54 protein-coding genes (2 of these 54 running past the window's edge) are annotated in these 57,671 nt (G+C 49.7%); 16 read left to right on the top strand and 38 right to left on the bottom strand.

Features of this window, described 5'->3' with window-relative positions; all coding sequences use genetic code 11:
* The 5 genes from KJY73_RS02670 to KJY73_RS02650 form a co-directional block, all read right to left on the bottom strand.
* Positions 1-956: the start of an ABC transporter permease gene (locus tag KJY73_RS02670; RefSeq protein ID WP_214340066.1), read on the bottom strand. Its footprint begins 1,411 nt before the window's first position; only the first 956 of its 2,367 coding nucleotides appear in the window; the start codon lies at positions 954-956; the stop codon falls past the left edge of the window.
* A 6-nt stretch (positions 957-962) separates the two neighbouring features.
* On the bottom strand, positions 963-1,700 hold the full coding sequence (locus tag KJY73_RS02665) for an ABC transporter ATP-binding protein (RefSeq protein ID WP_332874154.1): 738 nt from the start codon (positions 1,698-1,700) through the stop codon (positions 963-965).
* Positions 1,701-1,812: 112 nt separating this feature from the next.
* Complete coding sequence (locus KJY73_RS02660) at positions 1,813-2,814, bottom strand: ABC transporter permease (RefSeq protein WP_214340064.1); 1,002 nt, start codon at positions 2,812-2,814, stop codon at positions 1,813-1,815.
* The gene (locus tag KJY73_RS02655; protein ID WP_214340062.1) at positions 2,804-3,718 is read right to left on the bottom strand and encodes an ABC transporter ATP-binding protein; all 915 of its coding nucleotides are present in this window, start codon (positions 3,716-3,718) and stop codon (positions 2,804-2,806) included. The genes KJY73_RS02660 and KJY73_RS02655 overlap by 11 nt, the downstream gene beginning before the upstream one ends.
* A 48-nt stretch (positions 3,719-3,766) precedes the next feature.
* Complete coding sequence (locus KJY73_RS02650) at positions 3,767-4,390, bottom strand: class I SAM-dependent methyltransferase (protein ID WP_214340060.1); 624 nt, start codon at positions 4,388-4,390, stop codon at positions 3,767-3,769.
* Between the two features lie 93 nt (positions 4,391-4,483).
* Here KJY73_RS02650 and KJY73_RS02645 point away from each other — a divergent pair, with 93 nt between their 5' ends.
* Entirely contained in the window at positions 4,484-5,371 is an 888-nt protein-coding gene (locus KJY73_RS02645) for a LysR family transcriptional regulator (protein ID WP_214340058.1), read from the top strand.
* A gap of 32 nt (positions 5,372-5,403) precedes the next feature.
* On the opposite strand, the gene KJY73_RS02640 is transcribed toward KJY73_RS02645, so the two are convergent.
* From KJY73_RS02640 to KJY73_RS02625, 4 genes are all read right to left on the bottom strand, one after another.
* Positions 5,404-6,423: a hypothetical protein gene (locus KJY73_RS02640; RefSeq protein WP_214340056.1), complete on the bottom strand. Its 1,020-nt coding sequence runs from the start codon at positions 6,421-6,423 to the stop codon at positions 5,404-5,406.
* Positions 6,424-6,499: 76 nt separating this feature from the next.
* Positions 6,500-6,964 carry a nuclear transport factor 2 family protein gene (locus KJY73_RS02635; protein ID WP_214340055.1) on the bottom strand — a complete coding sequence of 155 codons (465 nt, stop codon included), beginning with the start codon at positions 6,962-6,964 and terminating at the stop codon, positions 6,500-6,502.
* A 35-nt stretch (positions 6,965-6,999) separates the two neighbouring features.
* On the bottom strand, positions 7,000-7,689 hold the full coding sequence (locus KJY73_RS02630; RefSeq protein ID WP_214340053.1) for a LytR/AlgR family response regulator transcription factor: 690 nt from the start codon (positions 7,687-7,689) through the stop codon (positions 7,000-7,002).
* Positions 7,686-9,203, bottom strand: coding sequence for a sensor histidine kinase (locus KJY73_RS02625; RefSeq protein WP_214340051.1), 1,518 nt, complete (start codon positions 9,201-9,203; stop codon positions 7,686-7,688). The genes KJY73_RS02630 and KJY73_RS02625 overlap by 4 nt, the downstream gene beginning before the upstream one ends.
* A 214-nt stretch (positions 9,204-9,417) precedes the next feature.
* On the opposite strand from KJY73_RS02625, the gene KJY73_RS02620 reads away from it, so the two are divergent.
* The 3 genes from KJY73_RS02620 to KJY73_RS02610 are packed head-to-tail and all read left to right on the top strand — an operon-like array spanning position 9,418 to position 14,539.
* On the top strand, positions 9,418-10,293 hold the full coding sequence (locus KJY73_RS02620; RefSeq protein ID WP_214340049.1) for an ABC transporter ATP-binding protein: 876 nt from the start codon (positions 9,418-9,420) through the stop codon (positions 10,291-10,293).
* Entirely contained in the window at positions 10,293-13,544 is a 3,252-nt protein-coding gene (locus KJY73_RS02615) for a M1 family aminopeptidase (protein WP_214340047.1), read from the top strand. The genes KJY73_RS02620 and KJY73_RS02615 overlap by 1 nt, the downstream gene beginning before the upstream one ends.
* Positions 13,541-14,539 carry a hypothetical protein gene (locus KJY73_RS02610; protein WP_214340045.1) on the top strand — a complete coding sequence of 333 codons (999 nt, stop codon included), beginning with the start codon at positions 13,541-13,543 and terminating at the stop codon, positions 14,537-14,539. Before KJY73_RS02615 ends, KJY73_RS02610 begins: the two co-directional genes overlap by 4 nt.
* 17 nt (positions 14,540-14,556) lie before the next feature.
* On the opposite strand, the gene KJY73_RS02605 is transcribed toward KJY73_RS02610, so the two are convergent.
* The 7 genes from KJY73_RS02605 to KJY73_RS02575 form a co-directional block, all read right to left on the bottom strand.
* Positions 14,557-15,864 carry a sensor histidine kinase gene (locus tag KJY73_RS02605; protein WP_214340044.1) on the bottom strand — a complete coding sequence of 436 codons (1,308 nt, stop codon included), beginning with the start codon at positions 15,862-15,864 and terminating at the stop codon, positions 14,557-14,559.
* A complete protein-coding gene (locus KJY73_RS02600; RefSeq protein WP_214340042.1) occupies positions 15,861-17,228 on the bottom strand; it encodes a sigma-54-dependent transcriptional regulator in 1,368 nt (455 codons plus the stop codon). Before KJY73_RS02600 ends, KJY73_RS02605 begins: the two co-directional genes overlap by 4 nt.
* A 175-nt stretch (positions 17,229-17,403) precedes the next feature.
* Positions 17,404-19,905 carry an ABC transporter permease gene (locus KJY73_RS02595; protein ID WP_214340040.1) on the bottom strand — a complete coding sequence of 834 codons (2,502 nt, stop codon included), beginning with the start codon at positions 19,903-19,905 and terminating at the stop codon, positions 17,404-17,406.
* A gap of 12 nt (positions 19,906-19,917) precedes the next feature.
* Positions 19,918-20,634, bottom strand: coding sequence for an ABC transporter ATP-binding protein (locus tag KJY73_RS02590; protein ID WP_214340031.1), 717 nt, complete (start codon positions 20,632-20,634; stop codon positions 19,918-19,920).
* A 10-nt stretch (positions 20,635-20,644) separates the two neighbouring features.
* A complete protein-coding gene (locus tag KJY73_RS02585; RefSeq protein WP_214340029.1) occupies positions 20,645-21,895 on the bottom strand; it encodes an efflux RND transporter periplasmic adaptor subunit in 1,251 nt (416 codons plus the stop codon).
* A gap of 219 nt (positions 21,896-22,114) precedes the next feature.
* Positions 22,115-22,390 carry a SemiSWEET family transporter gene (locus KJY73_RS02580; RefSeq protein WP_214340027.1) on the bottom strand — a complete coding sequence of 92 codons (276 nt, stop codon included), beginning with the start codon at positions 22,388-22,390 and terminating at the stop codon, positions 22,115-22,117.
* Complete coding sequence (locus tag KJY73_RS02575) at positions 22,390-23,052, bottom strand: HAD family hydrolase (protein WP_214340025.1); 663 nt, start codon at positions 23,050-23,052, stop codon at positions 22,390-22,392. Before KJY73_RS02575 ends, KJY73_RS02580 begins: the two co-directional genes overlap by 1 nt.
* A 144-nt stretch (positions 23,053-23,196) precedes the next feature.
* Here KJY73_RS02575 and KJY73_RS02570 point away from each other — a divergent pair, with 144 nt between their 5' ends.
* The 3 genes from KJY73_RS02570 to KJY73_RS02560 all read left to right on the top strand — a co-directional run bounded on the left by KJY73_RS02570 (position 23,197) and on the right by KJY73_RS02560 (position 25,425).
* Positions 23,197-23,952 (top strand): DeoR/GlpR family DNA-binding transcription regulator, encoded by a 756-nt coding sequence (locus KJY73_RS02570; protein ID WP_214340023.1) that lies wholly within the window; start codon positions 23,197-23,199, stop codon positions 23,950-23,952.
* Between the two features lie 190 nt (positions 23,953-24,142).
* Positions 24,143-25,060, top strand: coding sequence for a sigma-70 family RNA polymerase sigma factor (locus KJY73_RS02565; protein ID WP_214340020.1), 918 nt, complete (start codon positions 24,143-24,145; stop codon positions 25,058-25,060).
* The gene (locus tag KJY73_RS02560) at positions 25,057-25,425 is read left to right on the top strand and encodes a DoxX family protein (RefSeq protein ID WP_214340019.1); all 369 of its coding nucleotides are present in this window, start codon (positions 25,057-25,059) and stop codon (positions 25,423-25,425) included. Before KJY73_RS02565 ends, KJY73_RS02560 begins: the two co-directional genes overlap by 4 nt.
* Positions 25,426-25,442: 17 nt before the next feature.
* Here KJY73_RS02560 and KJY73_RS02555 read toward each other — a convergent pair whose 3' ends face one another.
* Entirely contained in the window at positions 25,443-26,051 is a 609-nt protein-coding gene (locus tag KJY73_RS02555; RefSeq protein ID WP_214340017.1) for a DJ-1/PfpI family protein, read from the bottom strand.
* A 127-nt stretch (positions 26,052-26,178) separates the two neighbouring features.
* Between KJY73_RS02555 and KJY73_RS02550 the strand changes: the two genes are divergently transcribed.
* Both KJY73_RS02550 and KJY73_RS02545 read left to right on the top strand, forming a co-directional pair.
* The gene (locus KJY73_RS02550) at positions 26,179-26,571 is read left to right on the top strand and encodes a hypothetical protein (RefSeq protein ID WP_214340015.1); all 393 of its coding nucleotides are present in this window, start codon (positions 26,179-26,181) and stop codon (positions 26,569-26,571) included.
* Positions 26,572-26,664: 93 nt separating this feature from the next.
* Positions 26,665-27,045, top strand: coding sequence for a YciI family protein (locus tag KJY73_RS02545; RefSeq protein ID WP_214340013.1), 381 nt, complete (start codon positions 26,665-26,667; stop codon positions 27,043-27,045).
* Positions 27,046-27,112: 67 nt separating this feature from the next.
* On the opposite strand, the gene KJY73_RS02540 is transcribed toward KJY73_RS02545, so the two are convergent.
* The 6 genes from KJY73_RS02540 to KJY73_RS02515 form a co-directional block, all read right to left on the bottom strand.
* A complete protein-coding gene (locus KJY73_RS02540) occupies positions 27,113-27,850 on the bottom strand; it encodes an Lcl domain-containing protein (RefSeq protein ID WP_214340011.1) in 738 nt (245 codons plus the stop codon).
* Positions 27,851-28,058: 208 nt separating this feature from the next.
* Entirely contained in the window at positions 28,059-28,565 is a 507-nt protein-coding gene (locus KJY73_RS02535) for a hypothetical protein (protein ID WP_214340009.1), read from the bottom strand.
* Positions 28,549-29,949: an MATE family efflux transporter gene (locus KJY73_RS02530; RefSeq protein WP_214340007.1), complete on the bottom strand. Its 1,401-nt coding sequence runs from the start codon at positions 29,947-29,949 to the stop codon at positions 28,549-28,551. The genes KJY73_RS02535 and KJY73_RS02530 overlap by 17 nt, the downstream gene beginning before the upstream one ends.
* A 151-nt stretch (positions 29,950-30,100) precedes the next feature.
* The gene (locus KJY73_RS02525) at positions 30,101-30,454 is read right to left on the bottom strand and encodes a Fis family transcriptional regulator (protein ID WP_214340005.1); all 354 of its coding nucleotides are present in this window, start codon (positions 30,452-30,454) and stop codon (positions 30,101-30,103) included.
* A gap of 46 nt (positions 30,455-30,500) precedes the next feature.
* Positions 30,501-30,686 carry a hypothetical protein gene (locus KJY73_RS02520; protein ID WP_214340003.1) on the bottom strand — a complete coding sequence of 62 codons (186 nt, stop codon included), beginning with the start codon at positions 30,684-30,686 and terminating at the stop codon, positions 30,501-30,503.
* 77 nt (positions 30,687-30,763) lie between these two features.
* Positions 30,764-31,141 carry a nuclear transport factor 2 family protein gene (locus KJY73_RS02515; protein WP_214340001.1) on the bottom strand — a complete coding sequence of 126 codons (378 nt, stop codon included), beginning with the start codon at positions 31,139-31,141 and terminating at the stop codon, positions 30,764-30,766.
* A 996-nt stretch (positions 31,142-32,137) separates the two neighbouring features.
* On the opposite strand from KJY73_RS02515, the gene KJY73_RS02510 reads away from it, so the two are divergent.
* Together KJY73_RS02510 and KJY73_RS02505 are read left to right on the top strand one after the other, a co-directional pair.
* Complete coding sequence (locus tag KJY73_RS02510; RefSeq protein WP_214339999.1) at positions 32,138-35,305, top strand: TonB-dependent receptor; 3,168 nt, start codon at positions 32,138-32,140, stop codon at positions 35,303-35,305.
* A gap of 87 nt (positions 35,306-35,392) precedes the next feature.
* A complete protein-coding gene (locus KJY73_RS02505; RefSeq protein ID WP_214339997.1) occupies positions 35,393-37,288 on the top strand; it encodes an alpha/beta hydrolase family protein in 1,896 nt (631 codons plus the stop codon).
* Between the two features lie 578 nt (positions 37,289-37,866).
* On the opposite strand, the gene nqrM is transcribed toward KJY73_RS02505, so the two are convergent.
* The 14 genes from nqrM to KJY73_RS02435 form a co-directional block, all read right to left on the bottom strand.
* The gene (gene nqrM / locus KJY73_RS02500; RefSeq protein WP_188689220.1) at positions 37,867-38,100 is read right to left on the bottom strand and encodes a (Na+)-NQR maturation NqrM; all 234 of its coding nucleotides are present in this window, start codon (positions 38,098-38,100) and stop codon (positions 37,867-37,869) included.
* Between the two features lie 9 nt (positions 38,101-38,109).
* Positions 38,110-39,108 (bottom strand): FAD:protein FMN transferase, encoded by a 999-nt coding sequence (locus KJY73_RS02495; protein ID WP_214339995.1) that lies wholly within the window; start codon positions 39,106-39,108, stop codon positions 38,110-38,112.
* An 84-nt stretch (positions 39,109-39,192) separates the two neighbouring features.
* Positions 39,193-40,425: an NADH:ubiquinone reductase (Na(+)-transporting) subunit F gene (gene nqrF / locus KJY73_RS02490; RefSeq protein ID WP_206593335.1), complete on the bottom strand. Its 1,233-nt coding sequence runs from the start codon at positions 40,423-40,425 to the stop codon at positions 39,193-39,195.
* A 22-nt stretch (positions 40,426-40,447) separates the two neighbouring features.
* Positions 40,448-41,056 (bottom strand): NADH:ubiquinone reductase (Na(+)-transporting) subunit E, encoded by a 609-nt coding sequence (gene nqrE / locus KJY73_RS02485; RefSeq protein ID WP_214339993.1) that lies wholly within the window; start codon positions 41,054-41,056, stop codon positions 40,448-40,450.
* Positions 41,057-41,059: 3 nt separating this feature from the next.
* The gene (locus tag KJY73_RS02480; RefSeq protein WP_102797495.1) at positions 41,060-41,692 is read right to left on the bottom strand and encodes an NADH:ubiquinone reductase (Na(+)-transporting) subunit D; all 633 of its coding nucleotides are present in this window, start codon (positions 41,690-41,692) and stop codon (positions 41,060-41,062) included.
* Between the two features lie 13 nt (positions 41,693-41,705).
* Positions 41,706-42,464: a Na(+)-translocating NADH-quinone reductase subunit C gene (locus tag KJY73_RS02475; protein WP_214339992.1), complete on the bottom strand. Its 759-nt coding sequence runs from the start codon at positions 42,462-42,464 to the stop codon at positions 41,706-41,708.
* Positions 42,454-43,680: an NADH:ubiquinone reductase (Na(+)-transporting) subunit B gene (locus KJY73_RS02470; protein ID WP_214339991.1), complete on the bottom strand. Its 1,227-nt coding sequence runs from the start codon at positions 43,678-43,680 to the stop codon at positions 42,454-42,456. Before KJY73_RS02470 ends, KJY73_RS02475 begins: the two co-directional genes overlap by 11 nt.
* A gap of 3 nt (positions 43,681-43,683) precedes the next feature.
* Positions 43,684-45,024, bottom strand: a complete 1,341-nt coding sequence (locus tag KJY73_RS02465) for a Na(+)-translocating NADH-quinone reductase subunit A (protein WP_214339990.1) — start codon at positions 45,022-45,024, stop codon at positions 43,684-43,686.
* Positions 45,025-45,488: 464 nt separating this feature from the next.
* Complete coding sequence (gene fabV, locus KJY73_RS02460; protein ID WP_214339988.1) at positions 45,489-46,667, bottom strand: enoyl-ACP reductase FabV; 1,179 nt, start codon at positions 46,665-46,667, stop codon at positions 45,489-45,491.
* Positions 46,668-46,852: 185 nt separating this feature from the next.
* A complete protein-coding gene (locus tag KJY73_RS02455) occupies positions 46,853-47,950 on the bottom strand; it encodes a TRAP transporter substrate-binding protein (RefSeq protein WP_214339987.1) in 1,098 nt (365 codons plus the stop codon).
* Positions 47,951-47,974: 24 nt separating this feature from the next.
* Complete coding sequence (locus tag KJY73_RS02450; protein WP_214339986.1) at positions 47,975-49,342, bottom strand: TRAP transporter large permease; 1,368 nt, start codon at positions 49,340-49,342, stop codon at positions 47,975-47,977.
* Complete coding sequence (locus tag KJY73_RS02445; RefSeq protein ID WP_332874153.1) at positions 49,342-49,779, bottom strand: TRAP transporter small permease subunit; 438 nt, start codon at positions 49,777-49,779, stop codon at positions 49,342-49,344. Before KJY73_RS02445 ends, KJY73_RS02450 begins: the two co-directional genes overlap by 1 nt.
* 193 nt (positions 49,780-49,972) lie before the next feature.
* Positions 49,973-50,296 carry a transcriptional regulator BolA gene (gene bolA, locus KJY73_RS02440; RefSeq protein WP_206593327.1) on the bottom strand — a complete coding sequence of 108 codons (324 nt, stop codon included), beginning with the start codon at positions 50,294-50,296 and terminating at the stop codon, positions 49,973-49,975.
* Between the two features lie 244 nt (positions 50,297-50,540).
* Positions 50,541-51,140 carry an alpha-ketoglutarate-dependent dioxygenase AlkB family protein gene (locus tag KJY73_RS02435; RefSeq protein ID WP_214339985.1) on the bottom strand — a complete coding sequence of 200 codons (600 nt, stop codon included), beginning with the start codon at positions 51,138-51,140 and terminating at the stop codon, positions 50,541-50,543.
* A 27-nt stretch (positions 51,141-51,167) separates the two neighbouring features.
* On the opposite strand from KJY73_RS02435, the gene KJY73_RS02430 reads away from it, so the two are divergent.
* Together KJY73_RS02430 and KJY73_RS02425 are read left to right on the top strand one after the other, a co-directional pair.
* On the top strand, positions 51,168-52,295 hold the full coding sequence (locus KJY73_RS02430) for a methyltransferase (protein ID WP_214339984.1): 1,128 nt from the start codon (positions 51,168-51,170) through the stop codon (positions 52,293-52,295).
* An 11-nt stretch (positions 52,296-52,306) separates the two neighbouring features.
* Positions 52,307-52,900: a peptidylprolyl isomerase gene (locus KJY73_RS02425; protein WP_214339983.1), complete on the top strand. Its 594-nt coding sequence runs from the start codon at positions 52,307-52,309 to the stop codon at positions 52,898-52,900.
* 9 nt (positions 52,901-52,909) lie between these two features.
* On the opposite strand, the gene djlA is transcribed toward KJY73_RS02425, so the two are convergent.
* Complete coding sequence (gene djlA, locus KJY73_RS02420) at positions 52,910-53,755, bottom strand: co-chaperone DjlA (RefSeq protein ID WP_214339982.1); 846 nt, start codon at positions 53,753-53,755, stop codon at positions 52,910-52,912.
* 265 nt (positions 53,756-54,020) lie between these two features.
* Here djlA and KJY73_RS02415 point away from each other — a divergent pair, with 265 nt between their 5' ends.
* The 3 genes in view from KJY73_RS02415 to pdxA are tightly spaced (at most 11 nt apart) and all read left to right on the top strand, a layout consistent with a single transcriptional unit that may run on beyond the window.
* Positions 54,021-56,234, top strand: coding sequence for an LPS-assembly protein LptD (locus tag KJY73_RS02415; protein WP_214339980.1), 2,214 nt, complete (start codon positions 54,021-54,023; stop codon positions 56,232-56,234).
* Between the two features lie 11 nt (positions 56,235-56,245).
* A complete protein-coding gene (gene surA, locus KJY73_RS02410) occupies positions 56,246-57,526 on the top strand; it encodes a peptidylprolyl isomerase SurA (RefSeq protein ID WP_214339976.1) in 1,281 nt (426 codons plus the stop codon).
* 4 nt (positions 57,527-57,530) lie between these two features.
* Positions 57,531-57,671, top strand: partial view of a 4-hydroxythreonine-4-phosphate dehydrogenase PdxA gene (gene pdxA / locus KJY73_RS02405; RefSeq protein WP_214339974.1) — the start only. 849 nt of this gene lie beyond the right edge of the window; the window shows 141 of its 990 coding nt (coding positions 1-141); its start codon is at positions 57,531-57,533; its stop codon lies beyond the right edge, outside the window.

The raw sequence follows: 57,671 nt of genomic DNA, 5'->3' as shown, positions 1-57,671 counted from the left end.
ACAAACTTCAGGTAGTGCAGGCTGATTTCCCAGCCGGTGTAACCGAAGGCTTTAAGCAGGCCTATCTGCTCGCGCTCAGACTGCACCATACGCGATATGACTATATAAAGTAAAAACGCCGCCACCCCCATAAACACGGGGGGTACAACCTGGTTTGAGTTTGCCAGTTGCTGTATTTCTTCACTGATAAAGCGGTTAGAAAGATGATCATCCAGGGTATAAGCGCCCAGCGCCCCATAGGACATCAGCAACTGGTCAAGTTGATGGAGGATATGCGCGCTGTTGGCCCCCAGCGGCAATGTCAGCAAAACTTCATTAAAGGCGCCATCCATATCCAGTGCTGCGGCCAGTGCATCCTCACTCATCCAGAACACCGCAAAACGTTTGTCATCCGGGACAATTTCCCCTGGCGCCGGGGTATAGAGAAACTCGGGGGCCTGTGCCAGTCCCACCACATGGAAACTACGCCTGGTGCCGTTCAGTGTTGCGGTCAGATGGTCACCAGGTTTAATCCCTCTGGCATTGGCAAAACCTTGCAACAGCAAAATTTCATTTTTGTGGGTGGGATCCAGTCGCCGTCCTTCGGCCAGATAAACATCATTGAGTCTGGGTGCTCGGTAATCAGGTAGCGACACGGCCTGGGCACGGATAGGAATAGTTTCATCCGGCAGGTTAATCAGTGCGCCGCCGTTTATTCGGCCTTCCACAGCGGTGACATCGGGCCAATGAGAAATTTGTTGCAACAGATGCTTGGGGGCACGTTTGACCGGCGCGAACACCTGAGCCAGCCGATAACGTTCGTAATAACTGCGCTTGGTTTCACTGAGGGAGTTGATCAGGCCATCCATCATCACCATCAGCATCACGCCAAATGCCATGACTACCGCAATCGCCAGCGCCTGACCTCTGACGAGCCATAAATCTCGTAGTAATTTTTGATCCAGCGAGGCCAGCATCAACAGTTACCAGTCAATGTCGGCAGCGGACAGCACCTGATCGTTCTCGACCTCTTTGCTGATCCGCCCGTCGGCAAAATGTATCACCCGATGCGCCATTGCCGCTGTACTGGCGGCATGCGTCACAATCAGAATGGTGGTCCCAAGCTCACGGTTCACCTCCTGCAACACATTCAATACGGTACGGCCGGTTTTACTGTCCAGTGCGCCGGTAGGTTCATCACAAAACAACACCCTGGGCCTTTTAGCAATAGCGCGGGCGATAGCGACCCTTTGCTGCTCACCGCCAGACAACTGAGCCGGGAAATGATCCTGACGATTTTCCAGCCCCACCATGGCCAGCGCCTCTGCTGCATCCATCGGACTCTCGGCAATCTCGGTCACTAATTGCACATTCTCTAGTGCCGTGAGACTGGGCATCAGGTTGTAAAACTGAAAGACAAAACCAATGTGCTGACGGCGGTACTGGGTAAGCTGGCTTTCATCCATGGCAGCCAGATCCAGATTGAAATAAGACAGGGAACCGGACGTTGCACTATCCAGGCCCCCCAGAATATTCAATAAGGTAGATTTGCCACTACCGGAAGGGCCAAGCAGTACCACCAGCTCGGCGGCAGGTATAGTCAGGTCAACACCACGCAGTGCCTCAACCCGACTGGGGCCACTACCAAATACTTTGGTCAGCCCCTGCATAGCAAAAGCAGGCAGGGATAAATCCAGGTTTTGCAAAGCGCTGTCGCTCACAACAATCCTCCACTGATAGTCCCTGCATCATACGGCCTTTTACTTAAAATTTATAAAGCTATCCTGTAAAAACTTGTTCTGAAACAACAACTAGACAACAATAAAAATGCGCCTAGCGGCCTTCGCCCTGCCAGCGGAACAACAAGGCGCCTAGTCCCATAAATACCAGGGTCATTAGCAATAATGCCCATAAGTGGTATTGAATCTCTGCCAGCCCAGCACCGTCGTTCATAATGGCCCTGGCCGCTTCAAGCAAATGGGTTAATGGCAATAACTGCGCGACTTGTTGGATGGCCTGTGGCGCCCCTTCCAGGGAAAACCACACCCCGGACAGCAACATCATCGGCCAGCTAATCAGATTCAGCAACCCTCCGGTCAGCTCTTCACTCTGGCTGCGGCTGGCCATCAGTAAACCCAGCGCAATCATAGATGCGGCACCCAATGCAGTGACCAAGAGCAAATCCAGATAGCTACCCAGCATGTAAAAATCAAACAGGCTGTTGCAGGCAATAAACACAAAGCTGGTGATGCTCAGTACAATAAACAGTCGGGACAAGATCTGTGCAGCCAGGAATTCCACCGCCCGCAACGGCGTAGCCTTCAGGCGCTTTAGCACCGAGCTTTTGCGATAACGAACAATCACATAACCGACCCCAAACAGGCTGGAAAACATCATATTCATGCCCAGAATGCCCGGTAGTACCCAATCCAGGTAACGGATTTCCCGGCCATCCAGTTCCTGACGTTGATAATCAGGTAACTTGCCCGTCAAAAGCTCACTGGCAAAATAGCCCTGCGGCGAACTGCGATTAACCCAATAGGTCTGACTGGCCGGTTCCACCAGTAAGTCCAGTTGATGCTGCTGCAGTTTTTGCTGCGCCAGTGCCAGATCGTCATATGCCACATATTCCACATGTTTCAGGTGGAAAAAACCGTTGTCGCCCCCCTCGCCCACCAGACCAATTTTATATGCTGCGCGGCCATCACCACTGAAAATAAAAGCAAAGCCCACCACCAGTAACAAAGGAAAGGCCAGGTTCCAGCCCAGCGACGAGCGGTCGCGGAAAAACTCCAGATTACGGGACTTAAATACCGCCCAAAACCTACTTAACATCGGCCACCTCCAATTGCTCTGGTGCGCCTTGCAAGCCATGACCCGTGAGTTTTAAGAACAAATCATCGAGGTTGGCAGATTTAACATGTAAACCGTCCAGCTCCACTTGCTCCTCAACCAGTAATTTCAGTGTTTGTTCCACTTTATCGGTGTTAATAAACCAGTAGGCCCCATCCTGACGAGGATGACATGCGGCTATAACTGCTTCAGGTAACTGTTGCTGGCGCAGACGAATCAGCACGCCTTTAAAATGTTCGGCAAGCAAGTCGCGTGGCGCACCGCGGGCAATAATCTGGCCCTTGTCCATAATCGCAATGTCATCACACAAGTACTCAGCTTCATCCATATAATGCGTGGTCAGCACAATGGTTTTGCCCAGGGCCTTGATACGGTTAATCAGATCCCAGAAGTTACGTCTGGCATGCGGATCTAAACCTGTGGTGGGTTCATCCAAAAACAGAATCTGCGGATCGTTGACCAGCGCGATAGCCAGCAATAAGCGTTGCTTCTGACCACCGGATAGTTTGCGATGGTCCTGCTCAGCAAAATCTTCCAACTGACAAAGCTCGATCAAATGCTGAACATCCAAGGCATGGCTGTAAAAGCTGGCAAACATACTCAGACACTCACGGCCACTGAGGTAATCCTGCAAGGCGGTGTGCTGAAACTGAATGCCGATGCGCTGATTCATGGCACGATTAAGCGGTTCGCCATCGTAAAGAATCTCGCCACCATCAAAATCTACAATCCCCTCCATCATTTCAATGGTGGTGGTTTTGCCCGCGCCATTCGGCCCGAGCAGGCCGAAACATATGCCCTTTGGCACTGAGAAACTGATACCTTTTACGGCTTCCAGCTTCTTGAAGGACTTACGCAGGTTGTTAACCTGGATAAAAGCTGACATCTGACTCCCTGAATATCGAACTGAATAACGTGATTAACAAAGTAACAGTTATGCTGGCTTTTTCGCCACTATAAAAACGCTGGGAAATTTTTCCGGGCGCCACAGGTAATCAATCTCGAACCCGGCCTCTTTCAAGCTTTGTTCAAAGGCGGCCTGCGTGAATACAAATACCGGCGGCATTAATCTAAGCAAGCGGCCCAGCGGAGCAACCCACTTGATATAGCGCCACGCACTGTCTCCCAAACAGGCCGTGCTGGTAATAAACACCCCGCCCGGCTTCAGCCAACGGTAGGCATCACGGATGACTGCAGCCCGGTCATCTACCAGATGCAACAGGTTAAGTGCCAAAACGGCATCTAGTGGCATCTTCGGGTTGAGCTGGTCGCAATTTCCCTGCACAAAGCTAACATTGCTGATTTGCTGGTCAGCCGCTTTCTGTCTGGCGATATTGAGCATATTGGCCGAAATGTCCGTCGCCAGAATGTGCGCCACATAAGGCGCATGCAAAAGTGCCGTGGAGCCAGTGCCACACCCCAGTTCCAGCAAATGGCTATCGGGCGTAAAGTAGCGGCGGCTAACTTCCAACTTATGCTCATAAGACGGCATATCGGAAATCGCACTTTTGGCATATTTCTGTGCGACCTTGTCCCAGAATCTGACGCTCTCCTGCATAGTTCCCTCGTATTTGTTTACAAAAACCCATCATAAGCTATGCAAATAAAGGGTTAGAATGGCGAAAAATTCACTACCGATATGCAAAAATGCATGGCTCAGCAACCCCAACCTTTTGACTGGAATCACGCCAAAGTATTTCTGGTGACGGCGGAACAAGGTTCCTTTTCTTCCGCAGCCAGGTTACTGGCAATGACCCAGCCCACTCTGGGTCGTCAGATCAGTGCGCTGGAAAAACAGCTTGGTACCACCTTATTTGAGCGCACTGCGCGCGGATTGTTGTTAACCCCAAGTGGGCATGCCCTGCTAGAGCATGTTCAGGCCATGGATGACGCGGCAGCCCGCTTATCTGTCGCAGCCGGAGGCCATGCCCAGAGCGTGACGGGCAAGGTCAGTATTAGCGCTGCCGAAACAACCGCTGCTTATATGTTGTCTCCCGTACTCAGCAAATTACGCCAACATGCGCCGGGCATCATTGTCGAGCTGATTGCCACCAATGAGAGTAGCGACTTGTTGCGCCGTGAGGCAGATATCGCTATTCGTGCCTATCGCCCCACCCAACAGGATTTGATTGCCCGCAAGCTGACCAATATTCGAGCCCATCTTTATGGGGCCAAAAGCTATCTGCAAGGTTTCACTAAACGTACCTGTCCTGACGATCTTAACGATGCTGATTTCCTGGCTTTTGAACACAACAACGTGATGCGTGATGAGCTGCATAAGCTTGGGTTTACCTTAGCAGCGGATAACTTCCCTTTGGTGGTTGCCAACCATTTAGTGCAGTGGCAACTGGTCAAGCAGGGTGCTGGACTGGGTTTTATGACAGAGGATGTAGGTGACAGCGATCCTGATGTGGAGAGGGCTCTCCCGGATATGGCTGCTTTTGAGATCGAATTATGGCTGGTGATTCACCGAGAGTTACATACCAGTGCTCGTTTGCGCCTGGTATTTGATTTCCTGGCGGACGCGCTAGGAAACTAAATATCTATATGGGTTGTGTTAACGGCTTGAATTTAGTTTTTTACCCCTTGCAGAGCCTTCCTAGCCTTTCTCTTTAGTTCCTTGTCGGCAGACTCATTCAAGATACGGGACAACATGCCTATTGCCGGGGACGCTTGTTCAGGACTGGCAATGGCCAAAAGCAAATTGGCACTGGCTAAGTTACTCTCCGTTGGCAAAGTATGCACACTCAACAAGATGGTCAAAGCTTCGACAGCATTTTTAAGCCCAATCTGTTTCTCTCTTGCAAATTCGCCAACCAGATAACAGGCATTCTGCCATTTGATCTGCAGATGCCACTCATCACTGGGGCGGTTTTTACAAGCTTGCAGAAAATGGTACTGCGCCTCGTTGTATTCGCCCAGAGTCCAATGAAATTGACCGACTCTCTCCAATATATCAAAGTCCTGACCAAACTCTGCAACCGCTTGTGCAGCCAAGACTCTGCCCTGCGTATATTCATCATTATTCTGCGCCAGATTAATACGAGCGATGTACCCCCATTTTTTATCCAGCTCCACTATCCGCTCGGTCAGTGGCTGTGTTGCCGCCTTGTCACCACCGTAGTTGTCTGCCTGCCCCAGTGCAGAGGCCGCCAAAGTCATGTAGCGCGGATTATCCGGAGCCAGTTGCCCAGCCTTTATTTTGGCTGCTACCGCCTTTTTGTAGTAACCCGATTTGGCAAAAATGTTGACCTGATGACCTATGGAGCGCCACACCTCTGAGGAAAACGCAAAGGTATCCGCCCGTAACGGATACAACTGCTCAAATGCGCGGAGCTTGTCTATCGCTTGGTCAGATTCGCGTTGTTCCAACCAATAGAGGATTTCCAGTTGCAACAAGGCATAGTTTGGCTCGGCTGTCTCAGTTTGAATAAGTTGACCGGCTACGCTGCTATCCCCTTGCGCTAACGCCTCAGTGGCCATGGAAATTTTGTCTGTAAGACTTAGTGACGTCTCGGCAACTGCCAGATTGCAATATGAGGCAACCAATAACAGCCATAACGACGAAACACATCGCGTCCTTATGCGCATCAATCTACTCCGATGCTTCATTTTCAATGAATGTTGCTTGGTCTGAAGTCACCAGGCATCACGTCGCCTTTAAATATCAATGCTCTGCAATAAAGGCCTGACAATCTCCGTCATGGGTTACATCAATCAGGTGCTGAATTCGCCATCCTCCCGCCGTATTTACCACCACAAAATGATTGACTCCACAGTGGCTTAGCTGGTTGTCCACATAAAAGGCAAAGGGCGTCCAAACGCTGGCAAGATTTCCCGACTGCTTAACCGTCACCGACAATAACTGCTCATCCAAATACGCCTTATGGGCGGCGATACTGTCAGCGAACTTATCAATATCAGACAACACCACCTGGCCATCCGTTTTTACCCGCTGTAACTGCGCGCCCTGACTAAACTGCGCTCTGATATTGTCAGCTTCGTGTGCCCGCATGGCATCAAATAAGGCATTGACCGGCGCAACCGGCCCTTGTTCCGCTAATGGCTGTTTATCCATGGCAACCGCCACAAATGTACTCAATAAACAAACACAACCAATAAAATGACGCATTTTCCAATCTCCACAGCAAATATCTCAAACTATCTTCAGGTCAGCATTGCCAGACAGTTTTGCCTGAAGGCCTTGCCAATTTTTACTCGTTTACCACTTTGCAAAGTCAGGCCCTCATTGTCTTTGGCCACGACCATAGCTTTATTCACCAAAACAGATTTATGCACCTGTACAAACCTATCCTCAGGTAAAGATTCCACAAAATGCTTAAGGGTGGCAGCAGTCAACCAGCAGTTATCATCCAGCCATACTTTTACGTAGTTGCCATAGGCTTCAAAGCACTGCACTTTTTCCAGTTCAATCTTGCGATCTTCCCTGTCTACCCTAATCACTATATGGCTGGCCACAGTGGTTTGAGTACTCTGTCCTTCCTCATTCGCCCGGCGGCGCACTTTATCTAGTGCCAAGGCAAAACGTTCGGCACTGACAGGTTTGAGCAGATAGTCAGTCACATCCAACTCAAAGCCTGCCAAAGCATGTTCCTGATATGCTGTACAGAGCACCACCTGCGGGCTATTGGCGAGCACTTTCAGCATCTCCAACCCTGATAGCACCGGCATATTGATATCCAGAAAAATCAGGTCGACTTGCTGGTTGGCCAAAAACGCCAATGCCTCGGCGGCATTAAAGCATTGGCCAACAATCTCAACATCGGCATGCTCGCGACTATGATGCAACAATACTTCATGGGCCAAGGGCTCATCGTCAATTAGCAGGGTTTTCATAACCTAATCTCCAGCCTGGCGACCCATCGGTGGCCCTGCGCTACGCTATGCAAACTATATTCCCCTGGGTATCCCAGTTGTAGGCGCCGCTTTAGGTTAACAAGGCCAATGCCACCTTTCTGATTGAGCTGGTAATCCTTCGGCAAACTATTACTACAAACGAAAACCAGCCGATCGCCGTCCATTTTCAGAGCGAGTTCAATATCGCAACTATCCTGGCTGACCTCGACACCATGTTTAAAGGCATTTTCTACCAGCATAATCAGCAGCAAAGGGGCAACGTGCCAGTCCCCATCAGCTAGCTGGATATCAGTTTTGACATGGCAGCGCTTGCCAACCCTTAACTCCTGTAACTCAAGATAGTTCTGCAAATAAGCCACCTCATCCCCCAGCGCCACCTTGGTATTCTGCCCCTGGTATACGACATAACGCAGTAAGTCTGCCAATTTTAAAAGCATTGGAGCGGCCTGAGCCGATTGCGTCAGACACAGGGCATATAAGCTGTTAAGCGTATTGAACAGAAAGTGTGGATTAACCTGCTGTTGCAACATTTTCAGCTCCGCCTGGCTTTGTTCCTGGCTAAGCTCGGCCAGTTGCCTTGCATTTTGTTGCCGTTCAAAAGCCAGAATCAGCGGAGTACTAAAGGCCCAAATGAGAACGGCGACCAGCAAATTCATGCTGTCAAAGGGAAGATGATTTTCCGAAGGCAGTAAGCTCTGTTCAGCTATATTAAGCGGCATTTGCAACACCATTGTGCCGAACAGGGGGTAAGACAATAGCAGCCAGGCCGCGCTACACAGTAAGAAAAGATACACTCCCTGGGTCGCTAATACCCTGCGGATCAAGATATAGCGATTCACCCAATAGTAGGCAAAGACCACGGCGGCCAGTACCGAAAACTGCCAGGCATAATATAAGGTCAGCGGCCATTGCCTGAGCATCTGGACTGGATCTAGCCTGGGCTCCAGAGGCTGGTTATACATAGGGTCAGGGGTATAAACGAACATGCCGCTCATCAATATCACCCAGCTCAAAAGGCATAGCACTAAAGCGGCATCCAACGACAAGATATAACGCCACCAGGACGCACCACTTTGCACACCTTGAGCAAGTTGGTAGGCCCGCTGCCCCCAATACAGCAGTGACAACCCCGCAGCCAGAATCCAAAACTGTACACTAAACAACAAAGTCGAAAATGCGGGTTGGCTGCTCTGCAGCATCAGACTTATAGCCGGATACAGTAAATAACCCATGACCCAGACTAATATGCCTCGCGGCCCGGGGCGTAGCAGCACCCAGCACTGGGCGACCATCAGCGGTACGCTTTCCAGAATCAGTTGCAGTAAGGTCTGCAGATACAATCCTGCCCCACCGCGCAGCTGAATATAGTCGTCGTAATTTTCCGCTGCATAACCATGGATACGGATAAGTGCTTCGATTAAAACGGCCACCACCACTGGCAAAACTGGGGGCCAAAAAGCTGAGCGAAACAGAGAAAGAAAAGCGTTCGACATAATAGGAACTATTCGGCGGTAACAATGTACCTATAGTTGGCAAAGCAGCGTAGCCTGTCAGTTAAATCATGACAAACCGGCCAATTTTACTGATAAACGGCAATTTACCCCGATAAATCAAGGATGTCATGAAAACCCGCTGGTTTGTCATCAATACCTTTATAGCTAGCCCCACGCTCCTTAACCTGCCTGTAAAAACCTGGGAGCCAAACCAATGCTAACGCTTGCGCACATCAACAAAACTTACTCTGACGGTACTAAAGCCCTGAACGATGTTTCCCTGCAGTTGGGCGTGGGTATGATGGGCCTACTTGGCCCCAATGGGGCCGGAAAATCCAGCCTGATGCGCACTATTGCCACCTTACAGACGCCGGATAGCGGCAGCGTTGAATTTAATGGCCAGAATGTGCTGCGTATGCCCGAATTACTGCGTAGCAAATTAGGCTATCTGCCTCAGCATTTTGGTGTGTATCCGCATATTTCCTGCTTAGCCCTGCTGGAACATCTGGCAGTATTGAAAGGACTCTCAAACAAACAAACCCGCCGCCAGCAAATTGAGCAGGTTCTGGCGCTGACCAATCTAACCGAACACGCGCACAGACAACCCAGTCATTTTTCCGGTGGCATGCTGCAACGTTTTGGCGTTGCCCAGGCCCTGTTAGGTGACCCACAAGTGCTGATTTTTGATGAACCCACCTCAGGTCTGGATCCTGCTGAGCGCCTGCGTCTGCACCAACTATTGCATGACATTGCCCAGTCCCGGCTGGTACTACTCTCCACCCATATAGTGGAAGACATTGAACACTTATGCGGCAAAACCGCCATTTTACTTAACGGCACTATCGTCGCCTGCGGTGAGACCCACAACCTGTTTCACCCCTTGCAGGGCAAAATCTGGCAAGGTCCCCTGCATGAGCCCGGCCATCTTCCGGGCAACAGTCATTTGCTCAGCCAAAGCCTGCATTTAGGTAATCCGGTGGCCAGAGTGCTGTGTCACCATTCTCCAGCAGAGCAGTTTGAGCCAGTGACAGCAAGTCTGCAGGACTGCTATTTCATGCATCTGCATGGTCTGACCTTGGAGGCAGCATAATGCTAGTGAACGAACTCAGCCTTTGCCTGCGCCAGCCGCTGCTGCGTATCTTAATACTCTTGGCTCTGTTACTGGGAATCTTTGTTGGGCGAGGCTATAGCCAGCAAGCAGACTTATTTAGCCACGCCCATCAGCTCAATCTTATCGGCGTACTGAGTATGATGGCGCTGCCCTGGGCCAGCGGGCTACTTGCCGTATTCTCCCTTTATCGGGCCATAAACCACAATATGACAGAACTTGCAGCCGCCACGTCCCTGTCGCAGGTTAAACAACAGGCGGTTCAGGTCAGTGGCCTGATACTGCAGCTACTGATATTGGGTGCATTGGCCGCCCTGGGGGTACAGATTGGCCTCAATACCCGGGCCGAAACCATTCCAGATATCGGCCGTCAGCTCGATATCGCAATTAGCTTGCAAACCTGGCAGTTAGTCGTGGGAATGCCTGCCATCTTATTGTTTGTGGCGGTATTCTGGTTGCTGCGCAACTTAAGTACCTCGACGTTACTGGTCTATCTTGCGGCGCTAGTTTGGTTCGTACTGTATAGCATACTAGCCGTTGCCAGCGCCTCGCCCTTAATGGCCGCGTCAACGCTGCCCATCCCTTGGCTGCACAGCGCCATGTCCTACTTTGATTGGTTTGGCATGACCGCGCTGCTGGAAAGACAACCGAATGAATTTATCATTATCACCAATCGGCTGCTCATCCTGATGCTTGCCAGCGCAATAGCAGGACTGGCCATTCGCCTGGCCATCCGGCCACTGAGCAACAAGAAACCGGCTTTGGTGCCGACAAAACATGTTTCTGGCTCAGCGAAATCAAGCCCTGCACCAAAGTCTTTGCTGCATTTCTTTGTTGTCGCGCCGAAGCCAGCCACACAACTGTTAACCCTCACCCGGCTGGGTATCCAGCAGGTCCTCAGCAAGCCTGTAATTTGGTTGGCGGGCCTGATCTGGTGCTTGATTGTCGTCGGTGAGGTTTACCCCTCTTTGGATTATGCCGAGCAAAGAGCGGTTTTACAGGGGCTGAGCTTGGATGCCATTAACCGGGTAATGTGGGACATGCTCCCCCTATTTGGTAGTGCGCTGATGCTCTATTTCAGCGACGCCTTGCATCAGCATGACAGACAATGCCGCATTGACGGCATTGTCGATGCGCTGCCTATTGTGCAAAGCATCAGGCTCGCCGCCAGGGTGCTTAGCTTGTGCGCCCTGTTACTGGTGTTTTTACTACTGACCGTGCTGGCCGCCGCACTCAGTCAGTGGCTAAAGCAGAGCCCCGTGCAGTGGACTGACTATCTGCAGATGATCTGCTACGCCGGTTTACAACTCGCCGCCGCAGGGTTGGTTTTCCTCGCCATTCAAGCTGGCACAAGCAAACGCTGGCTGGCGTTGCTGCTGTCTTTACTGCTGGTACTGCTGCACTTTACCCCCCTGGCGGCATTAATGGGGCTGCATCATCCGCTATTCAGACCATTTGCCACCCCTTTACAACCTGCCGATGCCTACCTGGGTTACCAGGCAACCATTCAAGGATTTTGGGCATTTACCTGCTTTTGGTTACTGGTCGGTGGCGTGCTTTTGCTGCTGGCAAGTCAGGTGGCTGGACACAACCAGCAGCGTTTTCAGTTCAACAAAGCCGTTTTACTCAGTGCGGTCCTGTTACTTGCCTTGCTGGCCAAACAGTTTTTAACTATCCAAAGCGGCCTTAAGCTAAACGGCCACTACCTGACACCCAAACAGCGCACGGCCTTGCTGGCTGACTATGAACGCCAGTATCAGCACTTTGCCAGTCTGCCCATGCCACAGATAAGCAAGGTCACCACTCAAGTGGACTTTTATCCACACAAGCGTGAGGTGCAGATTAACGGACAATATAGGCTGCAAAATCACCACCAGCAGGCCATTAATCAAATCCTGGTCGGGGAAGACTGGCGAAGCCCCCTTAGCCATATCAGCTTGATGCAAGGGGAGAACTCGACGCATCCAGCCGAAGTCGAACTAACTGTGGACTATGATGCCAGACAAGGACAGCGTATCTATAAACTCAGCAAGGCCCTGCAACCTGGGCAAAGTTTAACCTTGCACTTTACCCTGACGTTGGCGCAAAACGGCTACAGCAGCATTTCACCCAATAAAATCCTGACTAAGGACTTCAATTACTTACGTGCTATTCCTTACTTCCCCTCCATCGGCTACCAAAGCATTCGGCAGATCAGTAACCAAGATCTGCGCCGTCAGCAGGGCTTGCCGACACCACAAAAGCAAAGTATCGAAGCCAGACTTAGCGGCAGAGACAAGCAACTCGACCAATATCAATGGAGCCAGATGGAAACCCGCCTCTCCACACCACCGGGCTATCAAAGTTTTACCCAGGGCGAGCTGGTCAAAAGCTGGCAGCAGGATGGCAGGCAATACCGGTTGTTTAAAACCCTGAGGCCAGTGCGCAATCTGCAGGGATTTATCGCGGCGCCGTTAATGCTTTCCAGCCGTCAAATTGGCAACACCTTACTGCAGGTTGCCCATTTACCCCAGCATCAAGCCAATGTTCCACTGACGTTGGATGCCATGACCGACACAGTTGCCTTTTTATCTGAGCATATTGCCCCTTATAACGGTGGCACACTGACCTTAGTGGAAAAGCCAGATATAGGCCCCACCGGCTATGCCCTGCCCCAGTTAATGCTGATTGGCAGCCGGGTAGGATTTCGCGCCCTGCAGACCAACTCGCAGGATTTCAGCCAGGCTTACCGCCGAACGGTGCATGAAACCGCCCATCAATGGTTTGGTCACTGGTTAGGCAATGGTATCGAACAAGACAGCGCCTTTATGATGGAGTCGTTGGCCAAATACGTGGAGCTGGTGATGCTGGAACAGCATCAAAGTCCGGCGGCCATGCAAGCCTTGGTTGCCTACGAGCGGGAACGTTTTCTGGCCGCCGACAGCCGCCGACGGGAAGCGCCGGTCAGCCTTATCAGCGCCGAGCAGAACTATGACCAATATTCCCGCGCTACCTTGGTCTTTGCCAGGCTGCGCCAGGAAGTGGGCGATGCGCCAATCCTCAAAGCACTAAAAACCTTAGGCCGCGAGCACGGCTACCCGGCCGGCCCTGCCAGTTCGCTGGACTTTGTTCAGGCCTTACTGCGTGAAGCACCAGGGCAGCGCGAGCTGATTGAGAGGCTATTTACCCAGCCGGTGGCTGTCACCCAATGGCTGGATGAACTTAACCCTAGGGTTGGAGACACAGTGCAATGAGTAAAAATCAGATATCCATCCTGTTCACCCTAAGCTGTCTTGGCAGCCAGGTGACCATGGCAGAAGTGGTCGACACAGACCTACTCAGCGGGGTTAAAACGGCCTATTTCCAGCGCGATTACCAGACACTGGCACACCTGCTGAAAACACCGGGTCTGTCCCCTCTGCAGCAGGATATATGGCAGGCGGCGCTGGCCGTTGCCCGCCAGGACGACATTCAGCAGGAGCAGCTACATACACTGACCAAACGCTACTCAGACAGTGCCGAAGCCCACTACCAGGCGGGCAGGCTGTGGTATGAAGTAAAGGAAAACAGCAGTTTTATCAATAAGCTGGGCTATATCGACTTACATGTGCAGCATATGCTGCGCGCCAACGAACTGGCGCCTAATACGCCAAAATACATGCTGGAAGCGGCCAAAGCCTTGGCCTGGGAGAATTTATGGGGATGGGATGAAGAGGCCGCCCAGCAATTGGTTGTCCAACTGGCCACCCTTGATCAGCAATATCATCTGGTTGCCGCCATGGATTTTGCCCAAAACACCCAGGACAGCCGAACCGGCAAGCAACTCATCACACAAGTCAAAACTGAATTTGCTGATAACCTGCGATTGATGGAGCGTGCGGCCCAGTTGCAGCTTACCTATGATCAAAAAGCGCCTGCACAGCAGAGTTTTTACCAAAGCTGTATGCTAACGCCTTACGATGTGACTTTGCTGCCCAAATGGCGGGATGCCTGTCAATGGAGCGCCCATCTAAGCTTGCAGGGCTATGGCGAGAAAGCCCAGGGCATGGCAGCCATCAGCCGCTTACTCAATGAAGATAAGGTTTATGACGAAGACTATGTGCAAAGTCTTCTGCTACAGGGCGAACTGGCAGAGGCCATGGCCCAGCCGGCTCTCGCCAGGCAGAGTTATCAGCGTGCGCTTGCGATCACCAAAGATAAAGCCTGCCAAAAGCAGATTCGTCGTGCGTTAAAAGCGCTATCGAGATAACCCTAATCACCCGGCCGTTACAGCGGTAATAGCAAGCGGCTCTGCGCACCGGGTTGCGAGTCTCGGTTGGTAAGCTGCAAGTCGCCGCCATGATTACGGGCAATCTGTCTGCACAACACCAAACCAATACCGCTGCCGCCGGGCTTAGTGCTGTAAAACGGAATAAACAGGTTATCGGGGTTCTGAATACCAAGACCATTATCCATCACATCCAACACCAGTTTTCCAGATTGTCTGCGCCATTCAATGACAACCTGCACGGGGTGCTTGTCACTACCCGACTCCAATGCATTTTTAACCAGATTCACCAACACCTGCTGAATTTGTGCAGGATCGGCGTATAAGCTGATAGCCTCGCCCCGACAATCAATAGGCTGCTCAAACAGACCACACACATTGGCGACCAGGTCTTCCAATACCAACAGCTGCTTTTCCGGGGGTGGCAAGCGGGTTAATTGCTGATAGCTTTTCATAAATTGGTTCAGGCCCTGGGCACGCTCATTAATCACCTGCAGGCCTTCGGCCAGCTGCTGTAGCTCTGGCGGCTGCGCAGTGTTTTGCAATTGCTTACTCAACCCCTGACTGATGGCACTGATGGGCGTCAGGGAGTTATTGATTTCGTGACTCAGTACACGGAATAATTTCTGCCAGGCTTGCCGCTCTTCCTCATAAAGCAGGTGCTGAACATCGGTAATAAACAGCAGATAATGCGGCTTGCCATTTTCCAGATACTTCTCGGTAACCACATAAACTTGCTTAGTGTCCTGGCCACACTTGAGCTTCATCAGATGCGAACCAGGCTTGTTGATGGCCTCATTTACCCCAAGTTGCACCAGCGGCCAGCCCTGCCACTTATCAAAGCTGACCTGGAGTAAACGTTCGGCAGCGGGGTTCATCAGGACAATATGATGTTCACTGTCTACCGCAATAATTCCCACATCAATGTGAAAGCTGACTTTTTGCAGCAGCAGATGCTGCTCTTTACTAATCAGGCGCTGCTCATGCAGGGTCTGTGCAAATTGGTTAAGCAACTGGTAATGCTCGGCTAATACACCTTCCGCCGCCCCCATCTGCATATTACCTTCGCCCTTGGACATGGCTTCCAACATACTGTTGGAGTCGCGCAAGGTTGCCACTACCTTTTGCCTGAGTTTATCCGTCAGCAACAAAACAAAAGTACTCAACAATAAAAAGATCAGTAGCTTGGTTGCCCAGTACCAGGGATGAAACAGCAGCACCAGCGCCAGCACCAACAACGGTACACCGCCCAGCCAGCCGGCCATATGCAATACACGTTGTTCAAGATTAATAGCCGCCTTACTCATAACCCGTATTTTTCCAGCCTGCGGTAATAGGCACTGCGGCTTAACCCAAGCGACTCGGCGGTTTCCAGCGGTTTGTTATCATGTCTTTGCATGCGCTCAATGAGAATATACTTCTCGATGTCATCCAGACTGGCCTGACTAAAGTCCAGTCCGTTATCTGCTTCAAACGACACCGGCAGGTTCAAATCTGCTGCTGCAATCTCATGGTTTTGGCATAGGAATAACGCCCGTTCCACCACATGAGACAGCTCACGAATGTTGCCCGGCCAGGTATAACGATTCAGCGCCGTGATGGCATCCGGATGAAAGCTCGCCATAGGTAAACGGTACTTTTCCGCATGCTGGCGTAAAAATGCTTGCGCCATCGGCAGAATATCCTGCTGCCTGGCCCGCAAAGACGGAATATGGATTTCCACCGTATTTAATCGGTACAACAGATCCTGTCTGAACTCACCACTTTGAATAAGCTCTGCCAACGACGCATTGGTTGCCGAGATAATACGCACGTCGGCCGACAGCGTTTTACTGCTGCCCAGTTTTTCATATTGGCGCTGTTCCAGCACTCTCAGCAGTTTAGCCTGTTGCGACAAGGGAATATTGGCAATTTCATCCAAAAACAGGCTACCCGCCTGTGCCAGTTCAAAGCGTCCGATACGATTAGTCTTGGCATCGGTGAAGGCACCCTTCACATGCCCAAACATCTCACTTTCAAACAAATTCTCACTAATGGCCCCCATGTTCACGGCAACAAACGCCTGCTCACTGCGTGCTGAGCATTGATGCAGATATTCGGCCAGCATGCTCTTGCCAGTACCGTTCTCGCCGGTCAGCAGCACGTTCATGTCACTTTTTGCCAGCTTCTCTATCTGTGCCAGCACCTGGCGCATTTCCATGGACTCAGCCACTATGCCTTGGGGTCGGCTGGATGCCTGCTGCTGTAATAAGGCATTCTGCGCCTCTAGCTTGCGGCTTCTATCCTGGTTGCTTTTAAGCTGCACTTGGGTGCGCAAAATACTCAACAAGCGTTCGTTGTCCCAGGGCTTTTCAATAAAATCTGCAGCGCCCAGCTTCATGGCTTCGACAGCCAGTTCGACACTGCCAAAGCCGGTCATCACAATCACCGGCAAGTCTTCATCCAGCGCTTTAATCTTTTCCAGTAAGTCCAAGCCTTCGCGGCCCGAAGTGGTATCGCGTTGGTAGTTGAGGTCGATTAACGCAACAGAAAAATCTTCCTGGGTGAGGCTGGCAACAGCATCTTCGGGCGCACGACTGCATGTCAGCCGATACCCTTCCGGAACCAGAAAAATCCGTAGCGCGGCGAGTACTTGCGGATCATCATCGGCAATAAGAATAGATGGACTCATATGTATTTTTTATTGTGGCGCACAGCCTTCCCTAAACAGACCGTAAAAGCATACTACCATGCGCCATAGAAAAGGCATGCTTGAAGCCGCTTATCTATTCGCTGTGAACGAAGCAAACAGCTAAAGGTGCTGGCCTGGAACCAACAATTTGTGGCCCAGACCAAGCATAGCGTTATTATTCCTGATGTAAGGCGTCAGCAGGCTCCCGCCTTAGCGCTTTAGTGACAGGCAACAAGGTCGCTACTATCACGGTAAGCGCAATGATCAGCGGCACCAGCACAGTTCCCAGCAGCAAACTTAGCTCGTTAATCAGCATGGAATGGCTGATGGCATTTATTAATAACCATGCCAGCCCTAAACCTGAGGCCAGGCCGAATAATAATTGCCAGCCGGCTTGTTTTAAAAATAAACCAACAATCTGGCCATCCTGGGCGCCCAGCGCACGACGCACGCCTATCTCCTGAGTCTTCTGAATAATACTGTTAGCCGCCACCGCATAGATGCCACTGGCGGCCAGAATAGCGGCCACAACCCCGCAGAGAATGAACACTTTGCTTAAATACGATACCAGCAAATTGGGCTCTTCGATCAGGCTTTGGTAAGACTGCACATGGTAGGCTGCCACTTCAGGATTGATGGCATTAATGCTGTGCTGCAAGGTTCTCTGCGCCTCGGCGAACGAGCCTTGATAGTGCATAGCCAAATAAACACGGGTGGGCGCCCAACGGTCAATCAGGTGATAGGTATTGTACTGAGCGCTGGTCGTCTTCATGGTTGAGCCGTGGTAGGTGTTGGATACCACCCCCACAATAGTGCGCCAATCCCCGGTACTGCCGTTCATGGAAATTCGTCTTACCCTGCTGCCCACGGCATTGCCATCAGGAAAGAAATCACGGGCAATATTGTCGTTTACCAGAATATTCTCTGCCTCAACGGTGGCATCATCTGCAATGTAATCACGCCCTTGGAGCACTCGCATTCCCAGGGCAGTCCAGGAGTCCCTGCTGACCCCCTCGTTATTGCTGTAAGGGTTTTCTTCGTAAACGGCGGCAGCACGACCTTCAATTTCAAAATGACTGGTTCCCTCGCCACGACCAGGCAACTGCGTCATATAAATCACTGTTTCGACATTGTCCTGCTTTTCGAGGTGATCTTTCAGTTGGTAATAGAAATCGCTGCGCTTTTTCAAGTCCGGCGCTCTTAGAGCTCGATCCTGGTTCATCGGAAATAATTCAGGAGGCAGCTCCAATTGGGCGGTCAGACGTTTATCAACCTTCACCCCATAGTCGGCATGACCGGCGAAGTAGCTGGTAGAAAGTAGAATAAAGGCCATTACCAACACCACACAGGACAATAGAATTTCGCTAACCACCAGTAGCTTGGTAGCCTGGCTGGCCTTTTTACCCTGTGCACCACGGGTACCGTCGCGTAGCACCGCGTTAAAATCACCATGTAAGGCGCGCCAGGCCGGAATAAATCCGGTGACAGCTACCATCACAATGACACTGATAAGCAGCACTAACACTGCACTACTATCGACCTGCAATTGCCACCAGAACGGCTTTTGCTGATTAACCGCAAACATGCTATCCAAGGCACTATTGGCATAATCCAGGGCACTGAACGCCAACAACAAAGCAATCACACCGCCAAATACACAAATGCAGATGGACTCCCACAGCATTTGCATTACCAGACGTTTTGACGGTGCGCCAAGGGCAATACGAATAGCCACTTCCTTGAAACGCTCATTGACCCGGCTAAGCAGCAAGTTACCAATATTGATACATGCCAGCAGCAGGATCAGCAGCACCACAATCAGCATAGAAACAAACACCGGGTAGTAGTGAGTCACATCGGCATTAGCCTGCTTGTAAGGCACTACATGCATATATTTGCTACTGGTCCCCGGAATCAGCCACCACATGGAGTCCGGCAATTCGGCTTTGATCTCCACCGCCATCTTATCCAGGTGCTGGTTTGCCTCATCGGCACTAATACCGGGTTGCAGGCGCGCGTACCCGAAAACCTCAATGCTCTCCCGCACCGTCGGTCGTACGTATTGCTGGTCTAAGGGTAACCAAGCCTGGGCGTTATCCGGAAAGGCAAAACCTTGTGGCATAACGCCAATGACTTTATGACTGATGGCATCCGACTTGATGCTTTGCCCCACCAGTTTAGGATCACCATTAAACAAGGTCTGCCACACCTCATAGCTAAGCACAATCACAGGCTCAGCCCCCTCATTGTGATCGTCAGGGTGAAACCCCCGACCCAAAATAGGTTGCACGCGGGAAAACTCGAATACATTCCACTCGGTATAGGCAGCATTAAATTTTCGCGTGGCACTTTGGTTGTTGGCCCCGCCAATTAAAGCCGTGCCTTGCAGATAAACACCAATCTGGGCAAATAAGCTGGTTTCTTTACGCAGCAGATCAAAATCCCAAGGTGTCGCGCCGGTTCGAAAAGCGTGCTCTGCTTCAAACTGCCCCTCCAGGGCATAAACAGGTTCGGCGTCCCCCAATTTCAGCGGGGAAAAAATCAAGCTGTTCAGAAGTGACCAGCTAAACACTGTCATGGCCAGCCCCAATGCCACTATCAATACTGATGTGGCGGTAAAGACCGGCTTTTTAAGTAACAGGCGCAAGGCAAACTTAACATCTATCCAGGAAAACATAAGCACCGCCCCCTACACTGCCAGTGCCGAAGGCACAACCACGGGGTGATCGGATACCACCTTACCGTCGAAGATCTCAATATTGCGCTTGGCCCGGCTGGCAGAACGTGGATCGTGCGTCACCATACAAATGGTTGCACCCTGCTCATGTAATTCATCGAGTAGATTCATCACTATCTGGGCGTTCTTGGAATCCAGGTTACCTGTTGGCTCATCCGCCATCAGCACCGATGGGCTGCCAGCAATTGCCCTTGCTATAGCAACACGCTGCTGCTGACCACCGGATAATTGAGAAGGAAAGTGGCTAAGGCGATGGGACATCTCAACCCTGGCCAGGGCCTGCTTAACCATCTCCGACCGCTGCTTGACACTCAGGTCCTTACGATACGTGAGCGGCAACTCCACATTCTCTTCAACGGTTAACTCGCTGATCAGGTTGAACGATTGGAAAATAAAACCAATTTCCTTGTTTCTGATTTGTGCACGCTGGGCACGGTCCAGATGGGTAGTAGGCGTACCAGCCAGGGTGTAACTGCCTTCGCTGGCGGTATCCAGCAGACCTAACAAGGACAGTAAGGTGGACTTTCCACAACCAGACGGACCAGATATCGACACGTACTCGCCACGGTTAATTTGCAGGTTAATGTCTTGCAGTGCGTGGGTTTCGATGTCATTGGCATAGAAGACTTTCTTAATACCTTGCAGGTCAATTAAAGGCTTAGTTGTCATTGTTATTTCCTTAATGAAGTTGAATCTGACTGTGCTCCTGCCAGGCGCTGGCATCAGAGACTATGATCTGCTCGTCGACAGACAGACCCTTGAGAATCTGGATGTACTGGCTGGACATCCGGCCAAACTGCACGGGAACCTTAACCGCTGTGTTGCCCTCAACCTTATATACATGCCCCTGACTGTTATCCTGAGCGAACATAGGACGGCGTACATACAAGGTGTCGGCGATGTTCGCCACCGAGATCTCACCTTCTACCGTGAGATCGGGTCTGGCTTCCCTGGGCATAGGGCCGTTAAGCACCACATCCACTTGCACAGTGCTGTTCGTTACTGCCGGGTCTATACGCATAACAGAGCCGCTAATTTTGCTACTGCGGGTGTCAATGACGACCGGCTGCCCAATAGCCACATCACGAATTTGTTTTTCAGGAATGCGCAGCTCTGCAATGTACTGCCCTTTACGCGCCAGCTTCGCCAGGTTGGTACCAATGCTGACCTGCTGGCCAAGCTCCATGGGCATTTCCTGCACTATGCTGTCGAGGCTGGCACGTACCTGCAGATCCTCTACCTGCTGCTCGGCGCGAGCTACAATACGTCTGTTGCGTTCCAGCCTCGCCTGCAGAGCTTTTCGCTGAGCGTCCAGGTTCTGCTTGGTTTTTTCCAAGCGCATCAGTTCTACCTGCCAACGTTTATGCAACTGCTGAACATGTATTTTGGCTTCCTGGTGTTCAATATCCGATACAGAAGACGCGCCTTGATCTAACAAGGTTTGCTGAGCATTGAGGGTTAACAGGGCTTTTTCATAATCCAGTTGCTGAGAAATAGCCGCGGCTTCTTGGTCTAGTAAAGACGATTCAAACTGCACTAAGTCGGCCTGAGTTTGCGCTTCGAGCTCCTGCAACTGCCAGCGACTTTCCTCCAACTGCTGTTCCAGTTGTGGATTAGTCAACACCATTAGCAAGTCACCTTGCTTTACCTCAGCGCCGGCTTTCACCAGAATGCGCTCTACGCGTCCTGCAACCGGGTTGGCAATCCAACGGATATCACTAGAGACCAAATAACCGGTCCCACGAATATTCAGCTCAAAAGCGCCCCGATGCACCTGATCCAGCAGCACACTGCCGCGTTCGACCGGATGACCTCCGGCTCCAGAAAAACCCAGTACATAAACCAGTACGGGTATCACGGCAAACAATGCACCCACCAGCCATTTCTTCTGCTGAGTGGAGTTTGAGGGTTTATTCCTTACGATATCCATTGGCACATCTAACTATTAACATTGCACAGGTATAGCGAATGCCGTGCCAAGTATAAAATTATCTATAAAACAAATAGTTAAATAAAGACTAGAAAAAGAAGCATTGTCACGTCCCGGTTTTGGGACGGTTACTCAAACGGGAAATCCCAAAAATGGGATGAGTGGAGAAGCTACCGGGCTAAGTACGAGAGAGGGCCAAAGCACCAGCCCGGTATGCAATTAAAACTGCGCGATTAACAGCGCGCTTTGCAGCAACAACGCAATACTGTTGGTTACAATAATGGCAGGTCGTTTAAAAAACAGGCCATAGGCCAACCAAAACGCGAACACCAGCCAGTAACCGATGACAAAGGCCAGTGACATATTACCTGGATCACTACGCTGCCACTCACTGACAACCTGAGTGAGTTGGGCCAGACAGCCCATCAAACCAATGATAATACCGGCTATATCCCAGTACTTTTCCTGCATCTGTAACCTGGATACGTTCTCCATCAACGCACTCCGACTTGTTCAATGACCGCCAATATGGACTGATAGTCACTAATTCTGCCGACAATACGCTGATGTTGCGGGTACAAATACTGTCCTGCCTCCCCGACCACCACCACATCACAGCCGGCAGCTAATGCCGCGGCGACGCCGTTGGCTGAATCTTCAAAGGCCAGGCAACGGTCAGGTTCGGCATTAAGATGTTTGGCAGCCAGCTCAAAATGCTCAGGATCGGGCTTACCGCGCTTCACATATTCGGCGGTGATTAACACTTGTGGGATGGGAAAACCCACAGTACCAAGACGCATTCGGGCAACTGGTCCGGCACTGGAGGTCGCAATACCCCAATGGGTACCGCGCTGTTCTAACAATCTGAGCATAGCGTGGGCACCCTCTATGGGCACAATGCCGTTTGTTTCTTCTGCTTCCTCGGCATTTAGCCAGGCCTCCTCCAAATCAGCATCCAGGTGCGGAGCCAACTCGGGCAGGAAGTCACGGATTCTGGAGCCATGGCACATCGCCAGCACCTGCTCCACATCCAACTGATGGATAGCACACCAACGGCTGCAAACCTGACGAATCGCTTCGGCGGAGTCCAATAAGGTGCCGTCCATATCAAAGATCACCGCTTGATAAGCGTCGAGGTCAAAAGCACAAGAAACCATTTACACTCCTTACCGGGAAATGCGTAAAACCGCCTGAAATCAGGCATAAAAAAGCACATTCATGCAACAACAGGCAAAATATACCCTTGCTGATGCCGGGTTATCAAGTAAAATCGGCAAGAACACGCAAAAACAGGAAAATTCATGCTACTGGCCGAACGTCAATCTCTGATCCTTAAAGAACTGAATGACAAGGGCCGTGTCTATGCCGCCGATTTAGCCCTGCAACTAGGCGTATCTGAAGACACAGTTCGACGGGATCTCAATCGCCTCGGCGAGTTGCAACTGCTACGCCGGGTGCATGGCGGCGCCCTGCCATTGCAACTGGATGTGCCGGATTACGCCGACCGGCTGGAGTTAAAACACCCGGACAAGCAAAAGCGCGCCACTGCAGCCCTTAACTATTTGCAGGCTGGACAAACCATATTGCTCGACTCAGGTGAAACCTGTTTGTATCTGGCCAAAGCCCTACCCAGGGATATGCGTCTGACGGTTGTCACCGCCTGCCCGCTTATCGCCTGCGAGTTGATGCATCATGACAAAGCCGATGTCATTGTGGTTGGTGGTAGCTTCTTTAAACCTGCACTGCGCAGCGTTGGCGCGGTAACCTGCAATATGCTGCGAAAAATGCGTTTTGATATCTACTTTACCGGTGCCTGTGCACTGCACCCGGAACGGGGATTTACCGCGAAATATATGGAAGAAGCAGAGGTCATGCGTATTTCCGTGGAACAGTCTGATAGAACCGTGGTGATGGGAGGGCCAGATAGGCTGGGGCTGATTTCCAACCATCAGGTGGCTAATATTCGGGATTTGGATGTACTGATCACCGATCTGGACGCCGATGCAACTATGGTCCAGGCTCTGCAAGAGCGCAATTTACAGGTTGTGCAGGTGTGATTTGATTGCACCTGTTCAGCCAGACTTGCTGTGACCTAATCCCTACCTACTGGCATTCAATTTATCTTCTTTATTTTCAATAAATTAAAAATAAAACCGCTATTTTTGTCACATTGATATAGTGTTTTTCGTCATCTTGATTGAGTCCTTTGGGGCTGTGAATCAACACTTAAACAATACGGGACATACCATGAACAAACAGGACGGGTTGGCAGAGCGTTTCAACAGCCATCGCCAACACCTACAATCGGTGGCATATCGGATGCTGGGCTCAAGCAATGAAGCCGAAGACGCCGTGCAGGAAGCCTGGCTCAGACTCAATCGCAGTGACGCCGGACAGATAAACAATTTGCACGGATGGTTGATTACCGTCGTCTCGCGTATTTGCCTGGACCAGTTACGGGCACGCAAACCTGACACAGAGGATATGGCGCCAGACTTGCCAGCAGACCACCAACAAGGACCGGAAACCGAGCTACTGATCGCAGACTCACTAGGGCCGGCCCTGTTGCTGATTCTAGACACCCTCTCACCGCCGGAGCGTATCGCTTTTGTCCTGCATGATTTGTTTGATCTTAGCTTTGCCGACATTGCGCCTATTATCGAGCGCTCTGGGGCCGCCACCAGGCAACTGGCCAGCCGTGCCCGCCGTCAGGTCCAGGGAGCCAGCTCAAGCAGACAGGATGATACACACCAACAGCATCTGGTTGCGGCTTTTCTGCAAGCGTCCAGACAAGGAGACTTTCAGGCGCTGCTGAGCTTACTTCACCCGGATGCCATACTGCGCGCGGATGCCACGGCCCTTAAAGTTACCAAAGCCAATCAGGCTAAAGGCGCACCGCAATTTGAAGCTGAAATGTCGGGGGCAACTAAGGTGGCCAATGCCCTTCAAGGCAAAGCCCAGGGTGCCATGCTTTGTCTGCTGGACGGTCGCCCGGGCGCAAGCTGGGGGGCAAATGGCACAACTATGGTGGCGTTTTGCTTTGGCATAACAGACGGGCAGATCACCAGCATTGATGTTGTGATGGACAGAGTCAGACTGGATAACATGGATATCCGCCTGATTGAACAAGAGTCGGCAGAGGCGGCGCAAGGAGTACAAGCATGAATATTCTGTTGTGGACCTTGCAGATATTGTTAGCCATACACACCGCCATAGGTGCGCTGTGGAAATTCAGTAACCCCGCTCAGGGAATGCCGTCTTTAGCCGCCATTCCCAATACAGCCTGGCTCGGCTTGGGTGTAATTGAACTGTTATGCTGTCTGGGCTTGATTGTGCCGCTGTTATATAAACCCGGCGCTATGCTTGCCCCGCTGGCTGCGCTAGTGATTGCAGCGAGCATGTTGCTGTTCAGCATGCTGCATTGGTTGTCGGGTGAAACGAATGCCGGTCCGCTTTACTACTGGTTACCCTTGGCGGCCTTGTGTTTATTTATCAGCTACGGACGACTAGTTCTGGCCCCGCTTAAATAAGCCGATACTGGCCGGGTTCAGTCAGACGAGCCCGGGCTGGGTGACTGACAGTCAATCTCAGTAGGATCGGCGAGCCAATGATATTCACAATAATCGGCAATTTTTTGCGCTTTTTCCTGCCCGTAGAGATGGGCAATAAAGGCCAATGACATATCCATACCAGCGGATACACCGGCAGAAGTGAAAACTTTGTCATCCTGCACCCATCGCTGATCAGATTGCCAGAGTGTTTTCGGCCCTTGTGCCGTTACCCAGTCGAAGGCCAATCTGTTGCTGGTAGCCTGCTTGCTGTCCAATAATCCAGCTTTAGCCAATAGGGCGCTGCCGGTGCACACCGATATCAGATACTCAGTTCCTAAGGCAGCGCGCTTCAGCCAGCGAATAAAGTCCGGGTTGTCAATCAGTGTCCGCGTCCCCTTACCTCCGGGCACCATCAACACGTCACAACGCACAAAGGTTTCCAGGCTCTCCTCAGCCCAGGCACAAGGCCCCTGCGCGGATGCCACCGGACCGGGCTTATCCGCCACCATAACAATCTTCCAATCTGGTAATTGACCAAACATCTCAAGTGGGCCGAAGACATCCAACAATTCAAAACCATCAAACAGCACTACCGCAATTTTCATGTCAGTTCCCTCTCATTTATTTTGTACAGCATATGCTTGTTCATCTTATCCAGCGAGTCGTTGTTGCCAGCTTTGCCAGCGGGTTGATTCAGGCTATGCTGAAATCGCGTTTAATGAGGGGGAATGTATGGCTGAACAACAACAATGCTGGCAATGTGGACAGGGTTTAGAGGGACTGCTTCTTCCTGTATCACGTCGCGAAACCTGCGATGCGTGCGGCGCCGATGTACATGTTTGCAAACAATGTAAACACTATGATGGGCGCTACTGTAACGAGCAGCGGGCCGAGCCCCCCAATGACAAAGAAAAAGCCAACTTCTGCGACTATTTCAGCTTTGCGTCCAATGCCTATCAAGGTGGCTATCAGGATAAAAGCGCTATTGCCAAAGCCAAATTAGCGGCACTGTTCGGTGACAGCCCAGAACCACCAACAGAAGAGTCTCAGGTAAAGCCTTGTGCAGAGAAAACCCCAGCCGAGCTAGCAGAGGAAAAACTCAGGAAACTCTTGGGTGGTGAGTAAGCCAGGATAAAAATCAGTAAGGTTTTTATAAAAATGTCGATCTTGCTATCTGCCGATTCGACCAACAGCTGAAACAAACCAAAGGAGACAAACGTGAAATTTATTTGTTTAGGCTATCTGGATGAATCAATGTGGCAGGACTTCAGTGATGAAGAGGCTATGCAGTTAATGGAAAAGTGTTTTGCCTATGACGATGTGCTGCGCCGCGGCGGCCACTTTATTGGTGGCGAAGCTCTGGCCAGTGCCGGGCAGGCGGTAACCCTGCGTAAAAACAATGGCAAACTGAAGATTACCGATGGTCCCTTTTCTGAAACCAAAGAAGTGCTGGGAGGCATCTTGCTGCTGGAGGCGCGGAATATGCAACAGGCCATAGAGCTTATGTCTGCACACCCTGGTGTGGGGGTCGGGCCGTTTGAGATTCGCCCGGCAGACGAGCAGATTGAGCGCTTGATCGCCGCACGTCAATCATCTTAAGCCGCATAAAGGCGCATAGCGCCGCCTTGGCGGCGCTTTGATGGGCTATTGCAAAAGATCAAGTCAACTAAGATTTGCGTCTTAACCAACCAAGCATCCCCAATCCCAGCAATGCCAAAGAGGCCGGTTCAGGAATGTCATTGGGTGGCGTCACATTAGCCACATCGCCGTCACGCACCGCCCAGGCGTAACCTGTTCCTGACTTACCAGAGAAATACTGCCGTCCAACACTGGTATCCAGCCACCAGACACTGCCTGGATTACTGGCAAACTCAGTGGAAGACCAATACACCATGCTAAACAGGTTGCTAATTGACAAGGTTCCCCCTGTCAACGCGTCAACGAACGTATTATTTATCACACTTTGCCATGGCGTTCTGTGCCATAGAGGATCATTCAGCCCTTGCCCAGTAAGGCCGCCATGCAGGCCCAGGTTCTCGTAGAACATATAACCAAGTTCATTGTTTGAACCTGAACACCCATATCCATGTTTAAGCGTTTGGCCGTTGTCTACCAATGAATAGCTACACCCTTCATCAGAGGTATCCATGGTTGCCAGGCGCCAGTCATCAAAACCACCGTAAACCAGTTGGTCAGCCCATTCAGTTGCCTGATACCAGTTCATTCTGCCGTTGTCAGAATAGCCGCTGGTTTTGGCATAGTTGGCATCCTGGAGCCAGGTCACATCCAGCACATCGTCATATAGCATGCCGTTACCACGGTCAATTAATCCCGCCTGGGCCGACATACTGGCAAACCAGCCAAGGGCCAGCAGGCTTGCGCGTATCCCATTTTTAATAAACATATTACTCATCCGTTATGTAAAGAAAACAAAGTGAATCTGCATAGCGAATGGTACGTTGAATAAAAGTGGGGAAATGCTAAAAGGCCCTTAATCAGGGCAAGCTAAACACTAAATTTTTACTAATTAGCCATGCATTCAACAGCTTGCATAACAGTAACGGGGGCACAAACCCAAGCTTGTGCCCCCTAACGACAAATAGCAGTGCTACCTACGCCAGCTTCCGCTCTAGCCTGACCAAAGCCAGTTTGTCCCAGGCTTCACTACCATACCCCTGCAGCAGATTTTGTGACATTCTCTGCCACTCAGGGCTGTCAGCTGCCGGTAAGCCAATAATTTCAGCATAGAGCGGCGCGGCAACCACAAACTGGTTTTTGTAGGGATACAGACAAAACGTCGGATGACTGGCCAACGCCTCGGCGGCTTCTTGATAATGCGCAAACCATAGGTTAACCAAGCTACCGCAGGCATTTTCATACCAGAAGCTGCCAAAGTCATCGCCCGCCTCGGACAACTGTGTGCCACTCAACACTTGTTGCGCGTGGTGCCAGTCCTTAAAGCCTAAGCGGCGAGCCAATAGTCCCTGACAGTGCTTGAGCTGCCAGGGTTCGTTTTGCACATGCTTTGACCGACTTAACCAATCAGGTGTTTGCCCTTCTCTTAACTGTTTAAGCAGCTTTTTCGCCCGTACTTTCAGTTCATTAACGGCCAGTTGCATGATCCACCTCCACTGTTGTAGCAGGCCACAAACTGCGGCGATTAAGTACAACCAGACAAGTCACCAAGGCCACTGACATCAGTTCTGCCCCCGGGAAGGCGTACCACATTAAATCCAATCCCATCCAACTGGCCAACACCACCAGCATAGGAATCATAAACAGATAGGTTTTGGCCATGGACACAAGCAATGCCAAAAGAGGCTTACCCAAGGCTTGCATGGTCGCAATGGCCACAGCACTTATTCCTGCAATAGGTAAGGCCATATATAGTAAGTGGGCAATGTCGCTCGCCATGTTGATTTCCATTACGTCATGGCTGAATATTCCTGCAATAGTTGGCATGGCCAGGGCCAGTGTTAAGGCCATCATACTTAAGTACCCGGTGGTGCATATCAGGGTCAATTTAACGCTACGGCCAGCCAATCTCATGTTCCTAGCACCTGCATGATAGGCCGTCATCGTTTGGCAGCTGTTAGTCATGGCAATCAACGGCAAAGTAATAGAAATACTGATTCGGCCCAGAATACCGTAAGCGGCTAACAGATCCTCCCCCTGCACACTGGCCAATCTGGCAATTTGAATAGTACAGGTCAGCATCACTAGGGCGCCGCCCAAATACATCAGTGTCACGGGCAAACCCTGCAGCAAAATATGCTTAGCCCAATAGCTCTGCCAATTGGGTTTTAATGCCGCACGTAAGGAAGGCTTACTCCCAAGCGCAGACAGCGCATAAAGCCAGGCCAAGCCTTGTGAAAGCAAAGTAGCATAGGCGGCGCCTGCAACGCCCCAGTTCAGACCGATGATAAACACCGCGTCCAAAACAATATTGATAACAGCCCCGAGCAAAATGGTCACAAACAGCACATTGCTGTTTCCAACACCGCGATGAATATCCGCCAGCAGGGACAAGCTAAATAGCGCAATAGTGCCCAGCCCGCTTATAGTCAGATACGTCCAGGCGTGCTGATACAGATTGCCTTCTAGCTCCATCACCCCCAGTAGCCAAGGGCCCCCTAGCAGGGTGAGCAAGGCCACCAGTAAGGCAAATCCGAGTGCCAGACTGCTCGCCGTACCAATGATCTGCTGACTATCCTGCGAGCGCCCAGCCCCAAGGCTTCGGCTTAACAACACAGATGCGCCATTGCTGAATAACGCAGCCAGAGACACCAGAGCAATCTGCAAAGGAAACACAGCCGATACGGCAGCAAAGGCTTCAGAGCCGATAAAACGCGCGATAAACATGGCGTCCACTAAAGTGTGTATGCCATTTAGCAACATCCCCACGGCCATCGGCACACTGAGTTTAATAAACACAGATAACACGGCAGGGGACGAAAGTAGTGAAGAGGTGGATGTCGTGCCGACATCGCGATTGCTAGTCACAATTCAATTCTCCTAAGTTTTTATGGCATTCCGCAAAGCCAACTTAGTTCAAATTGAACCGTTCTATCGGGATTATCAGAGTGAATTCATCTTCTGCGGACAGGCGTCTCTGTCACCTGAGGCGCTAATGATAGGCCTCAGAATCATGATGTCAACCACGAAATCGTTGCAGCCTGGCTTCCCAGTTGCCGCCGTCCTGCGCAGCGCAGTCTTGTTCGTTGTCCATACGTACGTTGCGGCGGATATCCTTAGGGCGGATACCTGCTTTTAGCAGCCGGGTCTGAATTTCCTTTCGCATTCTGGCGTCCAGACTATCGCTTAACACTTGCTGCATCTGCGCCTGGGTCAAGAACACGCAGCTCACCACCAGACTGTCAGGAAAACGGTTGTGGCTGACCGTATGAGTCAGCCAGTCAAAACCGATATCCCAGCGCTTAAATTCCTCACAGGCTAAGGTCAGGGCATTGATTAAATTCTGTTCCAGTTTAGCGGTGGTTTTGTTCATTGTCGGTTTCCGGTTTGACATGGGTTCTTTTCGGAACACTAAGGATTTACAACAGCTTGCCTAATGCAGAACTGAGCACCACAGAGAGTGCCATCAGTGAAATAAATTCCAAAACGGAACAACTTCTATCAAAAGTCCCCTTAGTAACAAATACATAGGTTTTTCGGCTTATATAGGCCAATGCAAAAATCATTGCCATCAAAATGGAAAACTGGATGGTATCGGTCGCCATAAATGTTGTCTGCTTGGAAGGTTGTTGCCGTACTCGGCATGTTATCGATGTTTAGGTTATGCAAAATGCCCTATTGGCTAGCCTTGCATAAAGGTAACGCGGCGGATCAGCCTTTCTTCCACTTCATAGGCAACAATTACCTTCACTCTTTCATCAATCTGCTCGGCATTGACACTGGCCGACTCGGCCAGTTCGTGGTCGACCAAAATATTGCCCTGCACCATACGCTGGAGCGAGGTTGCTTTGAGGAACTTCAACCTGGCGAACTTGCTGCCATAGCGCTGAATCAATTCATTCTTACCGCAATAATCCAACCCGCCTGGAAAGCGGTAGATTTCCACATCCTCATGATAAGTCGCTGCAAAGGCTTCGATATTGCGCTGGTTATAGGCATCCAATTGGCGGTCAATCACCTCAGCGGTATGCTGTTCTTGCCTGGAAAGCTGCGTGGTCATTTAAGTTCCTAACTGAAGATAAAAAAGCGCTGGCGCACCCTATAATAGAGCTCTGTCAGCGAAGATAATCGTTATGCGAAGAGGCTGTCTGTATTCTTTCACGTTGCGGTGACAAACAAAATCAAGAAGGCGCAAGCCGTCCGTTACCCATTAGGATTCAATACACGTTAAAGCTATCGCCTTGTTACTTTCCTGAAAAAGAATCACCGCGAAGATAATCTCAATCCCCAAAAAACCTATAGCAAAGGGAAAGGCAAACATGCCAACGAGACATTAGGTCATCATACTGGTTACCGGCGAGGCATATCTGCTTGTGACTCAATAAAATTCATCCATATATTGAACTCCTTGCTGATTGAAAGAATTAAGTTACATAAAATTGGAGGTCAACTGGCAATTTTAAAATGGTCTGCAGTTGTTTGATATTTTTCTATCTGCACCACACTTACCAATCACACTGGAGCGGGAACTCAAGTCAAACTATGCGATAAACTAACTGTTTGCCCTAACAAACACATGCACAAAAATGCCAGTAAAGAGCAAAGACGCTGATATTAAGGCGGGATAAAGCAAACAATTCGCTGCACGAGCCATTCACAATCGGCTGTAAAACCATGTTTATAACTTGCCAGAGATAACAAGATAAAAAAGTTATAAACGAAGATTCGCCTTTATTTGTGATTTGTAAAACATTTCTTACACTAATGGCAATGATGTCCCTCATCCTCCATGCGACTCAGCCTAGCGTTGTCATGATGCTAAAGTGGCAAAATCCTGTCCGAGCATATAACTGAGTGTTCAACAAGCAAGTCAGAAACACCTCAGCCAACACAAATTGATACATATTGTTGCATTTACATTTCAGAAATAATAAAAATTGCCTGTGCTGTATGACCCAAAGGTCAAGAAAAACTAGTCAGAACACACATCTCAGCACAAATAGTATAAACGGGTAAGAGACATCTATCCGGCATATGACTCATAAAGGGAAACACCATGATAAGAAAAAATAGGATTGCTAAAGCTGTCCAATACTCACTGCTGTTGGGCTCAGTAAGCATCAGCCAAGCTACCTTTGCTCAGGAAACACAGCCAAGTGACGACTCTTTGCTAGAAGAAGAAGTGATCGAGAAGGTCGCCGTCACAGGCTCACGTATTCGTAAAGCCGAGTTCTCTAGCGCCTCACCAGTTCAAGTTATTAGCGGTGAAATCTCTCGTGAGATGGGTTTGTTCAACGCAGAAGATATGCTGCAAACAACAAACCAAGCTTCAGGTTTGCAAATTGACAATAGTTTTGGTGGCTTCGTACTGGATAATGGTCCTGGTGCCTCGACCATCGGATTTCGTGGTTTAGGTGCAGAACGCACTTTAGTAATAATGAATGGCCGCCGCATTGCACCAGCTGGTGTAGGTGGTGCACCAGTATCTCCTGATCTAAATCTTATTCCCGGCGTCATGATTGAGCGAGTAGAAAACTTGTTCGACGGCGCATCAACCGTTTATGGGTCAGACGCCATTGCTGGTGTTGCGAACATTATTCTGCGTAAAGATGTGGAAGGGTTTGAGCTGGAAGGTTCATACTCTAATCCTCAAGCTGGCGGAGCAGAAGAAGAAGTGCTCTCTGCCATGTGGGGAAAAACAACCGATAACGGCTTTATCACCGTAGGTTTGGAATACAACAACCAGCGCCGTCAGTCACTTGGCCAGAATGAATTTACCGGTGACTGTACAGAAATGTACTATGAAGATGAGCAAGGTAACAAACTGACTCAATACCGTAGTGTATCACCATCAAGTAATCCGGTTGATTCCTGCTACTTATTCCCATTGACCAACAGGATTCAGGCTGAGAACTTCTGGGGAAGTCTCTACCATACTCCAGGCTCCACTAACGTCGGCATCCCGAATTTTTCAGAGTCAGGAGTACCATTTGTATATGCAGGTCTTTTCCCAGATTGGGTAGCGGTTGATGGCAACGGTGACGGCATTCCTGACTCTGCCATTGTTGATGGTAACGGAGACGGATTACAGGATTTCTCATTCCAAGACCCTTACTATGGGTATGAAAGAACAGATCGTGCCAATTCCGCCGATTTTATTAACCCGCTGAAACGCTATTCAGCGATGGCAAATGGTGAATACAGCTTTGGCGATGATAACGATACGACAGTGTTCTTTGAAGCACTGTACGCGCGTCGTAAAAGTGAGTTTTTCGCGCCAGGAGCTCAGATTTTCCCATGGGTCCCAAAAACTAACCCATTCAATCCTTGTGGCACTTTTGCCCCTAACTGTGAGGCATCCATCGGTATTGACCGAGGTGGTGTACGTACCAGACCTCTTCTGAATGGTATACAGGGCGACCGTGATGTTTATAAGATTGATGTTGAGCAGTACCGCTTATTAACAGGTGTAAAAGGCAACATTGGTGCGTTTGACAACATAGGGCTAGGGAACTGGGCATATGAAGTCTACGCCGGTTATAGCGCCTCGAATGGTGAGGACAGCCGAAATGGTATCAATGCTGAACGCCTATACCATTCACTGGATACTACCGTTCTTAACGAGGACGGCTCTTATAGCTGTGGTAACGGCTCAGATGGCTGCGTACCTGTAAACTTGTTTGCCGACAATATGTTTGCTTTGGGTGGTGGCCGATTCACTGAAGCCGAAGAAGATTACCTGTTCACCGAACGTTACATGGAAACCAAAGTTAAACAGAGCATCATCAGTGGATACGTTACCGGTGACTTGTTCAGCTTGCCTTGGAATGATGAAGTCGTGCCAATGGTGTTCGGTGCTGAATTCCGCAAAGATGAAATTGAATCAAACCCCAATGACGTAGCGTCTAAAGGCCTGCTTTTGCACTACTTCACCGACCAGGGTGCAGATGGTTCACGTAACATGCGGGAAGTTTTTACCGAATTTGAATTCCCTCTCTTGCGCGGTAAAGAGTGGGCTGAAGAATTAACCTTGACCGCTTCTGGTCGTTGGACAGATGAAAGCTATTACGACCCCGCTAGTACCTACAGCCTGAAAATGGTATATCGCCCGGTCGAATGGTTTACTGTTCGTGGTACAAAAGGAACATCCTATCGTGCTCCGAACCTGAGAGAACGCTTCCTGAATGGAACCACGGGATTCAACAGCGTATTCGATCCTTGTGTCGTGCCTGAATCCGCTCGTGTTGAATCACTAGATCCTAACCTGCCATCAACTTACGACGCAGCTGAAGAAACCCGTTTAGCTCGAGTAATGACAGCGTGTTCAAATAACAATGTTGATCCTACAGCATTGGGACTGGGTCTGACCGGAACCAGCTTCACAGGTAACATTAATACCGAGATTGTAACCGGTGGTTCTGAGGAGCTAAAAGAAGAAAACTCAACCGCTAAAACCTATGGTTTTGTATTTGAACAGCCCTTCATCGAAGACGTTGAGTTAACTTTCTCTATGTCTTGGTACGATATTGAAATCACCGACGCGATTGTTGAACCTAACAGACAATACATTATCAACCAATGCTACGATAATGAGCAGGTTCCAGATGGCAGCAGCGGTTTCTGTAGCAGAATCACGCGTAATTCAGCCGGTCGTATTGAATTGATCGACGCTAGCTTCATCAATGCGGGTTTGTATACATCTAAAGGCCTTGACTACAACCTTTACTACAATCAAGAGTTTGTTTTTGACGGTAAAGCACTTGATGTTGTACTGGACATCCAAGCCACACAGATGAAGGAGCAGGTCTCTGATATTCTTGGCACTATTGATGACAACGTTGGTGAACCTGCGATGCCGGAATGGCGTGCTAGTGCCAGATTGTCACTTGGCTACGATGATTTCCGCCTGAGCTGGATCACTCGCTTTATTGGTGCAGGTGAGCTGGATAAGCCTGAAGAGTTTGATGGCGGCTATGCGCCTTGTGACGGCCTAGACGTTCAATGCCGCCCGGTTTGGTATACCGAAGACTACTATCGTCATGACGTATCTCTGAACTGGTCTAAAGACAACTACAGTGTGACTTTTGGTATTCGCAACCTGTTGAATGAAGCTCCACCTAAGGCTGATGACGGCGGTGTGTTCTCTAACAGAAACGTGCCTCTGGGTATAGGTTACGATCTGTTCGGCAGAACAGCCTACCTTAACTTCGGCGTAGACTTCTAATTACTACTCATTAGTCTAAAAGCAGGCACCTTTGTAGCAATACAACAGGTGCCTTTTGTTTCAAATAGATACGGATGAAATAGAACAATGAAGAAGTTTGTTTCTGCATTATGGGTATCTTGTGCTATCTCGACAGCAACCTACGCACAAGTGCAAGGAAGTGAATTAATAGATGCCTTTGCGGCCTTGCCAGCCATTGAACAAGCAGGAGTTTCAGCTGACGGCACCAAACTCGCAGTATTACGAGCAACCAGTAAAAACGGTGACTACATCATCGAAGTGCGTAACGTAAACGCACTCGAATCATCTCCTGTCAGATTGGGAGCGGATAAGATGGAAATCACAGGTTTCAACTGGCTAAACAACAAGAAGCTCGGCGTCCGATTTCGGCAAAATATTCAAGACGGCAACCGCAACTATTGGGTGGTTAAATATGCCGTTGTTAATGCCGATGGCAGCGGCAATTGGTTAGTTCCATTCAGAGAAGATAACCGCTCAGAATTCAATCTTCTCAGCATATTACCTGATGACGAAGATGAAATTCTTCTTGAGTATGATATCAATGCGAACCGCATCCCAGATGTTGTAAGACTAAATATCAACACTGGCCGCTCAAGAACTGTCATGCGTGGCAATGAAAAACAAAGTGGCAACTTTGTCCCTGATGCTCAAGGAGAAATCAGGGCAGCGTCAGGTTACAACTCAGCAGAAAATACCATAGAGCTCTATGCCAGAGCTGATGTTGATGCCGACTGGGTTTTGGTAAAAAGCATCTCACCAACGAAAAGAGAAACCTTTAGTTTTCTAAGTTTCTCAAAAGAAAATCCACAGGAGATATATGTCCGAGCCACACGTGGGGAAGATAAAGCTGGCATCTACCTCTACAACATCAAAACCGGGCAATATTCAGAACGTTTGTTTGGGTTGGAATCTGTCGATGTGGACGGCCTTGCCTTAAGCAACAAGCCCGAAAGCCGTGGAGCCTTATTAGGTTTTACCTATACCCAAAAACAACCCGAACAATACTATGTGTCTGAACATGAGGAAGCGCTCTTTGAAGGCATTAAGGCATTATTTGAGAACAAGTTTGTCCGCCTTTCCAGTCGCTCTAACGATGACAACGCCATTGTTATATTCACCCAAAGTGACAAAGATCCTGGCAGTTACTTCTTACTTAGAGATAAGAAAGATCTGACCTTAATCGGCAATGTTTCAACCCTTACCAGTGATAAATTGTCCGATGTTAAGTACATCAGTTTTAAAGCCAGAGACGGTAGAAAAATTCCAGCCTACGTAACGATTCCGAAAGGAGTGAAGCCCTTCCCCACAGTAGTGCTGCCCCACGGCGGCCCCTGGGCCAGAGATGTCGTTATTTATGACGAATGGTCTCAGCTGCTGGCCAGTCATGGATATCTTGTGATTCAACCTCAATTTCGCGGTTCTGAAGGTTTTGGTTTAGAACATTGGATAGCTGGTGATGAACAATGGGGATTGAAGATGCAGGATGATATGGATGATGCTGCACAGTTCTTAGTATCCAAGGGATTAGCCAAAGCCGATCAATTAAGTATGTTTGGTTGGAGCTTTGGTGGATACTCCGCTTTCGTAGCCTCAATGCGAGAAAATAATATCTACAGATGCAGTATTGCCGGTGCAGGGGTGAGTGATCTGGGTAGGATAAATGCCACTCTGAATGAAAGCCGCTTTTCAAGAGAATTACAGCGCCCAACCATAAAAGGGGTTAATCCACTTGATCAGGTAGAAAAAGTTAATGTACCCATACTGGTTATTCATGGCAGCATCGACCAACGAGTACCTGTAGAACACAGTCGATTGTTTGTTGAAAAGCTGAAGAAGCTTGGTAAGGATTATAAATATATCGAACTTGAAGGTGCCGACCATTTCTCAAACACCCTCTTTTACGATCACAAGACACAGTTTTACAATGCGCTAGTAGATTGGCTAAATACAAAGTGTAAATAGTAAAAAATCCACCAGCGTAGCGGTTGATATTTTCAGGCACCCTTCCAGGGTGCCTTTCTGTTAAAGATATCGATAAAAAATGTTGATTCCCTTTGCCACTTTGGCTTGCTTATCCTTGCACTTACCTGCGAATAGTTTATTCCTCAGCGACTAGCTAATCTGCGAAGTGCCTTTTTGCTCGAAGCAGTACATTCACAGATTTCATTTGGTTGATAAAGTGGTCTGCAGAGTAAGTTATGTACAGTTCTACGTTTTAATTTCCCCATCAACTCAGAGCCCCTCAAACTAAGTAAAGTTCTCACTGCCATATAGACATGACCGACCAGAACATTTACGTCACACTGCGTGATGTTGCCCCCTAGATACTTCAATAAGACGCTGACCTTGCTGAAGCTTATAATTGTGCTTGGGCATCCACACATTGTGATAAGAACAACGGCGGAGTAAGCGGCTCACAAACAAGGGGCAGTTTCTAGCATGGTCGCTCTATCTGCTTGGAGGAACGCCACGCCATAGGAGGAGGCTTAAAACTGACTACAAAAAAAGGCCTGGTTAAACAGGCCTTTTAAATCTCGAAATCACAATATTTGATTGCGCTGCCATTCCTTGAGCTTTTCCTGGCGGGCTTGCTCACGGGCTTCTCTGGCTTTACGCCTGTCACAGGGCTCAGGGCAATCACAGGCTTTTTCAATGCCCAGTGCACCCAGGCCGCCGCAACTGCCGGAAATGGTTTTTCTCTGCAGTAAATAGCCGACAGACATCGCCACAACCACCACAAGAAAGAATCCAAAGGCTAGAAAAAAGGTACTCACGTTAAGTTCCTACTGCAAAAAGGGCTCAAATTCCGCGCTATTATACGCCTTAAATCCGTCCTTTTCTCGGGTGATCAACAAAACGGCTAAATTATGTTCCTCGGCAAAGGCTTTACCCTTTTCCGCTCCCATTATATTGATAGCAGTAGCCAAACCATCAGCCGTCATACTGGACGGGTGCACAACAGTAACTGACACCAAATTATGTTGGATGGGATAACCCGTGGTCGGGTCAATAAGGTGCGAATAGCGAACGCCGTTCTCTTCAAAGTAATTGCGATAATCACCGGAAGTGGCCACGGCGTTATTACCTACACTGATAATCTGCTGCACTGCACGCTCCGAAGACAGAGGTTTCTCTATCGCGACACGCCAAGGTGAACTATTGGCTTTTACGCCCGACAGGCGCATTTCTCCACCTATCTCCACCAGATAATCATGAAGTCCTTTCGCATCCAAGATGTCGGCCACCACATCAACGCCATAGCCCTTGGCAATAGTAGATAGGTCCACATACAAATCCAGCTGAGTCTTGGATGCAGAACTGTCTTGCAGCAGCAACTTGTGCAAGCCTGTCTGCGCCTTGGCTTCATCAATTATCTGTTGCGTCGGCACATGCTCTGGTCTTGCCTTAGGGCCAAAGCCCCACAAATTCACCAGTGGGCCAACAGTAACATCCAACTTGCCACCACTGATCTCACCTAAGCGTTTGGCCTCACGCATCACTTTAAGAGTTTGCGGTGAGAGCGAAAAAGGCTCCAGGCTTTGCCATTGGTTGAAACGCGACAACTCTGAGTCAGGGTCATAGGTAGACATTTGCTTATTGACCAGGGCCAGGGCGGCGTCAATCTCAGTTTGCAGCGCCTGCTCGTCCAGCTTGGCGTGGTTAACAAACTTGATATGGTAAGTGGTGCCCATGGTCTTACCGGCCAACGCCACTTCGGTAGGTGCTGGCGAACAAGCCGCCAGCAACAGCCACAACAAGCCGATACTAAAGAGTCGTTTCATTGAGGTTCCTGAAAATAAATAAATCGGATAGATCATGCATCTGTACAGACAAACAAAAAAGGGGCGCGATGCCCCTTCTTTACTTTAGCCGCCGAAGTCATCCAGCAGGATATTCTCGTCTTCAACGCCCAAATCTTTGAGCATGTTGATAACGGCTGCGTTCATCATGGGTGGTCCACACATGTAGAATTCACAGTCTTCCGGCGCCGGGTGATCCTTCAGATAGTTTTGCAACAATACTTGGTGGATAAAACCGGTGTAACCTGTCCAGTTGTCCTCTGGTTGAGGATCAGACAGGGCCACATGCCATTTGAAGTTTTCGTTCTCGGCCTGCAGCGTGTCGAAATCTTCTACATAGAACATTTCGCGCAGTGAACGGGCACCGTACCAGAAAGAAATCTTACGCTTGCTATTCAAACGACGCAGTTGGTCGAAAATGTGCGAGCGCATGGGGGCCATACCTGCACCACCACCGATAAATACCATCTCGGCTTCGGTCTCTTTAGCGAAGAACTCACCAAACGGACCAGAGATAGTCACCTTGTCACCTTCTTTCAGACTCCAGATGTACGAGGACATCTTACCGCAAGGCAGGCTCAGGTTATTTGGCGGCGGAGTCGCAATCCGTACGTTCAGCATGATAATGCCTTTCTCTTCCGGATAGTTAGCCATGGAGTAAGCACGGATTGTTTCATCATCAACCTTAGATTCCAGGTTGAAGAAGCCGAAGCGCTCCCAATCGCCACGATATTTCTCAGGAACATCGAAATCTTTGTACTTAACGTGATGAGGTGGCGCTTCAATCTGAATATAACCACCGGCACGGAAAGGTACGCTCTCACCAGCAGGAATCGCCAACTTCAGCTCTTTGATGAAGGTTGCTTTGTTATCGTTAGAGATAACAGTACAGTCCCACTTCTTGATACCGAAGATTTCTTCTTCCAGCTCGATCTTCATATCCTGTTTGATAGCTACCTGACAGGACAGACGGCAACCTTCGCGCGCTTCACGCTTGCTGATGTGATCCAATTCGGTCGGCAGAATTTCACCACCACCGTCATGAATATGCACACGGCACTGGCCACATGAGCCACCACCACCACAAGCAGAGGATACGAAAATACCAGCATTCGCCAAGGCACCCAGCAGCTTGTCGCCGGGCTGCGCCTTAATGGCTTTGTTTGGGTCGTCGTTGATCAGAATGGTCACTTCACCGGCCGGTACCAGCTTAGACTTGGCGAACATGATAATGAACACCAAAGCCAGCACGATAGCGATGAACATGCCGACACCCAGATAAATCTCTATTTGATTCATTAGAACCTCCAAGTGCAGCGCGTTACAGAGAAATACCGGTGAAGGACTGGAAGCCCAGTGCCATCAAACCAGCAATCATAAATACCGAGCCCAGACCACGCAGGCCATCAGGCATATCGGCATACTTGAGTTTTTCACGTACCGCAGCCAGCAGGGTTATAGCCAAAGCCCAACCAATGCCGCTACCTACACCGTACACAATACTTTCGGTGAAGTTGTACTCGCGCTGTACCGCAAATGCCACACCACCGAAGATGGCGCAGTTAACGGTAATCAGCGGCAGGAAAATACCCAACGCGTTGTACAAAGCAGGGAAAAACTTGTCCAGTGCCATTTCCAGAATCTGTACCAATGCGGCGATAACACCGATAAAGGTCAGGAAGTTCAGGAAGCTCAGGTCAGCATCAGGGAAACCGGCCCACGCCAGAGCACCTGGTGCCAGGATGCTGGTGTAGATAACCTGGTTAACAGGTACAGAAATACCTAGAACCACCACTACCGCGACTCCCAGACCCATGGCTGTTTTGACTTTCTTGGAAACGGCCAGGAAAGTACACATACCAAGGAACAAAGAAAGGGCCATGTTCTCGATAAAGATCGAACGAACAAACAAACTCAGATAATGTTCCATGCGTTACTCCTTGGGCTCAACTTGCTGCGGACGGATGGTACGGATAAACCAAATCATACCGGCAATCAGAATAAATGAGCTGAATGGCAGAATCAGCAGACCGTTGCCCTGATACCAACCACCGTTTTGCACCAGAGGCAGGATCTCAAAGCCCAGAATGGTACCGAAACCGAACAGTTCTTTAATGGTACCTATGACGATCAGAATAAAGGAATAACCCAGACCATTACCGATACCATCCAAGAAGCTCATCATGGGTGGGTTTTTCATGGCATAAGCTTCTGCCCGCCCCATAACGATACAGTTGGTGATAATCAAGCCAACAAATACCGAGAGCTGTTTAGAGATCTCATAGGAATATGCCTTGAGGATCTGGTCTACCACTATTACCAAAGACGCGATGATGGTCATCTGAATGATGATCCGCACGCTAGAAGGAATCTGGTTACGAATTAACGAGATAAACAAGTTAGAGAACGCAACAACCGCGGTTAGTGCCAATGACATAACCAGTGCCGTTTCTAACTTGGTAGTAATTGCCAGTGCCGAGCAAATCCCCAGTACCTGCAATGCGATAGGGTTGTTGTCCAGAATCGGACCAAACAACACCTTTTTGGTTTCTTTAGACATTGCCATTTAGATTGCCTCCTCAAGACTTCCAGGGTTGCTTGGCCAGGAACGGGCCAAAACCTTGCTCACCCAACCAGAAGTCCAACGAGTGTTGCACACCATTACTGGTCAGAGTGGCACCGGACAGCGCATCAACAGCGTGCACATCATCAGGAGAAGGGTTCTTCTTTACTTTGATGGCTACTTCACCGTCTTCGAACAGTTGTTTACCGTCCCACTTCGCTTTCCAACTAGGGTTCAGCACTTCGCCGCCCAGTCCGGGGGTTTCTTTTTGCTGGTAGTAAACCAGTCCACGAGCAGTTTGGCCGTCGGCATCAACTGCCAGGAAGGCATACATCAGATCCCACAAACCACTGCCATGCACGGGCAGAATAATGCGGCTAACCTGACCTGCATCGTTTTTGACCAAGTATACAGAAGCAACATTAGGTTTACGTTGGAAACCTACATTACTACCTTCCAACTTAGTGCTAGTGGCAGGGTCTTTGGCAGCTTTGTACATATCGTAGTCAGCGGTAGGCTTCTCTACGTAGTCGCCAGAGCTCAGGTCAACAAAACGCTCTTCAACGCGCGCTTTATAAGTTCCTGCAATATCACCTTTGGCATCAGCCAGCAAACCGGCTGCATCCAAAATGTTAGTTTGCTTGTCCAACGCGGCATTGTGCTGTTGTAAAGACCGCAGGCCCACTGCAGCACCAGATACTACGATGGAACATACCAGACAGACAGCGACAACAACGCCAACTGTTCTTCCTAAAGTTTCTTTCTTAGCTGACACGTGCCATCCTCCGTTTGATATTGCCTTGAACAACGAAGTAGTCGAACAGGGGTGCCCACAGGTTAGCGAATAGGATCGCCAGCATCATACCTTCAGGGAAGGCGGGATTGAGCACGCGAATCATCACACACATAAAGCCGATCAACAGGCCATATGCCCACTTGCCCTTATTGGTAAAGGAAGCAGATACTGGGTCGGTAGCCATAAACAGCATACCGAAGGCAAAACCACCAGTAACCAAGTGCCAGTACCAAGGCATGGCAAACATGGCGTTCGTGTCGCTACCGATCATGTTAAGCAGGGTGCTAAACAGTGCCATACCGGCCATCACACCCAGCACGATACGCCAGGAGGCGATGCGCAGATACATAATGAACAAACCGCCAATCAGCAGTGCCAGCGTTGACGTCTCACCGACAGAACCTTGAATGCTACCGAAGAAAGCATTCCACCACTCAGCGTTCAAGCTCCAATCAGTGATTTGACCAGACGCCGCTTGGCCCAGGTGCGTAGCACCAGAGAAACCGTCAGCTGCGGTCCAGATAGCATCACCGGAGATTTGCGCAGGATAGGCGAAGTACAGGAAGGCACGACCAGACAAGGCCGGGTTCAGGAAGTTACGGCCAGTGCCGCCAAACACTTCCTTGGCGATAACCACACCGAAACTGATACCCAGGGCAACTTGCCATAGTGGGATAGTCGCAGGCAAGGTCAGGGCAAACAGCACGGAGGTTACGAAGAAACCTTCATTAACTTCATGCTTACGGATAGAGGCAAACAGCACTTCCCAGAAGCCACCGACCGCAAAGGTCACAGCATAAATAGGCAGGAAGAAGCAGGCACCGTAGCCAAACATGGCCAACCAGCCGGTACTTTGTGTACCTAATTCGCCGCCAAGGGCAGCAAACAAACCAGCCTGCCAGTAGCCTTCTACTGTTGCCGCCCAAGTTATCGCATCACTGCCAAGAATAGCGTGATGCGCTTGGTAACCAACGTTGTACATACCGTAGAACATGGCCGGGAAGGTTGCCATCCACACCATAATCATGATGCGTTTCAGGTCAATACTGTCACGTACGTGAGTAACTGACTTATTAACCATACCAGGGGTATAGAAAATGGTCGCAGCTGCTTCATACAGGGCATACCATTTTTCGTATTTACCACCCGGCTCAAAATTGGGTTCGATTTTCTCGAGATATTCTTTCAAGCTCATGGATTAGCCCTCTTTCTCTATCTTGGTCAGGCAATCACGCAGTACAGGACCGTAGTTGTACTTGCCTGGGCAAACATAGGTACACAAACCAAGATCTTCTTCATCCAACTCAAGACAACCCAGTGTTTGGGCACTGTCTGTATCGCCTGCCAGCAAATCACGCAGCAACAAAGTAGGAAGAATATCCAAAGGCATCACACGCTCGTAGTTGCCAATTGGCACCATGGCACGGTCAGAGCCATTGGTGGTAGTGGTCATATTGAACAGACGCTTAGGACTGAGGTGCCCCAAGTAGGCGCGCGTTACAGAATGCTTGTCGCTACCTGGACGTAGCCAACCAAACAGCTCTTTTTCACGACCTTCCGCCAGCAAACTAAGTTGCAGATGGAAACGTCCCAAATACGCATGTACGCCATGAGCGTGAGTACCACACAGTACCGAACCCGATACCACGCGAACTTCACCTTCTTGAGCTTCACCGGCTGTCAGTTGCTCAGTGCTGGCACCCACAAGGGTACGTACCAAGCGAGGTGATTTAGCCGCTGGGCCAGCTAAAGCAACAACACGGCGGTTGTCAATTTCACCGGTAGTGAAAAGATGGCCAATCGCGATGACGTCCTGATAATTCAGGTGCCATACGACTTTTCCGGCACCGGCTGAATCCAGGAAATGGATATGGGTACCCACTAAACCAGCAGGGTGAGGACCCGCAAACTCGTTCACTTCAACCTGGGCCGAGCCAACGGCAATATCAGCACCTGGTGCCTTGCTTACGTAAAGCTTACCTTCAGTCAGGCGACGCAATACGCTCAAGCCGTTTGCAAAGTCATCTTTGCGCTCGGCAATGATGATGGCAGGATCCGCCGCCAAAGGATTGGTATCCATGGCATTGACGAAAATGGCACGGGGCGTAGTACCCAATGCTGGCGCCTTGCTGTAAGGACGTGTACGCAGTGCAGTCCACAATCCGGAATCCACCAGATTCTTTTCTACATCGTCACGGCTTAGTGAAGACAACTGACCAGCATCGTATTTAGCAAAGCTTTCCTGATCATCACCGGCCAACTCAATGACCACTGATTGCAGAACACGCTTAGCGCCGCGGTTAACTTCCACGACGGTACCTGCAGCTGGAGCTGTAAATTTAACACCGGGATTTTTCTTGTCTTCGAAAAGCACCTGGCCTTTCTTGACAGTATCGCCTTGGGCGACGGCCATGGTAGGCCGCATTCCGACGTATTCCTCACCCAAAACAGCGACCCGGGTAATCCGGGGACCGTCATGGATCTGTTGTTGTGGCGCTCCCGTGATAGGGAGGTCCAACCCTTTGGTGATTTTTATCATACGCAATTGCACTACTTATTTACTGAATACTCATCAGGATTCATCCTGAAGTCTCACCAAGGCCAATCCTGATGAGTATTCGAAACTAACCCCACCTGTTGTCTGTCATCCAGTAACAAGCGCCTGCAATTCTCTTTACGATTTTCCCAACCACTACTGCAATATCAATGCAAAAAAGCCTGTCTGCATTGACGAGCAACATCCTGTACTCAACATCTGCGAACCTTTACAGGTTCACAACACGCCTTACCAATGGGAGGGATCTTTGAAAAAGATAGACCTATCTCTCAAACCCGGCATTTTAGCATTAAACCCCGTCTCTTCGCCATGCAAATGTTTGTTTATGCCACTCATTCTCTGATACTTTGGTAGTAGCTCAGAGGAACATGTGGAACTTTTTAAGGCCCCTTCCCCAAAACAGTTCAGGCATAAAAAAACCGCCTCAAGGGCGGTCTTTTATCAACTTACCATTCAGCCAGAGGACTGACATCGGCGTCGTAATCGACACCTTCAAAGCCAAATCCGAACAAATGCAGGAACTCATTGTGATAGCCCACATAGTCGGTCATCTCATCAATGGTCTCTGTTTGCACGCTGTCCCAAACCTGTTGAACCCGTTGCTGCACAGAATCTTCCAGTTCTTTGTAGTTCTGGAACAAATGACCGCCTTCGTCAAAACGGCGCTGCTCAGCATACAAGTTATCGGTAAACAGGCCATGAATCTGTTCGATGGTTCCCTCATAGGTACCATCGCCTTTCATCACCTTGAAAAGGGCCGAAATATATAGCGGCATAATAGGAATGGCAGAGCTGGCCTGAGTCACCACTGCATTCAACGAAGAGACAAAAGCCTCACCATTAAGGTCAGCCGTCATTTCACGGATCACTTGGGTAGCACGATCCAGGTCTTCCTTAGCCTTACCTATAGTGGCATGACCATAGATAGGCCAGGTAAGTTCTTTACCAATATAAGTGTAGGACGTAGTAATAAAGTTTTCGGCCAGCACACCGGCATCTTTCAATGCTTTGATCCACAGTTCCCAGTCTTCACCACCCATGACTTTTACCGTGTTGGCGATTTCATCTTCGTTTGCCGCCTCTACGGTTACTTCGTCGATGATACGCTTGGAGGTGTTAAGGTTTTTGGTCGTAATGCTGCCGCCTATGGGCTTGAGCGTGGACGAATACACCTCACCGGTGTTGGGATCGGTACGACGCGGAGAGGCTAAGCTGTATACCACCAGATCGATTTTGCCCAAATCCGCCTTGATGATATCAATAACATCCTGCTTCATTTGGTTTGAAAAGGCATCACCATTTAAGGTTTTGGCATAGACTCCGGCGTCCTTAGCCTTGTTATGAAAGGCAGCGGTATTGTACCAGCCAGCCGTCGCGGTTTTAGTTTCTGACGCTTCTTTTTCGAAACATACGCCTAGCGTATTGGCGCCGTAGCCAAAACCAGCAACGATGCGCGAGGCTAACCCGTATCCGGTAGAGCAGCCTAACACCAGAACATTTTTGGGGCCTTGCCCCTGTACGCCGTGCTGCTTGACGTAATCGATCTGTTTTTGAACATTAACCGCACAGCCCACTGGATGCGCATTGGTACAGATAAAGCCACGTATTTTCGGCTGAATAACCATAGGGACCTTTCCTTTATAAGAAGTGCCGACATTGTAAAGACACCCGCGCCAGAAACAACTCTGAACACTTTATTTCCACTTTCATGCCTCACTCATCTGTGCAAGGGCAGCAAATTATAAATAAGTGATAGCGCCAAAAAACAAAGGGACGCCATCGCGTCCCCTTAACAATGAGACCTGTATTATCATTTTGCCTGACGGTTCTTGTAATACTCCATCTCTGACAATTCATGATAGGCGCTAACTTGCTGCTGAAACTTAGCATAAGAAGCGTAAACTTTAGCAAATTGTGCGTCTTGGGCGGCTTGCTCTTGTAAAACATCCAATGATGCAGCACGAAGGGCCAGCATAACATCCTCGGGAAGCGGTAACACTTTGATACCATGTTTGTCCCTAAGTGCAGCCATGGCTTCATTATTGCGAGCCGTATACTCATCCAACATGTCCTGATTAACGGCGCGAGTTGCCACTTCCACTATGCTCTGTAAATCGGCAGGTAAGCTGTTAAAGGCTTGCTCATTTACGGTAAATTCCAGCATGGCACCGGGTTCATGCCAGCCAGAATAATAGTAATAGTCCGCGGCCTTATGTAGCCCGAAGGCTAAATCGTTGTATGGTCCAACCCATTCAGTGGCATCTATCGCACCGGTTTGCAAAGCAGTAAAAATCTCCCCTCCCGTCAGCGCAACAGGTATGGCACCGACTTTCTTCAATACTTCCGCCCCCAAACCGGGCATACGTATTTTTAGACCTTTAAAATCGTCAATGCTGTGAATTTCCTTTTTAAACCAACCTGCCATCTGCACCCCGGTATTACCGCCAGCGAAAGGAATCACACCGAAGGGTTTATAGACCTCTCTCCACAACGCCAAACCGCCACCATAGTGCAACCAGCTATTCGTTTCCGTTACATTCATGCCGAACGGAATAGCAGTAAAAATCTGCGCGGCGGGGGCCTTACCCTTCCAGTAATAACTGCCGGCATGGCCCATCTGTGCGGTACCGCTGGATACGGCATCAAACACCTCAAATCCTGGAACCAGTTCTCCTGCGCCGTACACTTTCACTTTCAGTCTACCGCCAGACATCTCTTCTACCATTTTGGCAAAGGTCTCAGGTCCACGACCAAGTCCTGGAAAATTCTTCGGCCAGGACGTCACCAATTTCCACTCAAAGTGTTGCTGCTTGGCCTCGCTTTGGTCGGTGTTCGTCGGTTCTTTACCACACCCCAGCAGTGTTAGTGCTGCTGCGCCAGCCAAAAAGGCCGAATAAAACCACTTCATGTTCATATCTCCATGTTAGATAGGCTAGCTATATAAGGTGTCGGGAAGCCAGGTCACCAATTCAGGCCAGATTGCCAGCATGACTAGCAACAGTAGTTGAATAACAATAAAGGGGATTACCCCTTTGTACATATCCGCGGTTCTTACCGACGACGGCGCTACACCGCGCAGATAGAAAAGCGCAAAACCAAAAGGCGGTGTTAAGAAAGATGTCTGCAAGTTCACCGCAATCATAATGCCCAGCCAAACCGGATCAACGCCCATGGCTAGGAGCACCGGACCAACGATAGGCACCACCACAAAAGTGATCTCAATAAAATCCAGAATAAAACCAAGTAAAAAGATCACCAGCATGACCAGCAACATCGCCCCTAGAGTGCCGCCGGGCAACCCAGTGAAGAAATCTTCAATCAAGGTTTCTCCACCCAGTCCCCGGAATACTAGTGAGAAAACCGAAGCGCCAATCAAAATAAGAAACACCATGGAGGTTACTTTAGTGGTACCAAGCATCACGTCTTTGAGCGTATTAAGGCTAAGCTGACGCGAAAACAACGCCAGCACAATTGCCCCCATCGCCCCTACCCCTGCCGCTTCGGTAGGGGTAGCCAAACCAGCCAAGATGGAGCCTAAAACCAACAGCATTAACACCAGCGGCGGCAGCAGCGCCTTTAACAAAGGCTTTAGTTGCATAGATACGCCTTTCTCACTAGTACTCTCGAACCAGTGAGGGCGCAGTTTGGCACTCAGCAATACATAGGCGAGGTATAAACCAACCAACATCAGTCCAGGGACCAAGGCACCGACAAAAAGGTCTCCTACCGACACAGAGTCCGGAGAGAAGATACCCATATTGAGCTGCGCTTGCTGATACGCACTGGAGAGCACATCGCCCAGCAATACTAGCGCAATAGAGGGTGGAATAATTTGCCCCAGCGTGCCGGTTGCACAAATGCTACCTGTGGCAAATGCAGGGTGATAACCGCGTTTTAGCATGCTGGGCAATGACAACAGCCCCATAGTCACCACAGTCGCCCCCACGATACCGGTGCTGGCAGCCATTAACATACCCACTAAAATCACAGATAGTGCCAGCCCCCCCCGAAAACGGCCAAATACCTGAGACATGGCAGCGAGTAAGTGTTCCGCCACTTTGGACTTTTCCAACATCATGCCCATAAATACAAAAAGCGGCACGGCTAGCAAGGTTTGATTGGTCATTATGCCGTAAAGACGACTGGGCAAGGCATGCAGGTAGGCCATATCAAAGGCACCAAACAAGGCGCAGACAGACGCGAATAACAGTGCAGTACCTGCCAATGCATAGGCAACCGGGTAACCCAGCATTAACACCAGGCAAACCAGTACAAACAAAATCAGGGCAAGATATTCCATCAACCAGGCTCCTGACTTGTCTGCAAGTTCGAACCACGCAAGACCCGCCAATTAATCCAACTTTGCGCCAGGGCTTGCAGGCTCATCGTAAGGCAAAATAGCGGGATTAAGCTTTTAAGCAAAAACACCAATGGCAGCCCGCCAGCTTCAGGAGAGTCCTCTAACAACCGCCAGGAGGTGGCTACGTAGTCCCAACTCATAAAAAAGATAAAAATATTAACCGGTAACAGCAGCAACAACGCGCCAGCCAAGTCAATCATGGCACGAGTTTTGGCAGACCAGTTACGATAGAAGATGTCTACCCGTACATGTTCATCGGCTTTTAAAGTATGTGCACAGCCAAGCATAAATACTGCCGCATGCAAATACATCGCCGACTCCTGCATGGCAATCCAGCCTAGATTGAAGCCATAGCGCAACAATACGATGGTGAACACAAGCACCACCATCAGCAGCGTGAGCCAGCTAATGCCTTTGCACAAATACAGGTTTATTCGGTCTATAACCAGAGAAGATGACGTTACAGGTTGCACGAGTCGACAGTTTATTTTTTTAATTTGCAGCAAGCTTTTAACAAAATCTTTACCAGATTGGAACGGTGAGCCGTACAACGGGCATAAAAAAAGTGTCCTAAGACACTTTTCGTTTCAAACCACCGAGGCAGGCGGGTGAATCAGGGGCACCACCATACAATCCTTGCCATTCACTGTCTGTGTAGGTGTGCAATGCTAATGCATGAATATGATTTGCCAATTCATCTTTGAGCACGGCATTGACGGCCCTGTGTCGGTTAATCAGGCGCTCGCCGCTAAACGAAGGCGAAACCAGTACCACTTTGAAATGCGTTTCTGAACCCATAGGCACATTATGTTGGTGGCTTTCATTGATCACTTCCAGATACGCCGGCTGAAAGTGGGACAACAATTTTTCTTCGATTACGCTTTGAATATTCATCTCTCAACCCTTTTTACTGCTATTTTCCGGCATGCATTGAAGCATTTTTACGCCGCCGCCGAATAACGCTCCGGCTATCATCCCTCTGGTTTAAATTTAGCTTTCGCCAGCAAGGTTACAACCCTCATTTACCTCATAAAGCCGGGTTTCAATGATAACCACCTGAGCCGTCGAGATATATTTTTTAAGCGAGGATATATACCCATTTATAACCGTAGATTCGTCTAAATCAGGCAAGCTGTCCCTAAGCCTTGATATAACGAAAGGTCAGATTGATTCGTCCTTCACTGACCCGGCGCGTCTTGGCAATGGCATGTTGCCAATAATGCTGGGTAGTGCCTTGCATTATCAGCAGACTGCCATGAGCCAAAGCAATTCGGTACTTTTCGTTGCTGTGAATATGGCGAAAATCCAGATTGCGGCAAGCCCCCAAACTGACCGACGCAATTACAGGGTTGTCACCCAATTCAGGCTCGCTGTCTGCATGCCAACCCATACTGTCGTTGCCATCGCGGTACCAATTCGCCAGCACCGAATTAAACCTATGCCCGCAAGCTTGCTCACAGTGTTGTTTTAGTTCCCAAAGCTCCTCAGTCCAGGGCAAAGGGGTCATGGTTAAGCCAGAGTATCGATACCTACTGTCTGCATCGCCATACCAGGCTTGTAATCTGGGGATTTTCACCACTTTACCGTAGAGTTTGATAGAATCCTGCCGCCAATTTAATGACTGGCGAAAGCACAATAACAAGGTATCGGCTTTTGCCTCTGAGAGAAAATCTGCCCGGTAGTCCAACTCAGCCTGAGGGAGCGAAATTTGACCGGGATTGAACAAAGACTGCTGCATCTATTATCAACTGAGAGCGACGAATCCATGAAGGTCATTCTAACTGCAAATGAGCGCAGCCTTAAGCTGCAACGCTATCCCGCCCGTTTACAGGATAAAAGTGAACAGGCCTGGGATGCCGCAGATGAGTTGCTATTAGAAGAGATTAAAGACCTGCAAAGACCTGCCAACTTGCTGATTTTCAATGATGATTGCGGTGCCTTGGGCTGTTTTCTGGCAGCGTGGTCTCCCGCCTGGATAAATGACTCACAGGTAAGTCGCCTGGCCTTAGCACAAAACCTCAATACCAATGGCATAGATGAGTCGCAAGTACGCTGGTTTGACAGTTTGAGTTTACCTGATGAGCCTGCCGATATGGTTTTGCTGAAGATCCCCAAAACCTTGGCCCTGCTGGAACATCAGCTTATTCAGTTGCAACCTAAGGTCAATGCGCAGACCCGGATTATCGCCGCTGCCAAAGTCAATCAGATTCAAAAATCGACCCTGGCACTGTTTGAAAAATATCTGGGGGCCACACGTACTTCACTGGCACGTAAAAAAGCCCGACTGATTTTTTGCCAGCCGGAGCCACGAACACCGGCTGTCAGTCCTTATCCAACCATCTGGCAATTGGAGGGCAGCGGCCTGACCATACACAATCATGCCAATGTATTTGCCCGCGCTCAATTGGATATAGGTGCGCGTTTCCTGCTTAACCATCTTCCGGATACCCGTCATAAACGTGTGATAGATTTGGGCTGTGGTAACGGTGTACTGGGTTTGAGTCTGTTGCAACAAAGTCCGCCAGCCAAATTACTTTTCGTCGATGAATCTTATATGGCGGTGGCCTCAGCGAAGCTGAATGTCGCCAGTAATATGCCGGAGCAATTAGCGGTTTGTGAATTTATTGCCAGCAATTGTTTGGAGCAGGTGCCAGCCCAGTCAGTGGATCTTGTGCTGTGCAATCCGCCCTTTCACCAGCAACAACGCATCACCGATCATATTGCCTGGCAAATGTTTAGCGATGCCCGGCATATTTTACGTAATGGTGGTGAACTGCGCATTGTCGGCAACCGTCATTTAGGCTACCAGGATAAACTGAAACGACTGTTTGGCGGCTGCCGTCAGGTTGCAGTGAACAATAAATTCGTTATCTTATCGGCGTTCAAGAAATAAGGAGCATCACTATGCCACGCATTCTGGCCTTGCTGTTAATGTGTTTTTCCCCTTTGCTACAGGCTGCCGACGACGGTTCACAATTGCAAAAGGGAAACCTGTTCCCGAAGGTAAAACTGGAAACCAGTATGGGTGACATAGTTGTCGAACTTGACCGGGCTGCCGCTCCCATCACCACCAACAACTTTTTGCTGTACGTTGATAAGCGCAGCTACGAAGGCACCATTTTTCACCGGGTTATTCAGGACTTTGTGGTACAGGGCGGTGGCTACGACCAAGAGTTCAACACCAAACCTGTGATGAAAACTATTTTCAATGAATCCGGGAATGGTAACAAAAACGAGCTATACACTATTGCCATGGCCAGGGAGAACGATCCCCATTCGGCGGGCAGGCAGTTTTTCTTTAATATGAATGACAATCCCAGTCTGAATCCGGGCCGCAAATGGGGCTACGCAGTATTTGGCCGGGTGGTGGAAGGAACAGAGGTACTGGACAAAATCGCCGCTGTGGAAACCCAGGTACATCCGACCTGGGGCTGGCCGGATGTACCTGTAGAACCGGTGGTTCTGCTAAAGGCCACCTTGCTTCCCCAGCAGTTCTAATCAATCAGGCTATTTTTCCCGCTGCTGACGAATCAGCTCGTACGCCGCCTGTATATCCTGCGCCTTATTTTTAGCAATCTCCATGGCCTGTTTGGGCAGGCCCTTGGACACTAATTTGTCAGGATGGTGTTCAGCCATTAACTTCCGATAGGCTTTTTTAATCTGCGCCATGTCGTCCTGCTTACTTACCCCCAAAATTTTGTAAGCATCATCTAAACTGTTGGCATCGGTGTAAGTCTGCCTCCCTGTTTGTCCGCTGTGAGTGCGTCTGTGGTGACTGCGCGTTCTGAAACGCAGTTCCGCTTCGTACACCGACAATAAATACAGCAACTCATGCTTACGGAAGCCCAGGTGACTGGCAGCGCTTTCCAACACCTTTTGTTCCGCAGCATCGAGGCTGCCATCGGCATAAGCGGCCTGAATCAGGATTTCCAGAAACACCTGCATAATATCCCGGCGTCCGTGGCAGGACTCACGGAACTCGAGCAGAATGTCTTTCAGTGGGAAATCCGCCGCCTTGCCCTCACGAAAGGCCTGTTGTGCTTCTCGGCGGGTATCACCAGTCAGCCCCATCTGATCCATCAGGCTGGTCGCCATCCTGATTTCTTCGTTGGTGACCTGGCCACTGGCTTTCGCAACATGCCCCATACAAGCAAACAGCGCATGGAAAAAAATGGCCTGGCGTTTGAAGTCATCGCCTTGTCCGAAGAAGCGCCCAAACCCGCCCATCTGGTCAAAATTCTGGCTATAACCTTTGTCAAACAAATGGCCAACAATAAAGCCGAGAATAGCGCCGGGGATCCTGCCAAACATAAAGCCAAAAAACGTACCTAGCAGTTTTCCCCATATGGGCATGAAGCGTATCCTTGTAGAAAGTAGTCAAGCTAACGGTTGCGCGGCTAAATATAACGAATCGGAACTAGCAAATGAAGATAGCAAGTCCCTAAGTGACATAATCCGCCAATAAAAATCGACATACCGTTGCTCCACTGCCGCAGAAAAAATCGCAATTTCACCCTGCTTTTCTGTAACTCTGCTGGTAAAACTGGTCGAAACCCTTAAAATCTGGCCACTAGCCAATAGTCACTGTTTATTCAATCAAAGGGACTTCCCACCACCTATGAGAATGAAGCGCCTGTCTTTTGCCATTTTCTGGCTGTTCAGCTCGGCCGCAGCGGCGCAACAAACTGAATGTCCAGTTCCTTTGATGCCACAACTGCCACAAGCCAACTTGAGCAACCCAGGCGATATCCATGTAAAGGCAGCCAAAACACAAATACAGCAGGACACTCTCGCGCAATTTAGCGGTAACGTCGAAATCGTCAGTGAGCAAGGGCATATTCAAGCCCAGCGCGCAGAAATCAATAAAGCGGACAAAACTCTGCATGCAGACGGCAATATCCGCTTTTTGGATCAGCAAATTCAGGTAAACAGTGAACAGATTGATTTGGATTTGGCTTCAGGCCAATTGCGTCTGGACAGTACCGAATATCAAATGCTGGGCTTTGCAGGTCGTGGAAGAGCTGACAGTATCCAGCTAGACAATGAAGAAGGGTTAGCACTTAAAGACGTCAGCTTTACGACCTGTCCGGAAGGTAGTGAGGACTGGCAGATTCGTGCCAGTAGTTTGGAACTGAGTCCAAATGACAATTGGGGCACAGCACGCAATACCCGTTTTTATCTGGGCGGTGTGCCGGTTTTTTACCTGCCGTACTTTAAGTTCCCTGTGACAGACGAACGTCAAACGGGCTTATTGTTCCCTAAAATGTCTACATCAGACAAAGTGGGGGTGAGCTATGAGCAACCCTTTTATTGGAACATTGCGCCTAATTATGACGCGACCATCAGCCCTCGTGTGATGACCGACCGTGGTGTACAACTAAAAACAGAGTTTCGTTATCTGACCGAAGAACATCAGGGTCAGGTTGATGTGGAATATCTGCCTGACGATCGACGCTATGATTTGGATAAGTCTCGCTACTTCTATCGTTTCCTGCACCAGGGCAAGCTGTCTGAAAACTGGCAAGTAAGCGCAGAGATAAACGGCCTGAGTGATGACAACTACTTTGTTGATTTAGGCTCTGATTACTTTAACCGGGGGGATACGCATATGTATCAAACCCTGGCGGTAAACTACTACTCCGAGCCCTTGGACTTTTCTGCTGAGGTGCGAGACTTTGAAATCATCGGTGACCACCCAAGTGCCTACCGGGCCGTGCCCGAACTTAAACTGAACTACCGCCAACCGTTATCAGAATATCTGAACTTCAGGGTGCGTTCAGAGCTGGCGCATTTTGAAGACGGGCGTGACGATACGCCTTCGGCGACTCGTTTACACATGATGCCGACTTTGAGTGTACCGCTGCAAAATGCCTGGGGCGAGTTGCTGACCGAAGCCAGCTTATTGCAAACCTGGTACAAGCAGGATTTACCAGAAGGCTCAGCATTGCAGGAAAATGTCAGTCGCACTCTGGGACAAGGGCGGATTTATGGTGCCATCAATTTCGAACGCGAAACGGAACTCTTTGGCAGCAACATGACTCAGACACTGGAACCAAAGTTTCAGTATTTGTATACCAGCTACGAAAATCAGGATGGCATAGGGCTGTACGATAGTAACCGCTTACTCAATGACTATACAGGGTTGTTCAGGGGGCAGGAGTTTGTCGGCCTGGATCGCATCAGCGACTCCAACCACTTAACGATTGGGGTTACTACCCGACTGCTGGATAAAAACCATCAGGAGAGATTCAAACTCAGTCTTGGGCAGATATTTTACTTCAACAATACCAAGCTGAAGGAATACAGTCGGGAAGATGACCGTTCAGCCTTGGCCGCTGAATTGGATTGGCGTCTAAGTAGTAAATGGGTGGCGCGTTCAGCACTGCAATTGTCTTCTTCCAATCAAAAAGTGGAGCGTAGCAATCTGACGTTGGACTATCAGATGAGTGCTGACAAATTAGTACAAATCAGCCATCGCTACGTCAGGGACATTTCTGGAGAAGAAATTAACCAGTTGGGTGTTACTGCCAGTTGGCCGCTCAGTCAGAATTGGCACTGGGTTGGCCGTTGGTACAAGGATCTACATGGCAAGCGTACCATCGAAAGCTTCACTGGCTTACAATATGAATCATGCTGTTGGGCCTTACAGTTCGGTAGTATGCGCTACTTGAGTAACCGCTTTGATGCCGCTGGTGGTCAAAGTACTGAAGAGTTTGATACCACTATCTTGCTCGAATTCGTATTTAAAGGGGTTGGCAGTAAGAAGAGTTCGCGTACCCTGTTAGACGAAGGGCTGTTTGGCTACAGACAACCGTATTTTTTGAATAATTAATGATGAAAACTATGAAAATAAAAGCAGTATTGTGTTCCGCGCTGATGCTGGCAAGCATGGGCATTCATGCTAAACAGGTCGAACTGGATAAGGTTGCCGTGATTGTTGACCAGGGCGTGGTTCTTGAGAGTGAGATCCAGGAACTCGTTTCGTCGGTCAAAAAGAACGCCGTAACTTCAGGTCAGGAATTACCTTCCGATGCGGCACTTCGCACCCAGGCCACTGAACGTCTGATTCTGACCAATCTGCAAATGCAAATGGCTGAACGTATGGGGATCCAAATCAGTGACCCTCAGTTGGAGCAGACCATCGCCAATATCGCCCGTCAGGAAGGGGTCACTCTCGATACTCTGCGGGAAAAGCTGGCCGAGGAAGGGGTGAGCTACGACAGCTACCGCGAAGAAATTCGCCGTGAGTTGATCACTGGTGAAGTACGCCGCGCCAACGTCCGCCGCCGCATCTACATCACCCCGCAGGAAATCGATAGCCTGGTGAAACTGATTGAACAACAAGGTCAGCAACAGGCCGAATATCACCTGGGGCATATTTTGGTTGGTTTTCCACCTGAACCAACACCAGAAGATGTAGACGCTACTCGTGCCCGCGCTGACAAGGTTTTGGAACTGCTCAACAACGGTTCCGACTTTGCCAAGATTGCTATCGCCTCCTCTTCCGGCGCGAAGGCACTTGATGGTGGTGACATGGGTTGGATGAATATCAACGCCATGCCAACGCTGTTCGCCGAAGCCGTACAAGGTAAAAAACAGAATGAACTGATCGGCCCTATTCGTAGTGGTGCCGGCTTCCACATTCTGAAGATTATTGATTTGCGCGGCGTTCAAACGGTAGAAATCACAGAAGTAAATGCACGTCATATTCTGATCAAACCTTCGGTGATTCTAAGCGAGGAAAAAGCCGAACAGATGCTGAAAGATTTCCGTGCCCAGGTACTGGCAGGTGAAGCTGATTTCGCCGCCTTAGCCAAGCAACACTCAGCCGATCCCGGTTCAGCCTTAAAAGGTGGCGAGTTGGGCTGGGCAGACCCCGAAATCTACGTACCAGAATTCCGCGACACCTTAAATGTGCTTGCTAAAGACGAGATCAGCCAACCATTCAGAACCGTTCACGGCTGGCACTTGGCGCAGTTACTGGATAAACGCACCGGTGATGCCACTGACAAAGTTCAGCAGGAAAAGGCCTACCAGTTGCTGTTTAACCGCAAGTTTGCCGAGGAAACAGATAACTGGTTAAGAGAGATGCGCGACGAAGCCTATATCGAGGTTTTGGAGTAAGTCCTTGAGTCAACGTTCAGTCAGAATAGCCATCACGCCGGGCGAACCTGCCGGTATCGGCCCGGATTTGGTCATAAATTTACTGCAGCAACAATGGGATGCGCAGTTAGTTTTATTTGCCTGCGGTAACATGCTGAAACAGCGT

It is taken from the genome of Bowmanella yangjiangensis (genome assembly GCF_018531185.1).
Classification (GTDB): domain Bacteria; phylum Pseudomonadota; class Gammaproteobacteria; order Enterobacterales; family Alteromonadaceae; genus Bowmanella; species Bowmanella yangjiangensis.
The sequence above is the reverse complement of the archived record's forward strand: the minus strand, read 5'-3'. Positions and strand labels throughout refer to the sequence as shown.

What these genes read in the sequence shown, in the direction of transcription:
- KJY73_RS02660 (WP_214340064.1), bottom strand. Translation starts at nt 2,814, where the DNA reads ATGTTAAGTAGGTTTTGGGCGGTATTTAAGTCCCGTAATCTGGAGTTT.
- KJY73_RS02655 (WP_214340062.1), bottom strand. Translation starts at nt 3,718, where the DNA reads ATGTCAGCTTTTATCCAGGTTAACAACCTGCGTAAGTCCTTCAAGAAG.
- KJY73_RS02650 (WP_214340060.1), bottom strand. Translation starts at nt 4,390, where the DNA reads ATGCAGGAGAGCGTCAGATTCTGGGACAAGGTCGCACAGAAATATGCC.
- KJY73_RS02645 (WP_214340058.1), top strand. Translation starts at nt 4,484, where the DNA reads ATGGCTCAGCAACCCCAACCTTTTGACTGGAATCACGCCAAAGTATTT.
- KJY73_RS02640 (WP_214340056.1), bottom strand. Translation starts at nt 6,423, where the DNA reads ATGCGCATAAGGACGCGATGTGTTTCGTCGTTATGGCTGTTATTGGTT.
- KJY73_RS02635 (WP_214340055.1), bottom strand. Translation starts at nt 6,964, where the DNA reads ATGCGTCATTTTATTGGTTGTGTTTGTTTATTGAGTACATTTGTGGCG.
- KJY73_RS02630 (WP_214340053.1), bottom strand. Translation starts at nt 7,689, where the DNA reads ATGAAAACCCTGCTAATTGACGATGAGCCCTTGGCCCATGAAGTATTG.
- KJY73_RS02625 (WP_214340051.1), bottom strand. Translation starts at nt 9,203, where the DNA reads ATGTCGAACGCTTTTCTTTCTCTGTTTCGCTCAGCTTTTTGGCCCCCA.
- KJY73_RS02620 (WP_214340049.1), top strand. Translation starts at nt 9,418, where the DNA reads ATGCTAACGCTTGCGCACATCAACAAAACTTACTCTGACGGTACTAAA.
- KJY73_RS02615 (WP_214340047.1), top strand. Translation starts at nt 10,293, where the DNA reads ATGCTAGTGAACGAACTCAGCCTTTGCCTGCGCCAGCCGCTGCTGCGT.
- KJY73_RS02610 (WP_214340045.1), top strand. Translation starts at nt 13,541, where the DNA reads ATGAGTAAAAATCAGATATCCATCCTGTTCACCCTAAGCTGTCTTGGC.
- KJY73_RS02605 (WP_214340044.1), bottom strand. Translation starts at nt 15,864, where the DNA reads ATGAGTAAGGCGGCTATTAATCTTGAACAACGTGTATTGCATATGGCC.
- KJY73_RS02600 (WP_214340042.1), bottom strand. Translation starts at nt 17,228, where the DNA reads ATGAGTCCATCTATTCTTATTGCCGATGATGATCCGCAAGTACTCGCC.
- KJY73_RS02595 (WP_214340040.1), bottom strand. Translation starts at nt 19,905, where the DNA reads ATGTTTTCCTGGATAGATGTTAAGTTTGCCTTGCGCCTGTTACTTAAA.
- KJY73_RS02590 (WP_214340031.1), bottom strand. Translation starts at nt 20,634, where the DNA reads ATGACAACTAAGCCTTTAATTGACCTGCAAGGTATTAAGAAAGTCTTC.
- KJY73_RS02585 (WP_214340029.1), bottom strand. Translation starts at nt 21,895, where the DNA reads ATGGATATCGTAAGGAATAAACCCTCAAACTCCACTCAGCAGAAGAAA.
- KJY73_RS02580 (WP_214340027.1), bottom strand. Translation starts at nt 22,390, where the DNA reads ATGGAGAACGTATCCAGGTTACAGATGCAGGAAAAGTACTGGGATATA.
- KJY73_RS02575 (WP_214340025.1), bottom strand. Translation starts at nt 23,052, where the DNA reads ATGGTTTCTTGTGCTTTTGACCTCGACGCTTATCAAGCGGTGATCTTT.
- KJY73_RS02570 (WP_214340023.1), top strand. Translation starts at nt 23,197, where the DNA reads ATGCTACTGGCCGAACGTCAATCTCTGATCCTTAAAGAACTGAATGAC.
- KJY73_RS02565 (WP_214340020.1), top strand. Translation starts at nt 24,143, where the DNA reads ATGAACAAACAGGACGGGTTGGCAGAGCGTTTCAACAGCCATCGCCAA.
- KJY73_RS02560 (WP_214340019.1), top strand. Translation starts at nt 25,057, where the DNA reads ATGAATATTCTGTTGTGGACCTTGCAGATATTGTTAGCCATACACACC.
- KJY73_RS02555 (WP_214340017.1), bottom strand. Translation starts at nt 26,051, where the DNA reads ATGAAAATTGCGGTAGTGCTGTTTGATGGTTTTGAATTGTTGGATGTC.
- KJY73_RS02550 (WP_214340015.1), top strand. Translation starts at nt 26,179, where the DNA reads ATGGCTGAACAACAACAATGCTGGCAATGTGGACAGGGTTTAGAGGGA.
- KJY73_RS02540 (WP_214340011.1), bottom strand. Translation starts at nt 27,850, where the DNA reads ATGTTTATTAAAAATGGGATACGCGCAAGCCTGCTGGCCCTTGGCTGG.
- KJY73_RS02535 (WP_214340009.1), bottom strand. Translation starts at nt 28,565, where the DNA reads ATGCAACTGGCCGTTAATGAACTGAAAGTACGGGCGAAAAAGCTGCTT.
- KJY73_RS02525 (WP_214340005.1), bottom strand. Translation starts at nt 30,454, where the DNA reads ATGAACAAAACCACCGCTAAACTGGAACAGAATTTAATCAATGCCCTG.
- KJY73_RS02520 (WP_214340003.1), bottom strand. Translation starts at nt 30,686, where the DNA reads ATGGCGACCGATACCATCCAGTTTTCCATTTTGATGGCAATGATTTTT.
- KJY73_RS02515 (WP_214340001.1), bottom strand. Translation starts at nt 31,141, where the DNA reads ATGACCACGCAGCTTTCCAGGCAAGAACAGCATACCGCTGAGGTGATT.
- KJY73_RS02510 (WP_214339999.1), top strand. Translation starts at nt 32,138, where the DNA reads ATGATAAGAAAAAATAGGATTGCTAAAGCTGTCCAATACTCACTGCTG.
- KJY73_RS02505 (WP_214339997.1), top strand. Translation starts at nt 35,393, where the DNA reads ATGAAGAAGTTTGTTTCTGCATTATGGGTATCTTGTGCTATCTCGACA.
- KJY73_RS02495 (WP_214339995.1), bottom strand. Translation starts at nt 39,108, where the DNA reads ATGAAACGACTCTTTAGTATCGGCTTGTTGTGGCTGTTGCTGGCGGCT.
- nqrF (WP_206593335.1), bottom strand. Translation starts at nt 40,425, where the DNA reads ATGAATCAAATAGAGATTTATCTGGGTGTCGGCATGTTCATCGCTATC.
- nqrE (WP_214339993.1), bottom strand. Translation starts at nt 41,056, where the DNA reads ATGGAACATTATCTGAGTTTGTTTGTTCGTTCGATCTTTATCGAGAAC.
- KJY73_RS02480 (WP_102797495.1), bottom strand. Translation starts at nt 41,692, where the DNA reads ATGGCAATGTCTAAAGAAACCAAAAAGGTGTTGTTTGGTCCGATTCTG.
- KJY73_RS02470 (WP_214339991.1), bottom strand. Translation starts at nt 43,680, where the DNA reads ATGAGCTTGAAAGAATATCTCGAGAAAATCGAACCCAATTTTGAGCCG.
- KJY73_RS02465 (WP_214339990.1), bottom strand. Translation starts at nt 45,024, where the DNA reads ATGATAAAAATCACCAAAGGGTTGGACCTCCCTATCACGGGAGCGCCA.
- fabV (WP_214339988.1), bottom strand. Translation starts at nt 46,667, where the DNA reads ATGGTTATTCAGCCGAAAATACGTGGCTTTATCTGTACCAATGCGCAT.
- KJY73_RS02455 (WP_214339987.1), bottom strand. Translation starts at nt 47,950, where the DNA reads ATGAAGTGGTTTTATTCGGCCTTTTTGGCTGGCGCAGCAGCACTAACA.
- KJY73_RS02450 (WP_214339986.1), bottom strand. Translation starts at nt 49,342, where the DNA reads ATGGAATATCTTGCCCTGATTTTGTTTGTACTGGTTTGCCTGGTGTTA.
- bolA (WP_206593327.1), bottom strand. Translation starts at nt 50,296, where the DNA reads ATGAATATTCAAAGCGTAATCGAAGAAAAATTGTTGTCCCACTTTCAG.
- KJY73_RS02435 (WP_214339985.1), bottom strand. Translation starts at nt 51,140, where the DNA reads ATGCAGCAGTCTTTGTTCAATCCCGGTCAAATTTCGCTCCCTCAGGCT.
- KJY73_RS02430 (WP_214339984.1), top strand. Translation starts at nt 51,168, where the DNA reads ATGAAGGTCATTCTAACTGCAAATGAGCGCAGCCTTAAGCTGCAACGC.
- KJY73_RS02425 (WP_214339983.1), top strand. Translation starts at nt 52,307, where the DNA reads ATGCCACGCATTCTGGCCTTGCTGTTAATGTGTTTTTCCCCTTTGCTA.
- djlA (WP_214339982.1), bottom strand. Translation starts at nt 53,755, where the DNA reads ATGCCCATATGGGGAAAACTGCTAGGTACGTTTTTTGGCTTTATGTTT.
- KJY73_RS02415 (WP_214339980.1), top strand. Translation starts at nt 54,021, where the DNA reads ATGAGAATGAAGCGCCTGTCTTTTGCCATTTTCTGGCTGTTCAGCTCG.
- surA (WP_214339976.1), top strand. Translation starts at nt 56,246, where the DNA reads ATGAAAATAAAAGCAGTATTGTGTTCCGCGCTGATGCTGGCAAGCATG.